Origin of the sequence: Bacillus sp. BML-BC051 (assembly GCF_019656175.1) — a bacterium.
Lineage (GTDB): Bacteria > Bacillota > Bacilli > Bacillales > Bacillaceae_G > Bacillus_A > Bacillus_A mobilis.
Genome location: NZ_BPLI01000063.1, coordinates 1 through 57,671 on the forward strand (window position 1 = coordinate 1; position 57,671 = coordinate 57,671).

The following is a 57,671-nucleotide window of genomic DNA, read 5'->3' on the forward strand; positions in this document are numbered from 1 at the left end:
TTAACGGGCAGTAAGACCCCCAACTCAAAAGTTAGCGAGTGCGAGGAAGTTAGGGGGAGATTAACTGCCCGTAAAAGCCCGATTGGTTCAACTAATAATAAGTGGGGGGTGGAAAAGCCCCCCACTTATTAAAGTTTCACTTTATTATGAAAGGTGAGAGACAACATGAGTAAGATGAAGTGGTTGATTTCTTTAATGCTTTCACTTGGGCTACTTGCCGGATGTGAAGAGGCAGCTGTAAATCCTGAGAAGAAAGTAGAACCAAAGCAAGAAGAGGTTGCAAAACAAGAAGAGAAAAAAGATGAAGCGAAACCGGAAGAAAAACAAGCTGAACAAGAGCAAAATAAGCAAGAAGAACAGAAAGAGAAACAAGAGCAAAAAGTAGAAGAGAAGCCGAAAGAAGAAAAGCCGCAGGCACAACCGGAAGTAAAGAAAGAAGAGAAACCTCAGGAACAGCCTGCCGCTACTAAGCAACCAGAACAACAAAAAGCACAAGAAGAGAAACAACAAGAGCAACCGAAAGCACCAGAAGTAAAAGAAGAAGCGAAGGTTGTGAATCAGCCGAAAGAAACACCGAAGCAGGAGCAAAAGGTTGATCCGAATAAAGAGGAGAAAACGATACCGACTCCGGCAGTACCAAAGCCAGTGCCACCTAAACCAGATACAGTACCAGAACCACCTAAACCACAAGCAAAACAAGTCACTATCTCAGTAAAAGGTAATAAAGGGTACTTATTAGGTGCGAAAAAAATGGATGTACAAGAAGGCGATACTGTTTATAAAGTATTACAGCGCACAGGTTTAGATGTGGATGCAATGGGTTCTAAAGGTGATATTTACGTAAAAGGTATTAATGATTTATATGAAAAAGATGTAAACGATAATAGTGGATGGAAATATCGTTTGAACGGATCGTTTCCAAACTATAGTGCGGGTGTAGTTACAGTGAAGCCAGGAGATACAATCGAATGGGTGTATGTATACTAAAATAAGAAAGGCATTCGGTAAAGGACTATGAAAATAAGTTTTTCTTCTTTACATCCTTTTGTGAATTTTTTCTATTATATCGGGGTGATGATACTATGTATGATGTGTCTTCATCCTCTTTTTTTAATTGGAGCAATACTATTAATCGTTATTTTAAATGTGATGCAAGGGAATAGCGAAAAGATAAGAAAGATGTTACCGAGCACAGTCGTTTTCTTTTTTATGGTCATTTTATTTAATTCGTTATTAACGCATAGAGGTCGAACTACGTTATTTTGGTTAGGGGATAGCCGTATTAAGCTTGAGGCGATTATGTTTGGAGTAGTAATGGGGTTATTACTAGTTGCGATTATGTTTACGTTTGCTTCGTATAATGATATTATTTCAAGTCATAAATTTTTATATTTATTTTCTAGAATTTCACCGAAAGTAGCATTGTTAACGATGATTACAGTGAGGTTTGTTCCTTTGTTTATGAGGCGATTACAGAAAATAACACTCGTCCAAAAAACGAAAGGTGTACAAGTAGATGCAGGTTCAATTGTAGAACGAGTGAAAAACGGTATGCAATTGCTGCAAGTATTATTAATTTGTTCGTTAGAAGATGCGCTGCAAACAGCAGATTCTATGCAAGCTCGTGGATTTGGTGTGACGAAGCGTACGACATATATTCGGTATAGAATGGAAAGACGCGACTGGTACACGCTCAGTTATTTAAGTATTCTACTTATAATTGCTATTGTATGTAGTACGTATGGCGGAGGAAAGTTAATCATTTATCCGAAAGTCGAATCTATTCTATTTCAGCAATACGATGGAATGATGTTTGTCGTATTTACGATGTTTATTAGTCTACCGATTATAATGGAAGGAAGGGAGTGGATATGGTGGCGCATGCAGAAATAAACAATTTATCATTTGTATATGCTGATGAAAACAAATATGCGTTACAGCATATTTCTCTTTCTATTCAAAAAGGAGAGTTTATTACACTTGCCGGCGGATCAGGATCCGGGAAGACGACTTTATTAAAACATTTTAAAAAGGAATTACTTCCAATCGGTACACGCTCAGGAGAAATTTTTTATGATGATGTTTTATTAGAGGAAGTACCAGATTTATTATCTGCACAAGAAATTGGCATGGTATTTCAAAATCCAGAAAATCAGCTCGTAATGGATACGGTCATTCAAGAATTAGCATTTTCTTTAGAGAATGTTGGATTACCATCATATATTATTCAAAAACGAATAGCAGAGCTCATTAGCTTCTTAGGATTTCAAGATTTATTGCACCAATCTGTGCATACGTTATCTGGCGGGCAAAAGCAGCTTGTCAATTTAGCTGCCGTACTAGTTATGCAGCCAAAACTATTATTATTAGATGAACCAACAGCGCAGTTAGATCCAATTGCAGCGAAGGAATTTTTAGGATTGTTAAAACGTATTAACGAAGAACTTGGCATTACGATCGTTTTAAGTGAACATCGTTTAGATGAAGTGATACCACTTGCTACGCGCGTTATTTGTATGAATAATGGCCAAATCGTATATGATGGTAATCCTAAAACGGTTGTAGCGAACATGTGGGAAGTTGAAAAGTTCCGTCCATTTATTCCGCAAATTCCAAGATTGTTTTTAGAGTGGAATGCAAGAGATATTCCGTTTACAGTGCGAGAAGCGCAAATGCAACTGAATCATTCTTCAGAGATATCATATGTGAATGAGCCAATAGCACAAAGTGAAAAGCGAGAAGTCATTTTAAGTGCAGAACATATTTCGTTCCAATATGAAAAAAATAGTCCGCATATTTTACGAGATTTAACCGTATCGATTGAAAAAGGAAAATGGGCAGCTCTCGTTGGAAAAAATGGTACAGGTAAGTCTACACTGTTAACGATTTTAGCTGGATTGCAAAAAGCGAGAAGAGGGAAAGTAAAGTGGAATGGGAAAGTGATACATAAAATTGATTCGAAAGAACGATTTAAAAGGATCGGGTATGTATCACAACATCCGTACTATCATTTTACATTTGATACAGTGTGGGAAGAAGTGTATGAACGTGCACGTGAATTATACGGAGAACAAGGAAAAGAAATAGCAGAAGATATGTTGGAGAAGTTTTGGTTGTACTCGCTTAAAGAACGCCATCCGCATGATTGTAGTGGGGGAGAGCAACAACTACTTGCGTTATGTACAACGTTATTATCAAAGCCAACTTTATTATTACTCGACGAACCGACAAAGGGACTAGATCCATGGAAAAAAGAACGAGTAGGAGAGCTATTTAGGAAGTTACAACAAGAAGGTACAACTATTGTAATGGCAACGCATGATATTGAGTTTGCAGCAAAATACGTTGATCAATGTATGATGTTATTTGACGGAGCAGTTATTATGAATGATGCACCGAAAGAGTTTTTTAGTGGAAACTTCTTTTATACAACATCTATCAATCGATTCATTCGAAAAGAGTTGCCATATGCATTAACGTGGGAGGATGTGTACGAAGCGTGTCCAAACGATATGTTGCATTCATAATATGTATTTTTGCAGTTATAATAGGCACATTACTCTTTACGACACTTATCATGGATGGTTATTACATGTTAAGTAGTTTGTTTTTATTAGTTGTTATTATGTTACCTTTCTATATCCGCTTTGAAAGAAAGGCGTTTGTTTCACGTGAAATTGTTCTCGTTGCTGTGTTAGCAGCAATTGCAGCAGTTAGCCGTGTACCTTTTTCTCTTTTACCAAGTGTACAACCGACTTCTTTTGTCATTATCGTTTCTGCGATCGTGTTTGGGAGTGAAACTGGTTTTATGATCGGGGCAACAGCGGCTATCGTATCTAATATTTTTTTAGGACAAGGTCCGTGGACGCCGTGGCAAATGTTTTCATGGGGGATGATTGGTTTTATAGCTGGATTATTACGTAATACATTTTTAATGAAAAAGCTATGGGGAAGACTCCTATACGGATTATTTGTTGGATTTTTATTTGGCTGGATTATGAACTTCTGGGGGCTTCTCGGTTTTATACAGGAAGCAACGTGGGAAACAGTTGTCGCGTACTATGTTGCAAGTTTTTATTTCGATTTGAGCCATGCAATTTCGAATGTTATTTTCTTACTATTATTTAGTACGTCTTGGATTACGATTCTTACGAGATTCAAAAAGAAATATGGCATATTAGATAAGCATAACATGGCATAGAAAAGCATATTCATATAAGGTAGGGTCGCGACTTACATATTCGTTTGCCTCTTTCATGCTTCTTACATATTGTAAGGAGCATTTTTTATTGTCAAAAAATCGATTCAATATACGTCGGCTATTATATAAAATTATTTGTATAATAGTATGTGAGAACTATTTTCAAAAGGGAGGTGTATAGTTAATGAAGTTAGTTATTCCGAAGCAACACGGTGCATGGGCCATGCTCGTTATACCATTTCTATTAAGTATCATACTTGGGAAACCTACTATGTATCATATTCCATTATTTTTAGCTTGGTTCTTTATCTATTTAGCTACGTATCCATTTCTTACGTACATAAAGCAAAGACGAAAAAAAGAGTATTTACATGCAGCAATTGTATATTTTATCGTCGCTTTCGTATTTGGGATGATTTCTCTATTATATGAATGGCGCATTCTTTTATTCGTAGCAGTAATGATTCCATTATTTATAGTAAATATGTATTACGCCTGTCAAAAGAATGAAAGAGCGTTACTAAATGACATTAGTGCGATTATTGTTTTTTGTATTGGTGGTTTAGTTAGTTATTATTTTTCAATGAAACTTATAGATAAAACAGCACTATTTATTGCGCTTATATCATTTTTATATTTTTTAGGAAGTACGTTTTATGTGAAAACGATGATACGTGAGAAAAATAACCCGAAGTATCGTTTTATATCATGGGGGTATCATATTCTATTAACAATCATCGTATTTGCTATCAATCCGTGGTGCTCTCTTATTTTTATACCGAGTGTCATTCGGGCAATTATGTTGTACGGTAAAAAGATTTCTATTATAAAAGTAGGTATTTTAGAAATTGCTAATTCTGTATATTTTTTAATTATAACGGCAATAATTATGAAGTATGCCATTTGAAAAAACTTCCCACCTTATGATGGGAAGTTTTTTCAATCTTGTTCTAAAATGTGAACCGTGTAATCACAACGTTGAATAGCTTGTTCGATCGCATAAAGGGATTGTTCAATACGTGCGCGATTAAAATCTTTTTCAACAGTCTGTAGTGCTGCTTCTAAACAATGTTTTGCTTCTTGTAATGATTGAAAAGAATCTTGTACATATCCGCGAGCATTTTCGTGCATTGCATATTCCTCCTTGCATATTCATATATGTATAGTATGAACAGTAAGGAATAAAATATTATTTGTTATATTTGTTTGACAATTAAAATGAAATTACGTATAGTAAGAATTAAGTGAATATTTTCTTATCCAGAGAGGTGGAGGGACTGGCCCGATGAAACCCAGCAACCGCGATGCAGGTGCTAATTCCAGCAGAACAAATTTGTTCTGGGAGATAAGACGAAGATATATACGTAACTTCTTCTTATCGGAGAGGTTTTTTTGTTGCAAAAAAACCGATTACGAAAATTTATATTAAGAAGAAAGGGGTTGCGCATTACTGTGACACTCGAAAAATACGTAAAACTGCGTAGTACAGTTTATGAATATATGATAGAGCAAGATAAGCCAATATCATTGTTAGATATTCAAGAACATATCGTTTCGCATCATGAAGGAAAATTCACGAAAAAGATGTTACATCAATTTTATTTATCAAGACTATTAGATGAACTGAAACTGGATGGGAAAATTACATTAGCTGATGAATATCTCTATACTGAAAAAGGGGTATTATATAAGGCGGGAAAAGGGAGCTAAGCTCTCTTTTTTTTGAAGTATGTAGAGTAAAAGACTGCTTAAGCAGCCTGATACAAGGGAATGGTGTTGAGTGTGTAGTGTCAAAGATTGAATGTGCCTGAAAGAGGCACTTCGTATCGGCTGCAAATGAAAAGAGACACCTCCGCCGAATAGGTGTCAGTCGTTTTGTCATATAGACTTGCTATTTGACAGTTATTAGAATAACATGCGCAGGTTTGGAAGTCAAAAGGGAATTAAAGGAAGAGGTGTTGTTATGTACGCTTACTTATTACATGATATAACGAAATGGATGCCTAAGTACATTATGGATAAAGGGTATGAATATTATGAAGAGGGACATGTAGAGGATGTTGAAATACAAGACAAGAAAATATTTGCTTTCGTTACTGGAAATGCAGGGAACTATGAAGTGATTATTGATCTTGAAGACTTTACAGAAAGTAGCTGCGAATGTCCATATGAAAACTATTGTAAACATATGGCGGCAGTTGTTTATGATATTCAAGGCACTGGTGAGAGTACGGTGAAAGAGAAACTGAAAGATTTAGAAAAAGAAGAGTTACTAACCGTATTAAACCGTTTATTACAAAGCTCAAAAAACGTGCAAATTGTAGAGAAGATGTTAAAGAAGGGGAAACTTTAACTTATAGAGGGAGTTGTTTTGTAGTGAATGTACTAATTGTATACGCTCATCCTAGTCCTTCCAGTTTTAACGCGGCGATTTTAAAGCATGTGCAAAAAGGATTACAAGAAACAGATCATTCGGTTACGGTACTTGATTTATATAAAGAACAATTTGATCCAGTCCTTGTATTTAATGAAGAGAAGAAAAGACGTGATTTAGTAAATGAAGAAGAGACAGCTTGGTACAGAACGTTAGTGGAAGAAGCAGATACGCTTCTCTTTATATATCCGATATGGTGGTGGGGGATGCCTGCTATTTTAAAAGGGTTTATCGATCGCATTTTCGTTGCTGGATTTGCTTATAAATATGAAGGAGCCCTGCCGAAAGGATTATTGAAAGGGAAGAAAGCGTGGGTGATTAATACGTTAGATTCACCGTTATGGTACGTCGCACTACTATACAGATCAGCGGATTGGATTATGATGAAAAGAGGTGTGTTACGTTTTTGCGGCATTCGCGATATAAAACGATCTGTTTTTCAATCTGTGAAAACGAGTAAACGAGAGAAGCTGGAAAAGTGGTTATTACAAATAGAAGAAAAGGCTCGTACATTATGAATGAAATCGAACGTATAATAAAGTGTTGCAATTATGATAACGAACTTTTTCGTACATATATTAATTGCTTAGTCCAATTGAAGAACTGTAGTGAAATGTTTCAACAAATACAGATTCAATTAAGAAATGATTATTTAATAAGAGGAATCTGTGAAAGAGAAGTGGATGAGGTAGTAAAAGGAAGTAAAGAATATGATACATATTTTCTTCCTAAAGCATTACAGTGGAATTTCCTTAAAAACAATCCACATTTAATTGAAAAAGTATGTGAAGACTTTTTTGCATTTGAGGCGTTATATCTTACGGATATAGAGTGGGAGGTCGTAATAAATTGCGTGGGAAATGAGTGATTTATTATGTAAAAAAGCTAGTATAAAACTAGCTTTTCGTTTAAATAAATAGGAAACATAGACTAATGATAAATCCTGCATATAGTAAGTTAACAACGCAAAATCCCATAATATCACGAGCACCTAAACCAGCTATCGCTAATGCCGGTAATGCCCAGAATGGTTGAATCAAATTCGTCCAAGCATCGCCCCATGCAATTGCCATTGCTGTTTTTGCAGCAGGTACACCAAGTTCAGCGCCAGCTGGAATCATAATGGGTGCTTGCACAGCCCATTGACCGCCACCAGATGGAACGAAAATATTAACGATGCCAGCACTTAAAAAAGTAAAGAGCGGGAAAGTCGTTTCGTTTGAAATGCTAATAAAGAAATTCGAAATAGCTCCTCCAAGTGAAAGTCCTTCACTATTTGCTCCAATCATCATCCCCATAATTCCTGCATAAAACGGAAATTGAAGTAAAATACCAGAAGCACTTTTCGTAGAGTCTGAAAAAGCGCGAATATATTGAATCGGAGTACGGTGGAAAATAAGTCCAGCAATTAATAACATAAAAATAACGATGTCTAGCGTAAGGTTAAAGCCTTTCGTATAAAAGTAATTGAAAATATAAATGAGACCTAACAATCCAACGCAAAGTGTAATAATGATGCTATTTTCCATTTTTTCAGCGAACGTATTGTTCCCTACTTCTTGAGCGGCAGCTTCTTCATGGAATACGCTAGGATCTACCGTTATCGTATGTTTTTCATCTGGATGCATCGCTTTATTAATGAGAGGCATCGTAACGAGAAAAATAATAACTGGTACAAGTGCGTATGGTGAGAATAGCGTTTCTGTTATTGGAATCGCTTCTTTAATACTTCCAGCTGTCGTTTTAATTAACGTTTCACCGCCAGTTGCTAACGTAAGAGGAATAGAAGCAGAAAGTCCCGCATGCCAAATGAGAAATCCAGAGTAAGAAGAAGCAATGGCTAGTCTATAATCTAATCCTTCCAGCTGCCGTGCCACTTCTTTTGCATATAAAACAGATACAACAATACCAAATCCCCAGTTTATGTATGCCCCTAGTAAACTTACGATTGAAATGGCAATAATACCTTGTCCATTGGTTTTCGGTAGTTTTGCCGCTTTCGTTAACCCTTTTTTAATGAGGGGAGCATTTGCTAAAGCAGATCCTGTCACGAGTACAAGTGCCATTTGCATAGAAAAGGCGAGTAGTCCCCAAATTCCATTACCCCAATGATTAATCATTTCTACAGGCGTTTGGTGCGTTGCAAACATGCCGAAGAAGATAACAAAAACAGTTAATAAACATGATAAAATAAACGGCTCTGGCAAGAAACGTTGCACTAAGGCGACGCAACCATTTGTAAAAGAACGAAACAAAATAGATCAACCTCCTTATGTATATGTATTACAATTATTCGAGGTTATTTTGGGATTACCTTTAATATACTGAAAAATAAGATAATTATACAAGTAGAGAAAATAAGAGCAAGATTATTGCGAATGTACTACTATAGCATATATATGTTTAGTATTTACACCAAAAAACACAAAGGGAATTCAAAATAACTATTGATTTGAAATAATATCAGTTGTAAAATAGTAGTTAATATTCTTAATTTTGGGAAAAATGGGTGTTGTAATGAACAAAACGAAATTGTTTATTGGATCTTCTTTAATGATTGCTATGTTAAGCACATCAGCTTTTCCAGCTTCTGCGGATTCCCTAGTTACAAATGATATTACACAACAACAAAAACCAATTAATTTATTATCAAACGAGGAAATTCCTGGAGTTAAAATTATTGATATTACTAGAGAACAATATGTTAAAAACGTAGCAAAGAATGAAAATATCTCATATAAAGAAGCTGATAAACTTGTTTCTGCTAGAACTGTTCAAAGTTTAAGTAAAATAAACCCTACTGCTGCAGCTAGTAGTAATGTTGTTTGGAGACAAGCTTCTTGGACACAAACTTATTCTGGAAATTCTAGTTTTAAAGCTGATTTAGAAGGTAGTTTTGAAATTTATTCTTCTGGATCTTTTAGACAAATTAATAGCTCTACTGTTGGTTCTTCTCTTTCTGCGGGTAAATATTCTGCTACTTGGGCACAAAGTAATTCTTGGAAGACAACGGCATATCCAACGATTAGTGTGACATTGGGAGTAACGGGTAAATTTTTTACAACAGTTAGTAATTCAGGTGGAGTAAGTGGTGGGATTGCAGGATTTTCAGTTAGTAGTACTAGTACTACTAGTGTTACGTACGTTTCAAATGGTATGACAATTCAAAGAGAATATAGTGTTTACTAATAGGTGGTAATAAATCGATGAAAAAAAATGTGGAATAATCATATTGTTTTTGTTTTTTATTTTGAGTGCTTGTTCTAGTAAAAATAATACTACTTTTAAACAAGCAGATATTGAAAAGGGAATAGTGTATGAATTACTTTCTAAAAATACAAATACGAACACTGAAATATCTTATAAAATAAAAATGACGAATAATACCGATTATGTTATTGCGCAAAATAATGTTATGTTTTCATTTCCTAAATCCCCAACGAAATCTGGTCAAACAACTAATCCATTTAAAGTGTTAGCGAAAGGTAATAAATTAAATATTAAACCTGGGGATAGTGTTGTTTTGGAAGTATCATTTTCTCCTGATTTTTATTCTGAATTTAAAAATACAGAAGTGTCTAAAGCAAATCTGTATATAACGGGTTATATCGATAAATTAGCTGATGAAAATCATTTTGATTTTATTAAAAGTATTAATTTAGATTGAAAAAGTGAGCTATTTAACATGTTAGTGTTGAGTAGCTCACGTTTATTTAGAAGAATGCACTAAGTTAGACAGGCAAAATAGGGGTATGTAGTTTACGTTTCTGGAATAATTGTAATAGCGACAGTCCGAACCGGAGCCTCTTTTTCGTCACCTTTACTTTGGCTATTATAGTACTTAATCATTAATTCGTTAAGTTCGTTTTGAAATTTTCCAAAGTGTTCTTCATCGAGCTTTAATTCCACAACAGAAAAAGTAGCCTTATCTTCTTGACTGTTTTGTTCCTCTAATTTCTTAAGGTAACTTTGATATTGTGTCATAAGTGATAACTGATAATAAGAAATGTAGTTTAGCTTTTCATCATCACATAATCCTTTCCACTCACTTCCTTCAATTTTTGCATCTTCTTCATTGATTGCGTAATATTTTTCAGAAACAGATTTCACCTTTTTTTCGTTAATTACATGGACGATACCAGAATCAACCATAGTTTGTAGCTGTCTATATAGTGTTGCTTGTGGTACATTTTTAATGATTTTTACCATTTCTAATGGTGTTAGTCCATCTTCTTTATTTCTCATTAATACTTGGCAAATCTTCATTCTTACCGGATGCATTAAAATTTCAACTTTATTACTCATTATATCACCTTATGTATTGTTTTTTATTCTCATTATAAATAATGAGAATAATGATTGCAATCCATCCGTTTTTATTTTATCATTATCAATAATGATAATGAGTTTAGAAAGGAATGATAAAAATGCAACTACATTATGGATGGAATGATCTTAAAGACATGGATATTATGGCGTTTCTCCCAATCTTATTGCCGGTTATTGTAGTCGGGGCACTTTTAGTTTCCATTGCATTAATTGATTTATACCGAAATAGAAAAACAAGAAAAAATGTACTTGTATGGACGCTAATTATTATCTTTGTTAACTTATTGGGACCTATTCTGTACTTTGTTATAGGGAGAAAGGACGGTGAGAAATTATGAAATTAGAGATTAGAAATGTAACAAAATCATTTAAAGGAAAAATTGCTGTCAATACTTTCTCGATGGAACTGCAATCAGGAGAATGTGTAGGGTTAATCGGACCAAATGGAGCAGGGAAATCTACATTAATAAAAGTGATTTCAGATATTATTAATCCAGATGTTGGTGAAGTGTTATTGAATGGGATAAAAATATCAAAAATGAAAAGGGAAATTGGCTACTTACCCCAATACCCTAATTTTTTTCATTGGATGACGGCGCGAGAAACTCTTATGTTTATGGGGCAACTTTCTGGAGTGAGAAAAGAGAAATTGTCAAAGTCGATACCAGAAATTTTGGAGAAAGTTGGATTAAGTGGAGAAGAAGGGTCAAAGGTGAGTACCTTTTCTGGAGGAATGAAACAAAGACTCGGTATTGCACAAGCATTACTACATAAACCTTCGCTTATTGTCATGGATGAACCGGTATCTGCATTAGATCCAATAGGTAGAAGGGAAGTGTTAAATCTGATTGAAGAAATAAAAAAAGATACGACCATTTTATTATCAACCCATATATTAAGTGATGCAGAAGAAATCTGTGAACGGTTTGTCATGATTAAAAATGGAACAAAGATAGAAGATACAACAATTACTGAGCTTTTACACCGCAATAGCGAAAATAAATTAATCATTGAAATTACAGCTAAAGATCGAGATTGGATTGATGTTGTAAAAAAATTACCGTATGTGAAGGATGTAGAAGTGATAGGACTTAAAGTCAAAGTGAAGGTTGAGAGTATCGAAATAAATAAAATTATGTTACTGCAAAATGCCCTCGAGCATAAAGTTGACCTCGTTAAATTTGAAGTAAGCCGCGATACTTTAGAAGAAATTTTCTTGAAATTGGTGGTGCAAAAATGAATAACTCAATGATATTAATAAAAAAAGAATGTGTTCAAATGTTACGTGATTTTAAGATCATTTGGCTACCAATTGTTTTTATATTTTTAGGAGCAACACAGCCAATAGTAACGCATTACTTACCATCCATTTTAGGAGCATTAGGTGGAGGGCAGGGAATTACCATCGATTCGAGTATGGCAGCACAAAAAGGAGGCGAAGTACTGGCGAGTACTTTGGGTTCTCAGTTTGATCAGCTCGGACTTATGATTCTGGTAATCTCTATGATGGGTGCCATTCAAACAGATAAAGCTAACGGTATGTTAGCCTTTATTTTAACAAGACCTGTTACGGTTACTTCATATGTAGCTGGGAAAATAGTATCAAATTATGTAATAGTAGCGCTTAGTGTAATGATTGGATACTTTACCTCTTATCTATATACAAACTACCTTTTTACTATTGTTCCGTTTTCGTATATGATTACTGGATTACTATTTTATTTAATTTGGGTTCTTTTTATCGTATCTTTCACAACAATGATAAGTGCTATTTTTCACAGTCAAGGTATTATTGCGCTAATTTCAATTGCTTTTCTTTTAGCTTGTAGAATAATCGTCGGTTTGATTCCAATAGTAGATCAGGTTAATCCAGCCAGTATGAGTAAACATGCAATGGAAACGTTAGTCACGGGGGTAGTAAATTCAAATGCAATAATTACTGGATTACTAGCTATAGTTTGGATTTTATTGACACTCTTCGTAACGTATTATTGGATTGCTAATAAAAAGTTTAATTATGAATAACTTTGATGAGGGTAGTGGCTTCAAATAAAACACCCCAACAAAAAAAGCTTCCACTACTGTGGAAGCTTCTCTAAATGATGTGCAATATCAATATACATATTTGAGTAAACAGAATGTATTTCATTACTTGGTGTAGCGTTAGAAGAGAAGTGGACAATGACCATATTTGCTTTCGGATCGATGTAAAGTATTTGTCCGTAACTACCTAACACTTCAAAAGCACCTTGTTCGTTGTGCGGTATCCACCATTGATTATGATAAGAAATGGAAGCTCCAGGGCCGACTGCAAGTTCACCTTCTTGGACATTTTTTATATCTTCAGTAATAGAAGAAGGGAGGATTTGTTTTCTGTTATATTCCCCGTTGTTTAATAGTAATTGCCCGAATCTAGCCATATCTCTAGCAGTTGCATTTAAGCCAGCGCTTGCTTGTTCTATTTTTGTTTCATCGGTAACGTAATACGCGTGTTCTTCCATACCAATTTGAGACCATATGCGTTCGCTAACATTTTCTGCTAATGATTTACCCGTGATCGTCCGAATAACCCAAGCGAGTGTTTCGGCTGATCCGTTATCGTAAGAAAAATCGGAACCAGGCGGTGCAGTTTCTTCTGCTTCTCGTAACATATCATAAATCTTCATTGGACCTTCGTAGTTTTTGCCCCGAGGTAAAATATTGCTCGCTAAATATAGTTGTGCATCTTGATTTTCTAACGCTGGATGTTCGTATCCATGAGTAGGATATTCTACAGAAACTTGCATGTCCATTAATTGCTGAAGTGTGGCATTACCGAACGGTGTATTTTTTAATTCTTTTATATATGTGTTAGCTGTTTTTTCTAAGTCAATACGGTTTTCTTCAGCGAGAGATTGTATAATTGCCCCGGTAAAAACCTTCGCTAATGACGCCATACCATGAGGTTCACTCTCGTTATACCCGTTGAAATATCGTTCATAAACAAGTTTCCCATTATGTACAACGACAAAAGCATCTGTTTTATTATCGTCTAAAAGTTTTTTTAGAGGAGCCGTTCCAAATCTACGCTCCACAGTAAAATCGTCTAAGTTTTGCGATGCAGTAGGGAAGTGGAAAACGTGATCCGGGTTATTTTTCACTTCGTTAATTAAAGTGAATTCTTTCATATGTGTATACGACCAACGTAAGTACGGGTCATCTAACCAATTTTTCTTCGTCACGTTGTTTTTCGATGGGATTGTTTTATTATGTTTGAAGTATGTAAAACCGAGCCCTGTAATTACAAATATAAATGTGATTATGAGTAAGAGTAGGGGAGATTTTTTAAGTTTCATAGGGGTCCCTCCTTTTTATTTCTATTATAAGTATACGCTTCTAGTGAAAGAAATACAAAATAAGGAAAGTAAACGGGGAAGTTTACTTTCCTTATTCATGTTAAGCGGAAACTTTTCCGTCTGTATGTTGTTTCTTGAATTTTTGTTTTCGTCCGTGTAATCCATAATAGAGAAGTAAAGTGAAAGCAACGATAATAGCTGCGATAAAATACATATTATGATAACTTGATTTCGCTGCGACAATACCTAAAATGAAAGAACCAAAACCGAGACCACTATCAAAGAATGAGAAGTACGTAGCTGTCGCAGAACCACGTCGATGGTTTGCGGCGGCAGAGATCGCAATCGTTTGGAAACTTGGAATTAATGTTCCGTAACCTAAACCGATTAACATACCTGCGCCAAGGAACCAAAACGGAGTTTGCGCTTGGCTTAAAATGAACATCCCAATTGTGAAAATAATGATAGCTGGGTAAACAAGTACATTTTCACCGAAGCGATCAAAAATCTTTCCAGTAAATGGACGAGAAATTACAACAACGAGTGCATATACAATAAAGAAGTAACTAGCAACTTCTCCTAAACCGATCTCTTTCGCATAAATAGGAATAAAGGATAAAATACCACTATAAGAAAAGGCTAAAACAAATCCTGTCAGAGCGATCGGAATAGAAGATGGTTCAATTAAGTCCTTCCATTTCATTTTTTCACGTTTTTGTTTGCTTACTGGCACTTCATGCGGAATATTTACAAGTAGTCCTAATAAAAATGCAAGCAATGAAAATACGGAACAAACGATAAATAGTACAGTAAATGAAAAATGAGAAATAATTGTTAAACCTAAAAAAGGACCAATTACCATCGGCAAACTCATGAATACGCCGAAATAGGCCAGTGCTTCGCCTCTTCTATGAGCTGGCGCAACATCTGTGACAATCGTACCAGTTGCAGTTGTTGCCATACCGAACCCAATACCATGTAAGAAGCGAAGGGCAAGTAATAAGAATAAACTTTGTGCACCGAAATACATAACAGTAGCAGCTAAAAATAATGACAGTGAAATAAATAAAATTTTCTTTCTCCCTAATTCATCAAGCCATTTTCCTGTAAATGGTCTACATAAAACAGATGAAATAAGAAAAACAGTTGCAACTAAACCAATTTCCTCAGGTTTTCCTTTTAGACCGTCTATTACATAGACAGGCAAAGTAGTCATAAGCATATAAAATGTTAAGAAGAGAAATAGACTACTAAAACAAGTTCCGAGGAAATCCTTCGTCCAAAGTTTTTCACTTTGCATCGTCATCCCTCCAATTTAATCTAAATTTTTAATAATTTGTTGTAACACTTGAAATGCTTGGTGTAACTCATCTTCGTTAATACCTTCAAGTGTCTTTTCTTCAAAAGTATCAACTTCTTCTTGCCATTTCGGAATCATTTTTATCGCTGTTTCTGATAAAGAAATGAGCTTCTCACGGCGATCTTTTCCTTCAGTACGAATAATCCAACCCATTGTCTCCATACGTGTTAACGTACGAGTCATCGTTGGTGATTCAAGATTTAAATACTGACATAATTCTGTTTGCGTACAAGAACCGGTTTGATTAATGCGGAAAATAACAGCCCATTGCGCACTAAATAGCCCAGTTGGAGATACGCGTTCATTAAATTTCTTTGTGAATTTTCGAGAAGTCTGGCTGACAATGTGAAAAAAATGTTGTTTTTCGTCCATATAGTTAGATCCTTTCAAATTAGTTACCTAGCTAACTATATACTTTTTTATTATAATTGTCTAGTAATAGACATGTTGATTTATGTAAAAATTTCGTATAGGTTTTAAGTTGAGAACATACATTCTGCGTGTTATTCTTTAAGTAAGTAAAGAATTTTCTTTCTATTAAAAAGAATGGGGGAACTTGTGATGATTAAGCCTGCAACAATGGAGTTTGTTTCACTATCGAACGGAGAAACGATTGCGTATCAGGAAGTTGGAAGGCAAAATACAGAAATTCTTGTACTCATTCACGGGAACATGACATCGTCACAACACTGGGATTTAGTTATTGAAAAGTTGCAAGATCAATACCATATTTACGCTCTTGATTTAAGAGGATTTGGCCAATCAACATATAATCAATCGATAGATTCATTACAAGACTTTGCAGAAGATGTAAAACTATTCATCGATCAATTAAAACTAGAGAAATTTTCATTAATGGGCTGGTCAATGGGCGGTGGTGTTGCGATGCAATTTACAGCGAATCATCCAACGTTTGTCGAAAAGTTAATTTTAGTAGAATCAGTGGGCATGAAGGGATATCCAATTTTTAAAAAAGATATAAACGGGCAGCCAATCGTATCAAGTTTAGTAAAGACGAAAGAAGAGGTTGCACAAGATCCCGTACAAATTGCTCCAGTGCTAGATGCGATAAAGAACATGAATAAATTATATTACCGTACAGTATGGAATCTATTAATATATACACATAATCAACCTGAACCGGATCGTTATGAAAAGTATTTAGACGATATGTTAACACAGCGTAATTTCGTAGATGTGAATTATGCGCTCATTACATTTAATATTTCGGATGAACATAACGGGGTTGTAGAGGGAAATAAGAAAATTCATCATATTAAAGCTCCAACACTCGTCATACAAGGTGACAGAGATTATGTCGTACCGCAAGTAGTCGGTGAAGAATTAGCAAAACATTTGCCGAATGCAGAGTTGAAGATATTAGAAGATTGTGGGCACTCGCCGTTTATAGACTGCTTAGATGTATTTATTAAGCATGTAGAGGATTGGTTAGAAGAGAAATAATCCCCGAAAGTAAAAGTATTGCATATACTATAACATTGTAGGTAAAAGGGGAGATTATCCATGCATCATCCGTTCTTAATTGCCCATTCGCCATATAATCATCATTTATATACAAAAATAATGATCAATCCGCTGTATATGCAAGTTTCACCAGCTGTAGTTCCTTTACAAATGCAGTACCCGCAGCCACCAATTGCTCATGCACAGCAATACGTGTATGAAACTGCTTTTTATAAACATCCGTATTTCAAGCAATTCCATAACAATGTGAAAGCGCAAGTATGGGAAGGATAAGAAGCTAAAAGAATCATTCTTTTAGCTTCTTTTTTATTACGAATATTCGTACACGCATTTGAAGAAACAGTTTATAATGAAAGGTGGACAGCGTGAGAAGGAGAGGGAAAGAGATGTCAATGCGTTTTACGTTTTGGATTATGGTTGGAATTGTAGCAATCTCAGGTTTGTCACAAGGGATGCTCTTACCGGCCATTGCAATGATTTTTGAACAAGAAGGGGTAAGTTCAAGTATTAACGGTATTCATGCGACGGCGCTATACATTGGGATATTAGTGATCTCACCGTTTCTTGAAAAACCGATGCAAAAGTTTGGAATGAAGCCAATTATCGTTATTGGTGGGTTTCTCGTTATTATTTCATTATTCTTTTTTACACAAACTTTTTCATTTTGGGTATGGTTCGTTCTTAGATTTTTAGTTGGAGTCGGAGATCATATGCTTCATGTCGGAACACAAACATGGATTACGACAACATCAGACCCAAGTAAAATAGGGAGACAAGTATCGATATACGGTGTATTCTTCGGAATTGGTTTTGCCGTTGGTCCGTATTTAGCAAGCACTGTTCAGTACGGTCTTGCAACACCATTTATTATATCTACTATACTTTGCTTAATAGGTTGGCTTTTACTACTGCCAACGAAAAATGCATTCCCAGCGCAAGATGAAAGAGAAGTGAAGAGTGAATCATCATTTTCTCGTTATAAACAAGTTGTTGGATTAGGATGGATTGCACTGCTGGGACCACTTGCATACGGCGTACTGGAAGCTATGTTAAATAGTAACTTACCAGTATACGCGCTTCGTAAAGGATGGTCTGTTTCAGATGTTTCCTTCTTATTACCAGCGTTTGCAGTTGGGGGCATTATTACACAAATCCCACTCGGTATATTAAGTGATAAATACGGAAGAGATCGTATTTTAACGTGGACGTTCAGCATAAGTACGGGTATTTTCTTACTTGCAGCAGTATTTGATCAATATTACTGGATCGTCTTTGCCTGTATGCTGTTAGCTGGTATGGTCATTGGATCGTGCTTCTCATTAGGTCTTGGATTTATGACAGATTTATTACCGAGACACTTATTACCAGCGGGTAATATATTATCTGGAATCGCCTTTAGTTTAGGAAGTATTATGGGACCTGTATTAGGAGGCGTATTTATAGAAAAAATACAGTATACAAGCTTTTTTATTGCGGTTATGATTATAATGGGAATTCTCGCAATGGTATATATCGTCTACATGAAGAATCAATTCGCATCAAGAAAAATAGAAAGTAGGTTAGGGCATGACAAAACAACCTAATAAAAAGAAATTTGAAGTACTCGAAAATGAAACAATTACAGACTGCTTAGCACGTATGGAACAAGAAGGCTATGCACCATCACGTCGCATGGAAGAGCCAATCTTTCATGAAGTGAAGAAAAACGGCAAAACAGAAGTTGAACCGTGTGGTAGAAAGATTGTTTTTGAGGGGAAATTGAAGTAAGCAGTTATATAAAAAGAATTTGCTTTTGTGTACAAGCGAGATAAAACATAGAGTCACATAAAAAACGCTGTTGATTTCAATATCAATAGCGTTTTTGTTTTTAACAAATATATAGATCAAAATGAATTTCTGCTTGAATGGAACTAGCAAAATTAATAATCTCTTTTTGTAAATACATTGTGGGTGATTCGTTATTCTCCACTTGAATCACTACCATAAAAAGAAACTGTAAATCATACTTCTTCTTGAGATGTTTTAATTGTTCTGTTTTTCCTTCAATGGATTTTAGAATAACATGCAACTGATTATTTATATCGTAGGACTCTTGGTATCCAGTGCTTAAAGTCCAATCCGTCTCTTTTCTATATAGGGTTTTGGTGAATACAAGATTCGGATTATCATGTCTTGCAACAACATCTCCTTTTTTATAATTTCTTGTAGGCTCGATACTTAGGGCCTCAGTAATTGCTTCAAGAGGGAATATATCACCCGTTGCACTAAAATAAGCCATAACTTTGGTTTTATCCAGAATGGTTCCTCCTCTATTAATAAGATGTTAATTTTATTACATTATAAAAATTTATAAATGTAAATAGAATTTTTATCCTACTATTTGTGGACAGCAAAGCTTCTAATGAGAGGAAAGTAGGTGAGAGCCAATTTTCCATAAAAGCATGATCAGTGTGTGGGAATAAAACCTCACTAGTTTCATTGTATTGAATTCCGGTGTTGGGACATTAGGATACCTATACCTTTGTAGGAAAGAACAATTATACAAAAGTAGGATGTTTAAAAATATAATTATTTGTATGATAAAAACAAAACATATTTTAAAAATCAGAATGTAGAGGAGGGAAAATATAATATGATACAAAGCATATATGAAACTCATTTACATGTAAGAAATTTAGAAAAGGCGATAGATTTCTATCAAAATAAGTTAGGTTTAGCATTAGCAAAAAAACTATCGAAAAGACGAGTTGCGTTCTTTTGGATAGGAGAAAATAAAAAACAAATGCTCGGATTATGGGAAGTACATACGAATGAAGAGTTTGAGACGAAACACTTCGCTTTTCGTGTAGATTTAGAGTTTTTAAAGACTTCAAAATTATGGTTAGAGAAGCGTGGAATAGAGGTAGTAGGAAGTCAGGGGAAAGGAAATGAAGAGCCGATTGTCCAAAGGTGGATGCCAGCTGCAAGTGTATATTTTCTAGATTGTGATGGAAATAAATTAGAGTTTATTTCTATGTTATATGATGATCCAGATGAATTAGAATATGCAACGTATTTAAGTGAATGGGATGCAGAGCACAAGGGAAAATAAAGTTAAACTTTAATTGGAGAGTCTTAATAGATAGGAACAAAATAAAATCCCTCAAGAAAAGGCATGTTCTTGAAGGATTTTTTATGCTTTATATATTTATATTGTTTGTAACTTATTAATTATATTCATGATTAGATATTTCAGCGCGTTGAATATAACCATCAGAGAAGCTGAAATAAAGATAATAGCTTCCTCGATTATATATAAAGCCTTCGCTAGTCATATCCCCTCCGATTTCATCGGGTTCACCAAACCACTCTTTTAATTCATTGATAGTTATATCCATTTTTACCCATATATGTCTTGCGTCCGAAGGGTACATGTCAATATTATAATCGCCGTATACTGCTATATTAGGTGCATCACATTCTGTACATGGTGCTTTTTTCAAAACATCAGGCGCTCCAAATTCATTTTTCACATCAGATATATCTTTACCCAATACACCTAATTTAAATGGACCAAACGTCCCATTCTGTAAAGCTGTTGTTAACATTTGTTTCATTTCTTCTTTTGTATTAATGTTGAAATTATAATCTCTGTTTTTTGCTATTGCATTATATAAAAATTGCGCATACTGCTCACGTTTCACAATCATGTTTCCGTTAAAATTACCTGATTCGTCACCTTGTGCTATACGGTTACTACGCACTGCATTTACAGATTCATAGGCCCAATGACCTTTTGGTACGTCTTTAAATTTTCCTTGTTCTTTTGATTCTAAATGAAATGCTTTTTGTAATATTACTGCCATCTCATACCGAGTTAATACATCATCTGGGCGGAATGTACCTGTGCCATCACCTTTCATAATGCCAGCTTGGGCAATGGCTTTAATATCTTTTTCAAACATATGATTTGTAATATCACTAAACATATTCCCTTGTTTATCGTCTGCTTTTAACCCTAAATATCGATTGACTAAAGATGCTACCTGTCCTCTAGTAACATTGTCTCCAAAACCAAATTTTCCATTTCCATATCCCTTATAAATCCCTGCTGATGCTAAGTAATCGATAGCAACTTTTGACCAGTGGTCCTTTGGTACATCTGTAAATACAGTGTCATTATTGCTAACTACCGTATAGCTTTTTTCATTAACGTTTGTTTTCGTAGTTGTTTCTGCATTTACTGTGCCTACCATCGTTGTAGTTGCTAGTGCTGCGGTTAGTACGAAGCCTAAAAACTTTTTAACTTTACTTGTTTTTCTGCCCATTTGTGAACCCCCTTGTTATATGAAACGAATTGAATAACCTAAACATTTAATATAATTTAATGTTTACATCGTGATTATAACATGTAATTAATGATTGTTTACCATAAATTTCTATGGAATAAATAACTATTTTACTAATCTGCATGCAACTTAATCTCACTATCTGTAAATATTCATCTCTATTTAAAAAATGGTATTTATAAATCCATTCAACAAAATCATTTAAATTCCTTTTCGCTATTTGTGAACAGTAAAACGCTCCTTTTTTCAATCTACGATAGAAGATAGAACATGTATTTGGTATAATCAAAACATACTATATGAAACGATGTACATGAGTTTGATATTTATGTAATAAGGTAAGTACTACATAACAATAACTATGCTATAGGATTCAGTTCATGTTATACAAATTAATCGTTAGAAAGGAAAAGGAGTAATGAATCAAATTTCATTTGAAGATTTATTTGAAGAAGAAAACGAAAAAGAAAAAGTGGAGGTAGCTGAAATACCAGTACCTTTATCGCCATTGCAAAAAGATATATTGGAATTAATGGATTCTGAAGAAATAAGTGCACTTGAGCTATGTGAACAATTAATACGAGCTGGAAAAATATCAGATGAAAGATTCACAACGAATAAGCCGAAAGCATATGGAGAAGTATGCTTACTATTAGAAGGTTTTGTTAAAGAAGGAAAGCTTATTTTTGTCAAAAGTGATGAGAAAAGAGATAGGGTTTATAAATTGAATGAAGAAATGTTTAACGCATAAGGTGTACAAGAAGGGATGAATAATTTCCAGGGGGAGTTCATTCGTTTTTCTCGTCAAAAAGGTGTCAATCTTGCTTAGATTGACACCTTTTTGATCATTTAACATCTAACATACTTACGTTTGAAACCAAGTCTTCCTCTATCAAGTTCTTTCTGAATACTTTCTGTAGCATTTAGCAAACTGTTCTTTTTATTTTCACGTTTTATTTCAACTATACCAACCTCTCTTGCGATTTCGACTGCCTTTTCATGTAGTGGTACATATGAAATTGCTACCGTGTTTAGGAAATTATTCATAGCGGATTTTGTTCGTTCTGGCGAATCATGGATTGTATTTTTCACCATTTCAAGCATAGCGGCAATTTTGCTTTCGGCAAATTCGTTGTCTTTGCGATTTCCTAAAAGCCAACAGTAGCAACTCCAGCCTGCAGACATTCTAAGCTCGTCCCCACTTGCAATCCATGTATCAGCAACATCTTGTGCAATATTTGATTCGGATAAAGTTACTGCTACTACATAATCGGACAACATATAAAAATACGCTCCGTCTATCCAGCGATCAAAATCAGACTCATTCATAGCTTTTGGATCGGCAATAATGCCTGCAAAGTACATAGCATCGTAGTTGCCTGTGGCATAAAGTTCTTCAGCTAATTCTTGATTTATTTTTATTTTTTTCGCGATTGGTTTCATAGCACCTGTAGCTACGCCGAAAACTGGCTCGTGCGCACCGTTAGATATGTATATTTTTTTCGTTCTTTCTTTACCAAGGACCTCAAGCTCTTGCATAACTGTTTTAAAATCCAAAGCTGTGCACTTCCTTTCTTAATGTAAAGACCATTTTAATTGTGAGCATCTAGCCTATATTTTTTAGCATGTCTTCCATACTTCTCAATTTTAAGTCTTATGTGGGTAGGATGTCTACTTTGTGTCATTTATCAATAATTCAGTTAGTTATTTATTATTGTGAATATACAACATGAAGATAAAAAGGGGGAGAAATAATATGGATGTATGGCTCTCCGCATAGTGAGGGGATGTAAATAATGCTTTCTCTTTGGCGTTTTTGCTGTAGTATCATGTTATCCTTTAATAAAGTAATAAATGGAGTTTTACATTGAATATGTGAGGTAGATTCTAAATGATAAAGAAATTTACTAGAGTGGTACTAACTACGGTGATGCCAATCAGTTTAATTATGGGCTGTGGAAACGATGAAAAAACTAAAGCACAAGAGCCGAAAGTGGTACAATCTGAGAAAAAGGACTATATGGATTATTCATATGGTAGCAAAGGTATATTAGTAAGTGGCAAAGCGAAAGAACGTCAACAATACGAGGTTGGATTTATAGATGACAACAAGTTAATAGGGATTGATGAAAATATTGAGGACTGTATTATTTTAGATAATAAAGATGAAGTAGGTTACATTTGGAAACAAGTAGAGCGGGGAGCTATTATTGAAGTGCAATTTGGTAAGAACCGCAACGATATCGTAGGTGTACAACTAGTAGGAGATCGTGAGTCATACGAAATTAGTGATAAGTTTGATCGAAATACGATAAATGAGATCGTCGAAAATGTTAAAGGGAGTTTGTAATAGATGTATTTCGCTAGTATAGAATCTATTATCATGAAATAGCGAATCGTATACATAATAGTTTGGAATCAACGGCATTTTTCATATGAAAATGCCGTTGATTTGTGTTGAAAAGTAAATGCGATTTTATAGTCTTGTAGAAAAACACGTATTAAATATAAATAAATTATTCCTCTTTCAGCTGTGATGATCGCCGTGAAGTTATTATCCAAAATATAAGAGCACAAGCACTAACAGATACACCTAATATACATACTCCATCCCAACCATATTTTGCATACGTATTTGTTGAAAGAATTGCACCTATTGCACTACCGATAGAATAAAAAATCATGTAACTGGCAGTGAGTCGACTTCTTGCTTCGGGACGCACTGTGAACAGCATACTTTGATTGGTGACATGTACAGCTTGCACGGCTAAATCTAGAAGGATAATGCCGAAAACTAGTAATAATAGAGAGTGGTTAATAGATTTAATTAGGAGCCATGAGAGTATTAATAATGATAAGGCTATGCCAGTTGTTCTTTGTCCTAATCCTTTATCAGCTAATTGTCCAGCTTTAGTAGCAGCTAATGCACCCGCCACTCCAGCAAGACCGAACGCACCAATAGCTGTATGCGAAAGGTTATGTGGTGTAGCACTTAGAGGCAATACTAAAGAAGTCCATAAAATACTGAATGAAGTGAAAATAAGCAATGCTAATATTCCGCGAATGCGTAAGAGTCGTTCTTCCACAAATAATAAGAGAACAGAGTATATTAATTTTCGGTAAGGCATAGTTGTCACTTTTTTATGTTCAAGAGTAGGTAAATTTCGGTGCAACAAAACAGTTACGAAGAGTAAAAGAATAGCAGAGGTGAGATAAACAGATCGCCATCCAGCTAAATCTGTTAATGTGCCTGCAAATGTACGAGCAAGGAGAATGCCTATCACAACGCCACTTGTAACGAAACCTACTATGCGTCCACGTTCTGATGGTTTAGCTAAAATTGATGCATATGCGACGAGTGTTTGCGTAACAGTTGCAAGAATTCCTACTAAGGCCATACCTATAAAAAGTACGATGGTTGAGGGAGCGACTCCAATTATAATTAAAGCAATAACGGATAAAAGCATTTGAGCAATAATAAGTTTCTTTTGGTTTAATAAGTCACCGAGTGGAACTAATAAAAGTAATCCGATTGCATAACAAATTTGAGTAATAGTAATCACAATACCGATAGTTGAATGACTAATCTTAAATTCATTTGATAAAGAATCAAGTAGTGGATGGGCGAAGTATATATTTGCTACAGCCATCCCACAAGCTATTGCGAATAATAGAGTCATATAACGAGACATTGCTGCATGAACAGGTGAATGTATCTGAGTATGTTTTCGAATGGTCATCATTTTTTCTTTACTATTCATAAAATCAGCTCCTTTTTGTATTATTGAAAATAACGTACCGAACGGTATGTTATTTATAAGTAAAATATAATCTCGAAGAAATATATATGTCAAGTTTGTTTTGAGTTAATTATGATTTTTTTGACATGTCGTTTATAATCTAATACGATATATAATATACCGATTGGTACATAAATGATGATGTATAGTCTTAATAACTAGATGTAGAAAGGAGATGGTTTTAAATGGCGCGACTACGTGAATTTGATGAAGAAAAGGCTTTAGATGCTGCTATGCAACTTTTTTGGGAGAAGGGATACGCAGCTACTTCATTAAGTGAATTAACTGCAAAAATGGAAATACAAAAGCCGAGTTTATATTCAGCCTTTGGTGATAAAGAGGGATTATTTGAAGCGGCATTAAGGCGATACACAAATTTACATGCGGCTAATATACGAATAAAACTTCAAAACGAACAATCTGTAAAAGAAGCTATTCGGGCGTTTTTTGAAGATATGGTGGAAGAGGAATATAAAAAAGATTTCAGTAAAGGCTGTTTTTGCATTAACACAATGGTTGAACTTGCTCCTCATAATGAAAAATTTGAAGTACTGACTAGAGAACATCAAATGTATCTTACAGTTATTTTTCAAGAATTAATTACGAAAGGAATTCAATCAGGAGAACTACAAAATGATTTGAACGCTAAAGCATTAGCGCAAACATTAGTCACGTCCTTAATTGGATTAACGGTGTTAATGAAATCACGCCCAGAACGTTCCGTTATAGATAATTCGGTATCTATAATAGTATCTTTACTAAAATGACTTTTGTAGAAATGTATTTCAATGTTAGTGAGTAAAATAAGAGTAATCTTTTCCATATAATAACTCCTTTCAATGTGAAAATATTGATATTTAAAAATGGGGAAAGTATACAGCAATAGGATTGATTAATAGATACATAATAGTTAGGAAAAATCATAAAGATCCTTCTTGTTGAAGAAAATCAGTAAAAGGTATCCTAATCTATTTTTTGAGAAGTAGTGGAGTGTAAGGTGGATAAGTGCTTTTGACGGCAATTGCAATTGGTTTTAAAATAATGTCTGTTAAGGAATTTTATAGAAACTATCATTCACCTGCTGGGGAAAGTATTTATAAAAGGGTGAAATAAACATAGTAGATTTATAGTCTTTCACTAATTGGAAAATAAAGGGAGGTTAAGATGCTTACACGAACTGTGTAGGTATTTCATACAGCAATGAATATTAAAAAACGAGTAATCACACTATCAACAAGTTTAGTAATGTTAGGGAGTGCACCTATAGCAATATCAGCAGAAGAGAGTAAAAACCTTCAAACTGATCAACTTCGTATCGCGCAAGGGGAGAGTGGGACGAGCGGATTAAGTTATTCTGATTTTAATCTAGAAACTCCAGATTACATGCAAATTAATGAAGCGGAAGTATCAGAGAATGAGGAAATTCTTCTAGAAGAATATAAACATAAACATGATGAAACAGAAGAGTTACATAAAATGAAAGAAGCTAAAAGAGGTCAAGTAGCGGAAGATGAGGCGATTTCAAATATTGAAAAGGCTTTTGAACATGTAGACGGTCGAAATGATGGTTCTACTCGCGAAATGAAGCCAGTTGAAAAGCCAAGAGCTATTCAGTATAGTGCATCGACGACTACAAAGAAATATGGGACACTTGCAGGCACTCCATTTGTAGAGTGGATTGTTCCAGCAGGAAACCCTGATATTCGCCCTGCCAATCCGATGAAAGCACGTTACATTACAATTCACGAGACTGCAAACACAGCTCGTGGTGCGAATGCTGAAAATCATGCGAAATACTTGTATAAACAAGCAACGGAAGGTACGTTCCGAACTGCTTCATGGCATTTTACTGTAGACGATAAACAAATTTATCAGCACTTACCAACAAATGAAAACGGTTGGCATGCAGGAGATGGTGATGGCTCAGGAAACAGAGAATCTATTGGGATTGAAATTTCTGTTAACCAAGATGGAGATTACAATAAAGCGTTAGAGAATGCGAAGCGACTTGCAGGTTACTTAATGAATAAAGAAGGAATTAGCGCGGATCACATTTACAGGCATCAACAATGGAGCGGAAAAAACTGTCCTGATATTTTAATTTCTCGTGGGAATTGGACTGGCTTCGTACAAGGTATTCAATGGTATGCAAATGTGAACGCACAAATTGACTCGCCTTTACAAGAAAGAAACGAGCTATTTGATTCAAATGAATTTAATCCAGCTGAACCTAGCATGGAGCTAGTCGTGAATGGTGATGGTATAAACATACGTAGCGGCGCAGGAATTGAACATCCTACCGTTCGTAAAGCTTCAAACGGAGACCGTTATAAAGTGCTAGCAGTTAAAAACGGTTGGTACAAAGTAGGAAATGGAGAATGGATTTTCTACAATCCGAGTTGGATTAAGATTAACTACAATGTACCAAAAGAAGAAGTACAAAAGCCAAAAGATGATATTACAGGTGGATGGTTTGAGGGACATATTCGTAAACTACACAGTCTAGGTATTATGCACGGAGAAGGAAATGGTGTATTTGCGCCTTATCGTAATGTAACGAGAGCTGAGTTTGCGACATTAATCTCAAATGCTCTTAAACTACCAGAAGGAAATAAGTCATTTGTAGATATTAACAAAGCGCACCCATCACTTCATGACGGTATTAAACGTAGTGCAAGTGCAGGAATTATTAGCGGTCGTGGCGGAGGGGTTTTTGACCCGAATGCGCCAATCACTCGTGAAGAAGCATCTATTATGATTGACAACGCATTACAGTATAAAGGTGTTACAGGTGAATTAGTCGCATTACCATTTATGGATAAACATTTGATCACATACAAAAAGCCTGTTCAACGATTATACAGCTTACAGGTAGTTACTGGTGTTGGGAATAATGAGTTTAATCCTAAAGGTACAACAACTCGTGGTGAGGCAGCTGTCTTTATAGTGAAGATGTTAGATGCAAGTCAAAAATAGAAAGAATGGTAAAGGAGCTATCCAAAATGAAAATTTGGAATAGCTCTTTTTTATTTTAGCCCCTTCCAAGCCCCTTCCAAGCCCCTTATAAGCACCTACCAAGTAATAAATCACTAAGAAAAAACAATACAAAACAAAAACAACTACAAGAACAAAAAAGCGCGAAAAAATAAAACCGGCGTTGTAGTAGTTAAAAAAATTGGAATTCTAATGCAAAAACAAAGCCCTCATTCCTATATGTATATTGAAGGATTGAAATTTGCCTTTTTATGAATAAAAGGAGGAGGGAAATAGATGGCGGTATACCGTAATGTGCAGGTGAACTTTTGGCAAGATGAATTCATATTAGATTTAACGCCAGAGGAGCGTTATTTTTACATATATTTGTTAACTGGTACAAAAACGAAGCAATGTGGAATTTACGTATTACCGAAGCGTGTGGCAGAACTGGAAACAGGCTACAGTATGGAAACTGTTGAGAAGCTGTTAAATAGGTTTGTTGCATACGGAAAGATTTTATACAATACGGAAACGAAAGAGTTATACATATTAAATTGGCTACACTATAACCCTATTTTAAATACGAATGTAGAAAAGTGTGTGTTACGTGAATTAAAGACTGTAAAAAATAAAGAATTCATACATATGTTTTTACGTAAATGTCTTGAAGAAGAGTGGAAGATTCCATTGTTATTGCAGCACTTTGGTATGCCGGCAGAAGAGGATAATAGTAGTTTAGAAGTAGTTGCTGAGGAGAAGGAAGAAGAGATAGAAGAGGATACTTCGCATAGTGAAGTGTATAAGTTTTACGAACAACATATGAGTAGTCTATCCCCATATATCGTGAAGGAATTGAAAGAGTGGATACAAAAATTTTCAGGAGAGACAGTACTAGAGGCACTTAAAATTGCGTTTGAACAGAATAAGCGAACGTTTGCTTATGTGAAGGGGATTTTGAGGAATTGGTTTAAGAAAGGACGGGGGGATTTCAGTGGAAGAAAGGAAGGAGAAGTCTGTTTACATGATCCATAACATGAGAAAAGAAGGATTTTTCCTATTCAAAAAGGTTCTTTCAAAATAGAAGCGAATAGTTTGAGAAAGGAGGGGTTATATGGAAGTCGTCATAAAGAAGAAACGAACTAGAGGTAAGAGAATTTTTATATGGTCTAGTAGTATCGTTCTTTTGTTAGTTATTTGTACAGTAATTTTTTTAAACATATATACGTTGAGATCTGTGCCAAAGATAGATGGAACGATAAAACTAGAGGACCTGCAACGTGCTGTTCAGGTAAAGCGGGATAGTAAAGGGGTACCGCATATTAAAGCGGAAAATGCACATGATTTATATTTTTCGCAAGGGTATGTACAAGCGCAAGATCGTTTGTTTCAAATGGATTTAAGTAGAAGGCAAGCTTCTGGGATGTTGAGTGAAGTTGTAGGGGAAGCAGCTGTTGATCGAGATAAGTTGTTTCGAACGCTCGGTTTACGGAGAGCAGCCGAAGCATCCGTTAGTCAATATGATGGGGAAGCGAAATATGCCCTGCAGTCATTTGCTGATGGGGTGAACGCTTTTATACGCGAGGCGAAAGAGGAAAAGAAATTGCCGGTTGAGTTTACTATATTAGGTTATGAGCCTGCTAAATGGTCCATTGTTGATACGTTAACGATTGGAAAGTATATGGCGTTTGATTTAGGTGGACATTGGCACGGACAAGCATTTCGATATTGGGCGCTGAAAAATTTACCGAAAGAGCAAGCAAATGAGCTATTTCCTACATATCCGAAAGATGCACCTAGATTGCTAGCTGAACTGAAAAATACAAATGTGGACGTAGCACAAAGTTTTGCAAAAACGATCATTCCGCCAGAGTTTAACGGTAGCAATAACTGGGTCATAAGCGGTGAGAAGAGTGCGTCTGGTAAGCCAATCTTAGCAGATGATCCTCATTTATCTCTTGCGACACCTTCTATTTGGTATCAATCGCAACTTGAAATGAAAGATTTACATGTGAGTGGCGTTATTTTCGCAGGAGTACCAGGTGTTATATTAGGTCACAATGACAAAATAGCATGGGGTGTTACGAATACTGGCCCTGATGTGCAAGACTTATATATTGAGAAGAGAAATCCTAATAATGAAAATGAATTTTTGTATAACGATAAGTGGGAGAAAGCCACAGTTGTTGATGAATCCATCAAAGTAAAAGGCGGGAAAACAATTCCGTATAACGTGACGGTTACGAGGCATGGTCCAGTCATTTCAGAGTTTGCGGATAAAGGGAAAGAGAAAACGAAAACCGTATTTGCTTTGAAATGGACTGCTTTGGAACCTTCCGCTGAATTAAAGGCTGTATTAAATATGAATAAAGCGAAAGATTGGAATGAGTTTGAAACGGCACTTCAAGATTTTCATACACCAACTCAAAACTTTGTATTTGCATCAAATGATGGCACAATTGCTTATAAAGCGAACGGAAATATACCAGTGCGTAAAAAAGGAGATGGGAGTTTACCAGTACCAGGATGGACAGATGAATATGAGTGGGAAGGGTATATCCCATATGATCAACTCCCAAAAGTAATAAATCCAAAACAAGGGTTTATTTCAACGGCGAATAATAAAATTGTGGATGATCATTATCCATATCATATTAGTAATACGTGGGCGCAGCCATATAGACAAATGCGTATTCAAGAGTTTTTACAAGAGAAGGAAAAGTATACGGTGAAAGATTTAGAAGAGTTACAGATGGATCAAAAAAATTTATACGGGAAAGAATTTGCTCCTATATTGTTAAAAGAGTTAAATAAAGCATCTTTAAATGAAGTAGAGAAAGAAGGCGTAAAACAATTAGCAAAATGGAATTTTTATGATAGTAAAGATGAAGCGGCACCATTACTATTCCATTTATTAATGAAAGAGATTTCGAATACGTTATTTTCAAAAGAAATACCGAAAGATGTGATGGAGTTATTTGAAGGGAAGTCACAAGTTGTTGATGAATTGATTCGAAAAGAAGTAGCGGGAGAAAAGAGCGCTTGGTTTACGAAGTACGGAGGATTCACGAAAGTTGTGCATACATCGTATGAAAATGTAATGAAGAAATTACAGAAGGAATATGGACCAGATGTTGGGGAGTGGAAGTGGGGCGATTACCATCAACTAGCGTTCACACATCCAATTTCAAAATCATCTAGTATGTTAGCACTACTTGCATTTAATCGTGAAAAACCAGTTCCAATTGGCGGAAGCCAAGTTACCGTTCAAGCAGCGAGTTACGGAGATAACGGTATTGTCAATCACGGAGCGTCTTGGCGTTTCGTAATTGATACGAAAGATATGTCAAACGGTTATCATATCGTAGGGCCAGGACAATCGGGACATTTTAGAAGCGATTGGTATCATGATCAAATCAATGATTGGGTAAATGGAACGTATCATACGACTACATTGAATACGGAGGGGATAGAGGGGAAGGTGTTGACTTTAGAGCCGAAGTGATACTATTTCCACTGATGAAAACTATTAAATTAGAACATAACCAAGTTCTTAAATAATTTTAATAACCTACTATCAATTAAATTGATAGTAGGCTTTTGTATTTTAGAGGATAAGATTCAATGATTTTATTATGACAAAATAGTAAATGTTTTAACACTTACTTATACGATAACGGACCTTATTTACTCTGTTACAAAAGAAACTAAACAAAGCGTTCTGTTTCTTTGTTCCTCATTTTTATATACCGCAAAATATTTTGTTATTCAATAATTCCAATTTCTAAAGCCTTTTGAACAGCTTCTTCTTTGTTACGGACTCCTAGCTTTGTATAAGCTGTGGAAGCATAATTTCTGACCGTACCACTCGATAAATATAATCTTGATGCTATGGTAGTGTATCGAAGTCCTTTTGCTACTAGTTGCAATATTTCTATCTCCCTAGCTGTTAGCTCATAAGCGGTTGCTTTTGATTGTGGTGTCTCTTTTTGCTCATCAAACTTCTCAAATATTTTGTGAGACATTCCCTGATCAATTAGTGTCCCACCTTTGTGAATAAGTCGGATCGTATTAGCTAGCTCCAACGTTTCAATAGATTTAAGTAAAAAACCATCCGCACCGTTGCGAAGTGATTCCACTGCCTGTTCGGTATCTTGAAACGTTGTAAAAATCAATACGCGGATATGTGGCCATTGTTGCTTAATCTTTTTGGTTGCTTCGATTCCATCCATGTGCTGCATATCTAAATCCATAAGTATAACATGGGGTTGAAGGCGCCCGCACAAATCGATGGCTTGATTGCCATCCTCAGCCAAACCGACTACATTTAAATCTTCATATCTATCGAGTAGTGTCCTCAAACTTTCCCGAACAAATGGCTGATCATCTACAATTAACAAACGAATAAGTCCATCTTTTATTTCAGTTTGTCGCGGTATGGTACATGTAACAAGCATTCCTTCCTCTGGCTTTGTATATACAGACAAATGACCTTGCAGGTTCATTGCCCGTTCTTTCATCGCATTCATACCGAAGCCTTCCTGCCATTCTACATTTCCTTTTCCATTATCTTGAACTTCTAACCTCGTATATTGTTCGTCAAACTGCAATGAAACTATAATTTCAGTCCCTTGACCATGACGTACTGCATTCGTAAGGGACTCTTGTAAGCAACGAATGAATGCGATCTTCGCTTGCCGAGATAGTTGATATTCCTCTCCGAATGTCCTAAAACTTACATTCACCTGAGCGTGCTCCTGAAATTCGGCTCCAAGATTTTGTAGAGATTGAATTAAGGAAGGCGATTGACACGGAGAATCCATTTGATGTAGGTAACCTCTCACGTCATCGATGCTTTTCCGTCCCATGTCAAGCAGAGAATCTAGCCTCTGTATACCCATTTCAGTAGCAAGTTCGGTACGCAACGTTTCCATCCCCATAATAATAGAAGTATAAGCGTGACCAACTGTATCATGAAGCTCACTTGACAGTCTGTTCCGTTCTTCTGCCAGTGTAATACGTTCAATCTGAGACATATATTGCTCAAGTACCGCGTTTTGTTTACGAATCGCTTCATTTTGCTTATGATTGACGATTAATAAATGGAAAGCGAAGCCCATTACATAAGCAAGTCCATAGTTGGTAACCATAACCCAATAGCTATTACTTGGCGCAACCGCATAGAAAATTCCAGTTGTTATAAAAACTGTTGTTGGAGCTGTCCAATAATAGGACAAATGCTGACTATTCGCAGCAATCAGAAAAGCCGATATAAGAAATGTAACGTTAGCTCCCGGAAATAAAGAAGTTAAATATATACACAGTCCACCATATAGCAGTATTTCTGTGAACAAATAATATTTATAATTGAATAGTAAGGCTACCCATGGAACAGAGAAGGCAATAATTTCCCAAAGAATAATAATCCAAAGTGGCAATGTTAAACTATCCTGAAAATCGAATGTGGTTATGGCGATAGAGACACTAACAAGTATACGGACTCCTAACATAATCCAATCGTACCAAAACCAATACTTAACCATATCTAACAAGTTATTTACCCCCTAAGTAGCCTACCTTTTTACTTCCTATATTATAAATTAATCCTTCATACATTGTTATACTTTTTAATTTTACACTGCAATTCTCTCACAGAAGGCAAACTTCTATTGATTTAGTTGCCGGATCATGCTACGTGTATAGCCCCCAATTTTCTTTGTCAAACCATCTACTATTCTAATACTTATGGCTGTAAATACTATACCCATAAACATTACAAAGAGTGACTTGGCAAACGTATCTATCTGTATGAATATAATATTCATTTCAATGTAGCGATACAGTAGTGGTGCCAACAGCAACATAAGTGGCATTACATAAAAAATGATTGCACTAATGAGACTGAAAATCCCAATTACTAATTTCTGCATTAACCAAAAGACAGCAGACCAAGTGCGACGATCAGTAAGCACTAATTTCACCTGAGCCCAGCTCGATGTATCTATTGTTATACTTCTATTATAAGAGTCTGTTGAAATATCTGTATAAATTTTCGTCTGTATACGCTCGAATTGGATAAAAGGTGTAGTAGTCTGTAGTACACGTATAACTAGTGGAATCCCAATTACAGTAAATGAAAGGGTGAAACTGAATAGTAGAGCTATTAGATAAAAACAAAAATAAAAAAATCCTGTAACGAAAGTTAGCAATAAAAAATAACCATTCTGGATGAATCTTGATTTCATAAAGTTCATCGCTCCTATCTATGTAATAACCGAATTGTACTGCTTTTTTTGTCATTCTCACTAGTGTAAAAGTGTCATATGACATTTCTAAATGATGCTAAAAAGGGGAGAGTAACCTACTTCTGGTTAAAAAAGATGCTTATATCAATCACCATAAAACAATCCCGTTCTTGCAGATGCAAGAACGGGATTGTTTTGTACTTTTATTTAATATGAGATGGACTTGTTTTTCGAATATGAAAAATAATATCAAATTGCTCAAGTAATGATTTATCAAAGTATACCGATTCGTTCGGGAAGATTTGTCCCCCTATACTCAGTAATGGTCTTTTTGCTTTAACCCATTTCTCTGCTTGTCCTCTAAGGTGACGGTTATCCAATAAAAACATGTTATATGGTACTTTTCCAAGGGTATAATTAAAACTATTAATGTTTTGTGGAATCTCACGCGTTGTAATCTTACCTCCAGTGGAAGGATCATATTCGCTGTATAAGGTGAAATTCCCCTCCGTAGTTGTACTACCAATGGTGACATAATTATTGTCTAAACGTTCCTTCAAAAACTGTCCCGCAGCATAAGGATATAATTTCTCATCGATAATTCCTTTAGCTATATGAATATTGTGTCCCCATACCATCGTTTTACCACCCAATGTCTCTTGTGCCCACATTGCATGATCTGCCAAGTATTGCTCATGTAGCTTTAACATACTTGGATAGTCGTTAGGAATTAGCATTGTGGTAAATTTCTCTATTGCACTTGCCGTTGCTTTCGCCCAGATGTACTCGGGTGAAACTATTTCTGTGTTGGATTGCTTATTCTCATCTTTTAGTAATCGAGCTACTCTCTCAGCGTTTGCTTTGAACTTTTCTTTTATTTCAGGAGCAAGGTCCATATATTCCTGTAAACCTCCATTAAAAGCCGACAATTCTTTATAATTTTCTTCTACTTCTGCCAGCAAATCTGGTCGATGCAGCCTTACATAATCAATTACTTTATTAAAGCAACCTTGGTCCAATTCCTTTAAGTCGAGCCCAATAAATTGGATCTTTTTTTTATTGGATGGATTAGCATTATAATCTTTCATCCACTCAATCATGGCTATAATTTCATCAGTAGGATATAACAAGTTTAAAAATTCCCTAGGGTTTCCTTTTCCTGTTTGGATATATTCATTTAGTTTTAAGCCGTTTCCCCAATCTTCTTCCATTGTGAAATTTGTAAACCCCATCTCAGTAACCAAATATTTCACAAGGCGAAACTTCATAGTGAAAATTTCAGAGCTTCCATGAGTATTTTCTCCTAATCCTACATATTGTGCGCTCCCAATCATTTTCTTAAGTGGTTTTAAATCCTCAAATGATTTTGACGGCTCTATCGTTTTTAATGGGTAAGCCTGTGATTGTATGGATTTAACTATATTTTTTTGTATTGATTGACCTGAATTTTCGACTGCTACTGTTTGAGCCTTTCCTACTTCTACACATCCTGTGACTAATAAAGCTGTACTAACCATTGCAATTATTCTTTTCTTATTCATTTTTTTCCACCTCAATTGAATTATTTGTAAAAGCAAGAATGATTCATTGTACTTGCACGAATCAATTGCCTTAATTCAATTGTTATTTATTCCATATCATATTTTCTAGTTACATAGTGTCATAAGGTTAATTGACACAGGTCATAGACTAATCATTACACTTTTGTACTATCGGTTATGACAACTTATAAATAATAATTGCATGGATGAGTCGCAAGTAAAACTAGATTATGAATTTGGGAGTGATGTTAAAGATGAATGAATCTGTATGCCAAAATATTTTTATTCTAAGGTGTGTCTGTAGAAATGACAAGAAGTACATTCGATAAACAAGTGAATGAAAGGGGAAGGGCGGATTACAATGATATTACACGCAAAATCGTTCCACAATAAAGATAAAATCCAACGTGCAAAAATAGGACTTCAACTCTTTCTGAGTATCTTAATCATTACTTCTATTATCCTAAATGTAGTAGTAATAATTACGAAAAGTATGCCGCTTATTGTGGTATATATGTTTACCCCAGCAATTTCTTCTATTTTGACTCGCATAATACTGAAAGAAGGGTTTAAAGATGTATCTTTTAGTCTCGGTAACTTAAAGATATGGAAGGGGATCGGTTTTGCTCTGCTAATCCCTATGATTATTTGTGGAATTACGTATTCTATCGCCTGGTTGAGCGGAATTGCGGGGTTTCAGCATCCAAAAGGTGGTATGTTAGAACCGATCTACAATTTACTTGGGCTTCAGTATGTAACGGCACCATTCAGTTTCATTTATCTAGTAGTATTGAGTGGCATTTTCGGAAGTTTGCTTAACTTAATCCCAGTTTTGGGAGAAGAAATGGGCTGGCGAGGTTATATGCTCACAAGGCTAGTCGATGCAGAGTTTTCACGGCCCATCCTTATTAGTGGATTGATTTGGGCAACGTGGCATGTTCCGATAGTTATTGCTGGTCTATATGTAGAGGGACCATCTGTCGTTCTTTCGGTACTTGGCATCTATCTTTGTATTGTGCCATTCAGTTATATTACAGCTTATTTACGACTTATCACAGGTAGCGTTTGGCCTTCGGTTATTATCCATACTACTTGGAATGCCATTATTCAAGGACCTTTCGCACGTGCAAGTACAGGATATCAAGTTGAGATTTGGATTGGAGAATCTGGCTTGATAACCGCTATTATTATCTTGATAACTGCAATAATTATGTCTCGAATAGTGAATTTCACGAAATAGCATACGGATGTGTTGTAAATTCGATTAGTGAAAAATGACGAGGTGCAATTATGAATGCTCAAAGATATGAAAGTAATACAAATGAGATTCTTATTTCTGCTGAGAGCTATTGAGCAGATGAAGTACGTGATTGCTCGTGAATTAGGAGTCACATTAGGACCGGATACATCAGCACGTGCAAATGGTTCTGTCGGTGGAGAAATAATAAAACGCTTAGTTCGAATGGCCGAAGAACAGTTAACAGGACAATATAGGTTACAGTAAGTTAAGGTGATAAATAAAAAAAACATATATATGGATTCTTTTCAGACTGTGAAGGAAATCTTCTCCACAGTCTGTTTTTGTGTAAAAAGAGGAGTAAGGACTTCTGGAAGAAATACAACGGATACTGAATTAAAGCATGGATTCAATCCTTCTGATTTCATCAGTACGCCAGTTGAAAGTTTTTACAATAAGTATAGCGTTTTTTTATTTTGAAGATATAATTTTAACTTCGCTTGATGAGCATGTGGCGTTACCCTATTATGTTTTTCTTATGACTATCAATCGAATATCAAAAATTATATAATGACCGAAATATATTTTTCGGAAATTTGTTGTTTTATTAATTATTTATTCGAATATGTAATTTCATTGCAAAATTAATAAACCGCTTATTTTATAATACTATCAGTATAAAAACGTGATGTCTCTTATGACAACCGGGGCTATTTTTAAAGTTGCGGGTTATTTACGAAGTCCGTTCATTTTTCTAAGGCGGAATTGGAGCTGTTTTTATGATGGAATATACTTTCACTTTTAGGAACGGATATTTTCAAATGCTAACTCTTAATGAAATAATGATATGTTATAATTTTCATAATATATATGCAAAGAAGGGATGGAATGAGCACACAAATAAAGGTAACACCGGAACAATTAGAACAAGCTGCTAAAACCGTAAGCAATACGAGATCATCATTAGAACATATACATAAAGATTTATACTCTCAAATTGAATATATAGCTTCTCAGTGGAGCGGAGCAAGCAGTGATCGTTTCTATCAGATGTTTAATGAAGCAAAACCAATAATGTTTAACATTTTGCAAGAATTAGATAAAATCGCAGTAGAATTAGAACGTGCAGCTGTTAAATTCCGAGAAGCGGATGAATCGTATGACGGAAATTTAGTTGACTCTGATATTCAAGAAGGAGCCATGTGTGGAAAACTCCCTCCAAAATCAGAAGAGTCATTTTTTAATAAAAATGATTTAAATGCTGCGTGGACTGGTATTTCTACTGGTTTTGTAGATGGTGTTGTAGATGCATGGAAAGGATTCGTAGCTTTAGGAGATAAAGAAACTTGGTTTAAATATGCGAGATGCGATTGTAAACTATAGAGAGACTATTCCTGCTGCATGGAACACTGTATCAGACACATTTATGAATAATTTTTGGAATGGAGATCTGGAAAGCAGAGAACATTATGCAGCTTACGCAGTCACTACGCTACTCACAGGCTTTGTAGGTAGCAAAGGTCTAGATAAAGTAGGGCAAGTAGGTAAGGTGGCTGCTATTACAGGGTTTACTAAAGGGAAATCACTTGTGACTAATTCTCCAGCATACAGAAATGCATTACACATATTAAATAACTATGAATTCAAAGCTGGTAATCATCTTTCATATGCAGGTGTCGGTAGTACACAACAATATTTACAGAAAGCAGCTACATATACTTATGAAAGTGCAAATGGACCAAAAACCATTCGTTTGCGTAAAGGAGACTTAGCAGGAGATAAGCACCCTGTTACAGGTATTCCGTATGATGCTGAAGGATTTCCTATTTTTGAATCAAAAGGCGAGGTAATGTTAAAAGAGGCAGATTTCAAAAAGTCTAGAACAACACAGTCTAGAAAGTGTAGTAAGGCATTATATGAACAAATAATGGAAAGTCCTGAATTAGCTTTAAAATTTACGGATGAAGAAATTCAATTATTTAAAATGGGAAAAACTCCAGAGCATTATACATGGCATCATCATCAAGACACTGGAAGGATGCAACTTGTAGATTATCAGACTCATCATGATACTGGTCATACAGGTGGATATAAAATTTGGGGAAAAGATAGCGATAAATAGGGAGGTATTTAGCCATGAGTCACATTACATGGATTAATGTAAATGAAAAAAGAGTAACAGATGACCAAATTAAACAATTAGAACAATACTTAAATATTAAATTTCCTAATGATTTTATTGATTGTGTACAAAAATATGATGGTGGATATCCAACGCCAGATACATTTAACATTCCAAATCAAGATGAAAATTCACTTAATAATCTTTTAACCTTAGATTCTGATAGAAAATATTCAATTCTAGAAACATATAATAGTACGAAAGATAGATTACCTGACAAAATATATCCTTTTGCTAGAGATCCATTCGGCAATCTTCTATGCTTTGATTATCGAAACAACACTGATTCACCAATAATTGTATTCTGGGATCATGAGGAAGAAGACATAGAGGAAGCAATATATCCTGTTTGCTCAACATTTACAGAATTGCTTGCTAGTCTACGTGATTTCGAAGAAGAAGATTGAGGGAACTAAAAAAACGTCCTAGAATTTTAGGGCGTTTTTTTATGATTTACTAATTTTCTAACCATTATCCGTTTTCTCAAGTTTAATTACGATTACTTCTTAAAGAAGTAATTAGTACTTTGCACACAATTAAGAATGTATTTGTATGATGATACGATTTTTGAAAGAAGAACAAAGGAATTCTTAACTGTAAAGGTAAATAATGAAGTAAATATATAATACAAAAAAGCGAATATAGATAAAAATTTTTTGATACATTTCTGAGTATAAAAATTTAATTATACGAAAAAATAGATTCGGTTAGGGTATCAGAAAAAATTAAATAACTTCAATTGTAAAAAGATAAAAAAGGAGCAGAAATACGCTCCTTTTTTATTTACCTCACTATTTTTAAGAGGTTAGTATGAATAAGATATGAATAAAGGATGAATAGCATTTTTATTGATAAAAATCTATTTGGGTTTTTTATGGAATATATATGAAACATTGTATAAAATAATCAAGAAAGCCAAAAATTATAGGAGGAAAGTTGTGAAGAAAAATAAGAGTTTAGTAAGTTTTTTAGGAGTGTTTATTATGCTGTTTTCTTTTTGTTTTCAAGGAAATGTACAGGCAGATGTAAATACTGTTCAATCTGGGAAAATCAAATCAGGAAATGTAACGGTATGGGAAGTTGGGAATGTGGCGAAAGTGTTAGCTGATGTAGAGCGCTTAAATTTAAATACAGTAAATGTACCGATTCAGGTAGATATTCCGAACGTGACTTCTACGAACATGGTAATTAATCAAGCGCAAAAGCAACAGGCTATTCTTTTAATTCAAGAATTATTAAAGCGTAATATTCAAGTTATAGTGGAACCGTTCCCGTATATTCAGCAAGGAAATGTTGGGGAAACGGAATGGAATCCGAGTAATATTAATGATTTCTTCTGGAATTGGAAAACGGTTATTTTGCAAGATATCTTTACTTCCATTACAAGTAAATACAATGTGTACGGAATCAAGATTGCTTCTAATTTCGTGAATATGGAATATGCAGAAGGATATTGGAGCGATACGATTGATTTTGTTCGTCAGCAGTATAAGGGGAATGTTTTGTATCAAATGAATTGGTGGTTAACAGCAAGTTGGGATCCTTCTTATGAAGCGAAGTTTGTAGAGAAAATCAATCGTCCGTATTTAAAAAAGGTAGATATTGTTAGTATCGATAGTTGGTTTGAAGTTTCGGGAAAAAGAAATCCATCATACGAAGAAGTGAAGCAAAGTTTATTTGCCACAACAGTGTATAATCGTGGGCAAAATGTTGTGCAGCAACTAGAACAATTACATAAAGCAACAGGAAAACCGGTTTATTTTGGTGGATTTAACGTTCCGGCACGTGAACTAGGCTTGCAAAATCCGTGGAATCCAGATGTATCTAATGTGTTTTCAAAGGACGTACAATTAAACGGATGGCGTGCTTACCGTGATGTATTAGAACCGAAACCATATTTTAAAGGTTTTTCAATTTGGTTTATTGGCTCTCATAATAGTACGCATGCGTATCAAATACATAGTAAAGAAGCAGAGGCAGTTATTAACGGCTGGTACCGAAAATAATTTTTATAAAATAGGTAAGTTTTGAATTTTACCACATATATTTCTAGTGAAAGGCCTTTCACCATCTTATCACCTAGGGGGCAATCATAATGAAATTTTTGTCTTACCTTACCGTAATTTTGGTGATTCTTGGCGGTTTGAATTGGTTGTTTGTAGCGTTAGATTACAATGTAGTTGAGAAATGGTTTGGTTCTATGCCGGCGCTTGTGGACACTATTTATTGGCTCATTGGTCTTTCTGCTATTTATCAAATTTTTGATCGGTTTTTCACGGACAATTAGCAATTATACTTTATTACTAGAGTGTTAAGTACGATTATGTACTTAACACTTTTTTGTATGTTTATAAAAAATAGTTTGCACATGCAAGCGATTCCATTGCGTCTTACGCCGTAGTAATAGAAAACAAATTGACCACGTATTATATTTTAGGTTATAATTCAGAAAGTTTAAAAAATAATAAAATGAGAAATAGGGAGGTTTTCAGGGTGATGGAGAGAGTGTATAATTTTTCAGCTGGACCATCAATACTCCCTTTGCCAGTTTTAGAGAAAGTGCAAAAGGAGCTTGTAAATTATAACGGGACAGGCATGTCTATTATGGAAATGAGTCATCGATCTTCTTATTTTCAAAGTATTATAGATGAAGCGAGTAACCTAATTCGTGAATTAATGAACATTCCTGATGAGTATGAAGTACTGTTTTTACAAGGCGGTGCGTCATTACAATTTTCTATGATACCGTTAAATTTAATGAATACGTATAAAAAAGCAGGGTACGTATTGACTGGCTCATGGTCTAAAAAGGCGCTGCAAGAAGCTGAAAAAGTAGGGGAAGTACAAGTGATTGCTTCTTCTGAACAAGCGAAGTTTACTACAATTCCTAAATTAGATGGTTTACTGAGCAATGAAAAACTAGATTATGTACATATAACAACGAACAATACAATTGAGGGGACGAAATATGTGGACATTCCACATTTAGATAAAGTACCGCTCGTTGCGGATATGTCCTCAAATATTTTATCAGAACAATATGATGTTACGAAGTTTGGTCTTATATATGCGGGAGCGCAAAAGAATTTAGGGCCAGCGGGCTTAACGATTGCTATTATAAAAAGAGATTTAATTGGGGGAGAAGAACGCTCTTGTCCTACGATGTTAAACTATGAAACTTACAGCAAAAATAACTCCTTATATAATACACCGCCATCCTTTAGTATTTACGTAACGAAACTTGTACTAGAGTGGCTGAAAGAGCAAGGCGGCGTATCTGCGATTGAAGAACAGAATAGAATGAAATCTTCACTTCTTTACAATTTCTTAGATGAATCAAAATTGTTTACTTCACCAGTTGATCTTGCGTATCGATCACTTATGAACATTCCGTTTACAACATCATCAGAAGAGCTGAACAATCAGTTTTTACAAAAAGCGAAAGAACGCAGCCTTGTTACGCTAAAAGGACATCGCTCAGTCGGTGGTATGCGCGCTAGTATTTATAATGCGATGCCAGTACACGGCGTACAGCAATTAGTAAATTATATGAAGGAATTCGAGCTTGAGAATAGATAGGGAGATGGGGATATGTTTCGTGTTCAAACGTTAAATCAAATTGCAGAAAAAGGTTTGCAAGTACTCAGCGGAGATCGCTATGAAGTAGGGGATAGAATGGACCACCCAGATGGTATTTTACTTCGCAGCTATTCTTTACATCAAGAAGATTTTTCAAAAGACTTAAAGGCGATTGCAAGAGCTGGTGCTGGTGTAAATAATATTCCTGTCGAGCGATGTACAGAAAAAGGGATTGTAGTATTTAATACACCAGGAGCGAATGCCAATGCAGTAAAGGAACTTATTATCGCCAGCCTTATTATGTCTTCACGTAACATTATTAACGGAGTAAGCTGGACGAAAAATTTAGAGGGCGATGAAGTACCGCAGCTTGTTGAATCAGGAAAGAAACAATTTGTTGGGTCAGAAATTGCAGGGAAGCGTCTAGGGGTTATCGGCCTTGGTGCAATCGGTGCTTTAGTTGCGAACGATGCGTTAGCTTTAGGAATGGACGTTGTCGGATATGATCCTTACATTTCAGTTGAAACTGCATGGCGCCTTTCTACACATGTGCAAAGAGCATTTAGTTTAGATGAAATCTTTGCAACGTGTGATTATATTACACTGCATATTCCTCTTACAAATCAAACGAAGGGAATCATTGGTGAACACGCTGTAGAGAAGATGAAAAAGGGTATGCGTCTATTCAATTTCTCTAGGGGAGAACTTGTAGATGAAAATGTTCTTCAAAAAGCGTTAGAAGAAGATGTTATTACGCATTACGTAACAGACTTCCCGAATGAAAATGTTATAAAGATGAAAAATGTAACAGCGACGCCTCACCTTGGTGCATCTACGTCAGAATCGGAAGAAAATTGTGCGATCATGGCAGCGCGTCAATTACGTGAATATTTAGAGACAGGAAATATTCGAAATTCAGTCAACTATCCAAACGTAGAATTACCGTATATCGGAAAAAAACGAATTACGATTATGCATCAAAACGTTCCGAACATGGTAGGACAAATTACAGGATGTTTAGCAGAGCATCATATAAATATTGCCGATATGATTAATCGCAGTAAACATTCTTGGGCGTACACAATGATTGATATTGATAACGGAATTGATGATATAATAAAAGAGAATATTGTGGAAAATATAAGTAAAATTACAGGTGTTGTAGCCGTTCGAATGATTGTGTAAAGGAGAGAGGTAAACTTGGCAAAAATCCGACCGTTTCGGGCAATTCGTCCAGTAGAAGAAAAAGCAGCGGAAGTTGCAGCTTTACCGTATGACGTATTAAATAGTGAAGAAGCAAGAGAGGTTGTAAAAGGGAATCCGTATTCTTTCTTACACGTTGATAAAGCAGAAATTGATTTAGACCCGGCACTTTCACCGTACGATGATCGCGTATATGAAAAAGCGGGTGAAAATTTAAACCGATTTATACGAGAAGAAGTGTTCATTCAAGACGAAGAGCCGGCGCTTTACATTTATGAACTGACGATGCAAGGAAGAACGCAGTCAGGTCTTGTCGTTTGTACATCTATTGATGAGTATGAAGATGATACAATTAAAAAACATGAAAGAACGCGTCATGAAAAAGAACTAGATCGCATTCGCCACGTAGATGTGTGTGACGCAAATACAGGTCCTATCTTTTTAACGTATCGTACTAAAGAAGAGATAAAGCGTTTCATTTCCAGCTGGAAAGAAGAACATGCGCCAATTTATACATTTACAGCAGAAGACGGCGTTAGGCATATTGCTTGGAAAATAGCTGATGAAGAAGTAATTACAAGTTTAGTAAACTTATTTGAAGATATCCCTAACTTGTACATTGCAGACGGACACCACCGCTCTGCATCAGCAGCAAAAGTAGGACTTATGCGAAGAGAACAATATCCGAATTACACAGGAGAAGAAGAGTTTAATTTCTTCCTATCTGTTTTATTCCCTCACGATGAGTTATCTATTTGGGACTATAACCGAGTTGTAAAAGACTTAAACGGTTTATCTGAGGAACAGTTTTTAAAACAAATCACGCAATACTTTTATGTAGAAGATGCAGTTGTTTCTCCGTATAAACCAAATGAGTCAAAAACTTTTGGAATGTATGTAAACGAGAAGTGGTATAAGCTTACAGTGAAAGAGGAAACGTTTGATGCGAATGATCTCGTGAAAGGTTTAGATGTATCTATTCTGCAAGATCATTTATTAAGCCAAGTACTTGAAATACATGATCCGCGATCTGATTCACGTATCGATTTTGTAGGAGGAATCCGCGGATTAGAAGAACTAGAACGTCTTGTAAATAGCAGTGAATTTAAAGCCGCGTTCTCACTATATCCGACATCAATGGAATCTTTATTAGCAATCGCAGACGCTGGAGAAGTTATGCCGCCAAAGTCAACGTGGTTTGAACCGAAACTGCGTAGCGGGTTGTTTGTACATTCTTTAAAGTAAATATAGACTTCTTTAGTTTGAAAAACCGAAATGATTATAGTTTCGGTTTTTCTTATGTTAAAAGTGTTTTTGAGGAGGGGTAGGGTTGGAATTGAAAGTAGGCGAAAAAATCACCTTTGAACGAACTTTTACGAAAGAGGATGTTGTTTTATTTACGGAAGTATCGAAAGATGAAGGTGTTCATCATGTTACGCCAGATGAGCAAGGGAGATTAGTTGTACAAGGACTGTTAACATCAACTCTGCCTACAAAAATTGGCGGTGACTATAACGTACTAGCTCGCAAGATGGATTTTGAATTTTTACGTCCTGTGTTTAGCGGTGATACGATTCGTTGTGACGTAACCATTGAACAATTTGAGCCCGATGAAAAACATCGTACAAAGATAATTGCGATGTTTATATGTAGGAATCAACTTGAAAAAGAAGTTATGAAGGGGAGTTTTTCGGGGATTATTCTTTAATTGATAGGAAAAGTAATGAGTAAGTGGGGCCCTCAGGCTTAGAGTTTTAATTCCCCCTATAACGAAAAATTTAAGTATTATACTCTTTTCTTAACTATTAGAAAATAGTTGGATCAGTTCGTCAATAAAAAGGACATTTCTAGTATTATAAGAAATGTCCTTTTCACTAAATTATAGAATGTTTTGCTAAAATTCAAACTCTAAAATTAGTTTACTTGTTTGACCTGTAAACTGATAATGATAGGATCCTCGCAGATTTTCTAAGTTACCGGTAGTTTTAATAATTGTTCCTGGGGAATCTAGATTTCCTTTATCAAATATTCCTTGCTCTATAGCTGTAAATGTTCCTTGTTGCCCCTTGTAAATTCCTTCAAAGTGTAAAAATCCAGAAATTTTAGCAGTAGCCAAGTGACCATCATTTATATTTGAGTCTAAATAATATAATAAGTATTCAACAAAAGCTTTTCCTTTTAATTCCCCATCAATATCATATTCAACATGAGCAATATTAATAGGGAAATCTTTTCTAGTATCATCAATTGGTTTTTCATCCCATTTACTTACTGTAAATGTTACTTCCATACACGTAATCTCCCTCCAATTATATACTTTTAAAAAGTATCAATTCACAGTCATATCTCATAGGAGTGTTTTTATTCATTCCACGCCACTCTCTAAAATAGAAAAAGATACATTTTCACAATCAATTTCTGCCATCGCGCCGTAAGGTAAAATAAACTTCGGCTCGGTATGGCCAAAATTTAAATTGTAAAGAATCGGTAAATCTTCTAAGTTATGTTCCTTCATTACTTTCAGTATTTCATGTTTATATTCTTCATAATACATTTCGTCTTTTGGTTTACCAAAAATGATGCCTTTTGCTTTTTTGAGAATACCTTGCGCTGCATAATTTCGTAACCAATACTTCATATAGCTTGGTTCTGGATGATCTTCGGAAGTTTCAAAGAATAGGATGCTATTTTCCCAATGTTTTTTCTCAGGCCAAAGTTCCGTCCCTTTTGCAAATTCCAGTACTTCTATACAACCACCAATTAAGCGTCCTTGTACAGTGGTAGAGCCTTGAAGTAGCTCATATCCTTTGTTTTGTTGCATCGTACGCCTTGTATTCTTATTTACCTCTATCCATTCTAAACGCTCACTCGTCCATTCAGGGGCTGGTTGAATTTCGCCAATCGTTTCATTTGAAAAGAGAGTTCGATTTACCATTTCAATTGTATATGAATCCATCTCTACATTTTCGGCAAAATCAGTTAAAATGGCTGGACCGTATAAAGAGGAAAGCCCTACTTTATGGCAAAATAAATGTGAAATAGTAACGTCAGAGTATCCCATAAAAATTTTCGGGTTTTCACGTATCACATTAAAATCTATATAGGGAAGTAAGCGAATGCTATCTTCACCGCCAATATTCGCAATAATTGCTTTCACGCGCGTATCTTGAAATGCAGTCATTAAATCTTCCGCACGAGCCTGTGGATTGTTATAAATGAATTCGCTACCTTTTAAACTATTCGGCATGGGAACAACCGTAAGACCGAAAACTTCTTCTAATCTCTTTACTCCTTGTTCATATCGCCATCTTATTTCAGGATCACCTGCGCCTCCCCACGAAGGACTTACTGTTGCCACGATATCACCTGGCTGTAATCTCTTTGGTTTTTTTAACATGTTAACTCCACTCCTACATAATGTAATGGACTACGACTGTACAAACTGTAGCTTTGAAAAAATATGATGCATCACATTATTTTCTTCATCATCAATCTGTTTACCTGCTGTGATTCAAGAATTTAGTATTCGTGTTGAATATAGGAATAATCGATTCATATTTAAAAATTACAGTATGCAACATTGCATGAGAAAGATGGTTGCTATTTTCTATAACCTGTAACTATAATAGTTACAGGTTGGTCGTATCCAATCAAAAATAAAATCATCATGAATGGAGATGTTTCATAATGGGTATGAAAAAATTAATTTTAGCAGGTGCTTTAGGGATCGCAGCATTATCAGGAACGAATTTACCAGGATTAGAACTGTCAAAGGCGAGTGCCGCTTCTATTGAATCGAATTTCTCAACGTTAGAAGGGCGAGTAGTTGAAGTGGATAATGGTGTGATTGTTGTGAAATCTAAGCAATATGAAGAACCTGTTAGTGTATACATGGATATTTTCTCAAATGTGAAGGTAGGAGATGAAGTAAAAGTTACTGGATCTATGATGCGTAATTTTACGGAATATATGATTGCAAATACAGTTGAAAATACGTCAAATAAATTAGGTATGCACATGAAAGAAGACGGCTCTCCTGATTATGTGATTGGGGAAGTATCAAAAGTAGGAACGATGGAAGAGGAGGGAGACGGTTCTACTAAATATGTTGTAGTTGAGTATCCATCACTAAATGGGAAGAAAGTTATCATTGATGTTTTCTTAACGAAGGGACAAGTATTTCATACAGGTGAGAAAGTAAAAATTGATATGAAGTATGTAGGATGGGGTGGAAGTTCTATTAACTGGAACACAACGGACAACATTGAAAAAGTTCATGAGGTAAAGAGCGACGTTGAAAATAATGATGATGTTTGGATTTGGTCTTAATTAGACTCTTATAAAAATGTATTATGCAGTACCCATCGAATGCTCATATGTATGACAATTCGATGGGTACTTTTTGTTTATTTTCATATCATTGTATCTATAATAATTTCTAAAATGCTGGTATACAGTTGAATCGAATAAACCCATATAGACAAGTGTTTTATCCTATTGCTTATGCATTGATTTTATTCAAAATTGAGACCCTATTGGTCGTAAATAATAGATAATTTTGTTTTACTGTTCTGATTAAAATCCGGTCTGTTGTAGCGTATGCTGTTCCAATTCGGATCACGTTTTCTTCTTCTACACCAGCATAGGTTTCATCTTCTGTAACTTCAATAATTTCACTTAATGGAATTTGAATCTTAGCTAGTTGCCATGAAATAATTAATTCTCCATCTGTTTTTTTGATATCGATACCTAGCATGTTACCAAGACCTTTCTGTATTAAAATATCGCTATTAATTTTATTATACAGATTTAAAGGTTTTATTTCTATTGTGAAATTTGATTTTTCAATTTTTTCACAAGGTATCGTACTACGAACAAAAAAAGTGTATCCACTAGCCACCTGCAATCTTCCTGAAATGAAGACGATCTTTTTTATTTTGTGAATTTTTGAGAATAAGAGATTTTTGATTAGAATATGATGTTTAAATCGGAGCGAATTTAAAAAATATAATAATGAAAGAGGTGTTTATATATGGAGCAAGATGAGGTTTATTTACGAGCTAAAAAAAGGGTGGAGAATTTAAAAGCATTTTACATTCATTTAACGGTTTATATACTAGTGAACTTAATGCTTTTTATTATAAATATAATCTCTGATTCCAGTAAATTGTGGTTTTTATATCCACTTGCAGGTTGGGGAATCGGTATTGTTATACATGGTTTGACAACTTTTCCAGTTGGGATATTCGGAAAAGAGTGGGAAGAACGAAAAATTAAAGAATATATGGAGAAAGATAAGTAAATTTATTTCTGGAATGGATGAATTACAATAGTATAAGTACCTTTTAGAACACGGTATATTTTTAAAAAAATCAACTTGAATCTGCTCATAAGGAATGTAATTTGATGATTCTATTTTCAGAGTAATGCTGAGCATAGATTATCGTTTTGCTTCAGTATAGAAAAATGGGATACAAAGCAGTAAGGTGTGACGCGCGTGGTAAAAACATTATGTAGGATTTCCATTCATATAAATCTCTTAAAAAAACAAAGATGCGAAGGCTCTTCTATGACTTCGCATCTTTGTTTTTTGTTTAGAAGGATTAATAAACCATTCTTGTACTTACATAAGCGGCTAATAACGATGGAGAAGCGAAGAAACCCATAGCTATACCTTCAAAATGAATTCATGTACATTCTATAAATCGTTGAGCTCTTTTAGAAAGCTTCCGATCTTTTAGCCATATAATCGATGATTCGGACTGATAAGGAAAATCCATTATATCTACTATTTTTATAAATTCTTGCGGAATATGAGATACAGCGCTTTTAGGTAAGATAGACGCGCCGATTCCAGTCATGATAAGCATAAGAATAAATGCGGAGTCTGGACATTCACATGCTATGTTTAATTGAATACCGAGATGCTTGCATTCATCAATGACGAGCTGATGATAGCTGTCTTCTATATCTTTATGTAAAAGTAAGAGGGGAATATGACTTAATTCGGTTAGAGGAATTGGAAGCTGTGAGTGATATAGTTCCCATTTAGCAGGCATGATTAATACGAATGGTTCCTTTGATAAACTAATACTAGAAAAAACATCTTTATTAAAGGGCGCGCGCAAGATAGCAAGTTCGATATTCCGATTTTCTAATTGCTCTATTAAGTAAAAAGGACCACCTTCCCATATTTTTAAGTTCACATTTGGATAGTTATCTCGAAAATAGCGGATTTTTTCAGAGAGAAAAGGAATGCAAGAATGGAATGCTCCAATAGAAAGATTACCCCTTAGCCCTTCACCGGTATCTTTAATTTCCGTAATGGTTTCTTCTAATTGTTGAATAATGTTTTTGGCTTTCGTATATAAAATTTTGCCTTCTTCAGTCAAATGCATATTTCGACCGTTTCTTTCAAATAAGCTTACTGATAATTCTTGTTCTAGTAGCGATAGCTGTCTACTTAAAGGTGGCTGTGCCATATGAAGCCGTTGGGCAGCACGGGTAAGCTGTTTTTCTTCAGCGATTACAGTAAAGTAACGAAGTTTTCTTATATCCATTTCAAAGTCCCTTCTATACCTTTTTTGTATACAAAAACAACCTTATAGATAGTTTTCATATAATATCCCACATGATATCATAAACAAAAAGTTTTAAAAATAGAAAATTCTAAAAATTTAAAAATTAATCTGATAGAGTAATACTTTGAAAATAGATCGTATCGTTTTGAGGGGGGGATTTTTATGAAAGTTTCGTTATTTATTACTTGTTTATCAGATGTGTTTTTTCCTCAAGTAGGGAAAAGTGTCGTAGAAATTATGAAGCAATGTGGAGTGGAGCTAGATTTCCCTGAAGGACAGACTTGTTGCGGGCAACCAGCTTACAATAGCGGATATCAAGAAGAAGCAAAACGAGCAGCAAAGCAAATGATAAAAGCATTTGAACATAGTGAATATATTGTGACGCCTTCAGGTTCTTGCGCAAGCATGGTTCATCATTATTATAAAGAGATGTTTAAAGATGATAGTGAATGGTATGAAAAAGCGGTTCATTTAGCGGATAGAACGTATGAATTGACGGATTTTTTAATAAATGTACTTGGAAAAAGTGATTTGAAATCTAAGTTGGTTGAGAAAGCTGTTTTTCACCAATCTTGTCATATGAGCCGTGCACTTGGGATAAAAGAGGAACCACTTAAGTTATTATCGCAAGTAGAAGGTCTAGACGTAAAAGAATTACCATATTGCCAAGATTGCTGCGGGTTTGGTGGCACCTTTGCAGTGAAAATGAGCTCGATTTCTCAAACGATGGTTGATGAAAAAATAAAACATATTGAAGCAGCAGAAGCAAATCTGTTAATTGGAGCAGATATGGGATGTCTTATGAATATTGGAGGAAGATTGCGCAGGGAAAATAAAAATATTCAAGTGTTACATGTAGCAGAAGTACTGGCGAAGGGGCTGAATAAATGAGTGTGGCGGGGGAACAAAGTTTTTTGAAAAGAGTAGATAAAGCGTTGCACGATCCGCAGATGAGAAGCGCGGTTCCGTTTACACAAGATAGACTTCGGACGGGACGGGAACAAGCTACACATGAATTAGGAAATATGGAAGAGTGGCGTGAGGCAGCATCTCAAATTCGGATGCATACAATTGAAAATTTAGATAGTTATTTGGAACAATTAGCTACTAATGTTCGGAAAAATGGGGGACATGTTCATTTTGCTTTCAAAGCAGAAGACGCCGTATCGTATGTTTCTGAAATCGCAAGAAAAAAAGGAGCGAAATCAGTAATTAAGTCAAAGTCCATGGTTTCAGAAGAAATACACCTTAATAAAAAATTAGAAGAGATAGGCGTAAAAGTAGTAGAGTCTGATCTTGGGGAGTACATTATTCAATTAGCTGGAGAAACTCCATCCCATTTAATTGCTCCAGCTATTCATAAGACGAAAGAACAAGTGGCAGAGCTTTTTTCTAAGGAGGCGGGAAGAAAGATACCAGTGGATACGAATCAATTATTACAATTTGCTAGGGAGCGATTGCGTAAAGCGTTTTTAGAAGCTGATATTGGTATTTCCGGTTGTAACTTTGCGGTAGCGGAATCTGGATCAGTTGTTCTTGTAAGTAATGAGGGGAATGCTCGTCTTACTACGACATTGCCAAAAGTTCATATTGCTATTATGGGGATGGAGCGCCTTGTTCCGACATGGAAAGATCTTGATGTGGTTGTTTCGATGTTAACAAGAAGTGCGACAGGCCAAAAGATTACATCTTATGTAACTGGAATTAATGGCGCACGTTTATCTGAAGATATGGATGGACCTGAAGAGTTTCATTTAATTATTCTAGATAATGGTCGTTCTGATATTTTAGGAACTGCTTATGAAGAAGTATTAAAGTGTATAAGGTGCGGAGCTTGTGTAAATGTTTGTCCTGTGTATCGTAATATTGGAGGGCATGCTTATGGAAGTGTGTATAGCGGACCAATTGGAGCAGTACTAGCGCCTTTATTAGAAGGGTATGAAGAATTAAAAGAATTACCTTTTGCATCAAGTTTGTGCGGAGCGTGTACAGACGTTTGCCCCGTGAAAATTCCATTACATGACCTTCTCATTGAACATCGTAAAGATGTGGTGGAACAAGGGTTTATAACGAAATTTGAGCAGCTGGCTTTTAAAGGTTTCACGTTTATGGCGAGCCATCCATTCTTTTATGAGAAAACTATTAAAATGGCATACACAGGTTTATCGATATTTGCAAAAGATGGCTATATTGCGAATGGCCCCGGACCATTAAAAGGGTGGACAAAAAGTAGAGATTTTCCAAAACCTGCGAAACAATCATTCCGTGATTGGTGGAAAAAAGAAATGAGGGATTCATAATATGAATACGGATGTACAACAATCTTTTTTAAACAATATCGCACGTAAACTAAACCGAGAACGTCGCTCGGGGGTCACTCCTCCTAGGTGGAAAAACGATCCGCTCAGGCACTATCCTAAAGAGATAAATCACGAAAGATTAATAGAGCAGTTTATTGCAAATTTGCAAATTTTACATACAGAAGTAAGTCATATATACCGTTCAGAAATAGAGAGTGCACTACAGTACATTGTACATAAATTTAATGTTCAATCTGCGGTGTATTGGGATGATGATAGATTACATCAGCTTGAAATAGGAAAGTATTTAACAGGAAATTTCGTTTCTCATCGAATTTGGAAAAGTAAAGAAGGGGAAAGAGAACTACGGGACTATGCAGCTCAAGTGGATATGGGAATTACATATGCCGAAATGGGACTCGCTGAGACTGGAACCGTTGTTTTATGGAATGGTGGTGGACGCGGACGTTTAGTTAGCGTTTTGCCAGCAGTTTATGTAGCGATTCTTTCAGAACATACAATTTATAGACGTTTAACAGAAGGAGTAACTAGCATTCACGAACAGGTTTCGAATGGATTACCTGCCTGTATTAATTTTATTACTGGGCCTAGCCGGACAGGTGATATTGAGATGGAATTAGCTTTTGGAGTTCATGGTCCTGGAAAGGTTCATGTCATTTTATTAAAGGATTAGAGAGAAAAACAAAAGAATACGAGGGGGAGTGAGGATTTTGATGAAGAATAAATTTCGTTATTATGTCTTTACAATGCTCACGTTTATTACGATGGTAAATTATATTGATCGAGGAGCCATCGCTTATGCGCAGTCTTTTATTATAAAAGAATATGGCTTTGACCCGAAGGAGTGGGGCGCTATATTAGGGTATTTTGGTTACGGTTACATGATTGGTTCTTTATTAGGGGGTATTTTTTCTGATAAAAAAGGACCGAAATTTGTATGGATCGTAGCAGCAACTGCTTGGTCTATTTTTGAAATTGCGACCGCTTTCGCTGGAGAAATAGGGATTGCTGTTTTTGGAGGGTCTGCTTTAATAGGATTTGCTATCTTCCGCGTTTTATTTGGCTTAACAGAAGGGCCATCTTTCGCGGTTTCGAATAAGACAGCAGCAAATTGGGCAGCTCCAAAAGAAAGAGCTTTTCTAACATCTCTTGGTTTTGTTGGTGTTCCGTTAGGTGCAGTATTAACGGCGCCTGTAGCGGTTCTGTTGCTATCTTTCACTAGCTGGAAAGTAATGTTTTTCATCCTCGGTACAATTGGGATCGTATGGGCGATTATTTGGTATTTTACTTTTACGAATATGCCTGAGGACCATCCAAGAGTGACAAAAGAAGAACTAGCTGAAATAAGAAGTACAGAAGGTGTACTTCAATCCGTAAAAGCAGAGAAAGAAATTCAAAAAGAGCCTTGGTATTCCTTTTTTAAAGTTCCAACATTCGTTATGGTTACGATAGCATATTTTTGCTTTCAATATATCAATTTTTTAATATTAACTTGGACACCGAAATATTTGCAAGATGTATTCCATTTTCAATTATCCTCCCTTTGGTATCTTGGGATGATTCCTTGGCTTGGCGCTTGTATCACATTGCCGCTAGGGGCGAAGCTATCTGATCGTATTTTACGTAAAACAGGGAATCTTCGTTTAGCTCGAACAGGGTTACCAATTATTGCTTTATTCCTTACAGCAGTTTGTTTTAGCTTCATTCCCGCGATGGATAATTATGTAGCTGTATTAGCGCTTATGTCGCTTGGAAATGCGTTTGCTTTTTTACCGAGTTCATTATTTTGGGCGATTATTGTCGATACGGCTCCTGCTTACTCAGGAACATATAGTGGAATTATGCATTTTATCGCTAATATCGCGACAATCTTAGCTCCGACTTTAACTGGATACTTAGTTGTAAGTTATGGCTATCCTTCTATGTTTATCGTAGCTGCCATTTTGGCCGCTATTGCAATGGGGGCAATGTTATTTGTAAAACCAGGGCAGCAAACGCGGAATGAAAGCTTATTTAACTGGAGTAATAAGAAGGGGTTAGAGGAACCTCGTGCTAATTTTGAATGAGTAATGAAGTGAACCCATATAGTGGTATATGAAAAAAACTCCTGAATTCGCATACTAAGTATGCAAATTTAATGGAGTTTTTTGTTTGAAGAAATAAAATAGAAAGTGAAATGGTCAATGAAATAAAAAGAAAGCATTTGAATGAATCTTTTTTCGAATCTACATGCAAAAGTGCGGGAAGACAATATATATAATCCAATTAAGAGGATATCAGTGATAGTAATCAATACCGAGGTATAAGCGGGGATAAAATGACATATAAATCTCTATGATTAAATGTTTGATGCGAAGTCTATTCTATAGCTTCGCCTATTTGTTTTGTATTCGAAGTTTGTGCGACTTAGAGTGTTTATATTCATTTTTTAGGCTGAATTGCATGTGAAATCAAAACTTTGTTTGTAGTACATAATAAATACAGTTGTTTTCCTTTTTTAATTACATGTGGATATAGGATGAAGTTAATTTATTATCCTATATTAAAATAAAAATAAACCACTGTTCGATTTGAATATTCCACGATATAATGGTGAGAGTTTATGACAGAATAAATATTTACATAAGAAGTGAGGTACTGTATGAAAAAAAGAACGACAGACATTATTTTTATTATTATCGGTGCATTTCTTTTTGCGTTAGGTGTCAATTTGTTTGTTATCCCGAATGAGTTTGGTGAGGGCGGGGTAACAGGTATCACGATTATTACGTACTATTTATTTGAATGGTCACCGGGTTTAGTTAACTTAATTTTAAATGCGATTTTGTTAATAGCTGGTTATAAATTTTTAAATAAAATCACAACAATTTATACGATTATCGCTGTAGTTACGAACTCACTATTCCTTCATTTGACAGAAGGTTGGACGATTGCTTCGGATGAAATGCTCGTAAATGCCATTTTCGGAGGAATATTTATTGGGTGCGGGATTGGTCTTATTATTCGCGTTGGCGGAACAACAGCAGGTACTACCATCTTAGCAAGGATGACGCATAAATATTTAGGATGGAGCATTAGCTACGGTCTATTGTTCTTCGATTTAATCGTTGCGTTTTCATCTTATTTCATCATTGGTGCAGAAAAACTGATGATAACAATTATTATGCTATATGTAGCAACGAAAGTGATGGAATTTGTAATTGAAGGCTTAAATCCGAAGAAGGCTATTACGATTATTTCTGATAACCCAAATGAAATCGCCGGTAAGGTGACTACATTAATGGGCAGAGGGGTTACTGTGTACTCAGGTCATGGCTATTACACGAAAACGCCGAAGGAAATTCTTTATGTTGTTATTAATAAGCAAGAAGTAGTGAAGCTAAAACGGATTGTTCAAACTACGGATCCAGCTGCGTTTATAGCTATACATGATGTTCGTGACGTATTTGGAGAAGGATTCGTTGATATTTCTAAAGCTTAGAACTTATTTTTTATTAAAATAATCTTAATACTAAAACGTAAGAATCTATTTTGAATAATCTTTTTTCAAAATAGATTCTTTTTCTTTTTCTTGCAAAAAATTCAATTGTTTCTTAAGGTAAGGATGTAGAAGGATAAACAAGAGAGGGTTTAATGAAGATGATACATATTTTATTAGCTGATGATGATAAGCATATTAGAGAGTTGTTACATTACCATTTACAAAAAGAGGGGTTTAAAGTTTTTGAAGCAGAAGATGGAAAGGTAGCGCAAGGCGTATTAGAGAAAGAAAATATTCATCTTGCGATAGTAGATATTATGATGCCATTTGTTGATGGCTATACGTTATGTGAAGAAATTCGGAAGTATCATGATATACCGGTTATTTTATTAACGGCGAAAGATCAGTTAGTTGATAAAGAAAAAGGATTTATTTCTGGTACAGACGATTATATTGTAAAACCATTTGAGCCAGCTGAAGTCATTTTCCGCATGAAAGCATTGCTGCGTCGTTATCAAATGCTGAATGCTGATATGATTACACTGCACGGTACAACAATTGACCGAAAAGGCTTTGAAGTGAAGTGTAACGGTCAAACGATTTTGCTTCCATTAAAGGAATTTGAATTGTTATCGCAACTGGCTAGTTATCCTGGAAGAACATTTTCAAGAGAAGAATTAATTGAATTAGTATGGGGAATGGATTTTGAAGGAGATGAACGAACGGTTGATGTTCATGTGAAGAGGCTACGAGATCGTTTCTCAAAACGAACGGCTGATTTTCAAATTACGACAGTACGCGGACTTGGTTATAAGTTGGAGTTGAAATAAAATGAAATCATTATACTCTAGATTTGTTTTTATGACGGTTGGAATCATGCTACTTAGCAGTATTATCGGTTTTTTATTAACAAATGTGTACTATCAAGTGAAGTTAAAACCGTATAACAGTGAAAAGATTTTAATGTATGCGGAAGAAGTAAAATCGTTATATGAAAAGCAAAGTGAAGAAAATCAAGAGGCATACTTACAGTCTATTGCGAAGCTAGGATATGAA

At 35.3% G+C, this 57,671-nt stretch carries 59 protein-coding genes, 2 pseudogenes and 1 riboswitch (1 of these 62 running past the window's edge); of the genes and pseudogenes, 44 read left to right on the plus strand and 17 right to left on the minus strand.

Going from position 1 to position 57,671, the window contains the following annotated elements; genetic code table 11:
* Positions 1–165 precede the first annotated feature (165 nt).
* The 5 genes from K5S59_RS23165 to K5S59_RS23185 all read left to right on the plus strand — a co-directional run bounded on the left by K5S59_RS23165 (position 166) and on the right by K5S59_RS23185 (position 5,108).
* On the plus strand, positions 166–987 hold the full coding sequence (locus tag K5S59_RS23165; RefSeq protein ID WP_098872633.1) for a DUF4430 domain-containing protein: 822 nt from the start codon (positions 166–168) through the stop codon (positions 985–987).
* A 27-nt stretch (positions 988–1,014) separates the two neighbouring features.
* Positions 1,015–1,893 carry an energy-coupling factor transporter transmembrane component T gene (locus K5S59_RS23170; RefSeq protein ID WP_098872632.1) on the plus strand — a complete coding sequence of 293 codons (879 nt, stop codon included), beginning with the start codon at positions 1,015–1,017 and terminating at the stop codon, positions 1,891–1,893.
* Positions 1,866–3,527 (plus strand): ABC transporter ATP-binding protein, encoded by a 1,662-nt coding sequence (locus K5S59_RS23175; protein WP_174718028.1) that lies wholly within the window; start codon positions 1,866–1,868, stop codon positions 3,525–3,527. The genes K5S59_RS23170 and K5S59_RS23175 overlap by 28 nt, the downstream gene beginning before the upstream one ends.
* Entirely contained in the window at positions 3,500–4,201 is a 702-nt protein-coding gene (locus K5S59_RS23180; RefSeq protein WP_120450533.1) for an ECF transporter S component, read from the plus strand. Before K5S59_RS23175 ends, K5S59_RS23180 begins: the two co-directional genes overlap by 28 nt.
* A gap of 184 nt (positions 4,202–4,385) precedes the next feature.
* Positions 4,386–5,108: a YwiC-like family protein gene (locus K5S59_RS23185; protein ID WP_000779955.1), complete on the plus strand. Its 723-nt coding sequence runs from the start codon at positions 4,386–4,388 to the stop codon at positions 5,106–5,108.
* Between the two features lie 32 nt (positions 5,109–5,140).
* Here the strand turns inward: K5S59_RS23185 and K5S59_RS23190 are convergent, their stop codons facing one another.
* Complete coding sequence (locus tag K5S59_RS23190; RefSeq protein WP_000544998.1) at positions 5,141–5,332, minus strand: hypothetical protein; 192 nt, start codon at positions 5,330–5,332, stop codon at positions 5,141–5,143.
* A 122-nt stretch (positions 5,333–5,454) separates the two neighbouring features.
* Positions 5,455–5,553: riboswitch (SAM riboswitch) on the plus strand.
* 40 nt (positions 5,554–5,593) lie between these two features.
* Here K5S59_RS23190 and K5S59_RS23195 point away from each other — a divergent pair.
* The 4 genes from K5S59_RS23195 to K5S59_RS23210 all read left to right on the plus strand — a co-directional run bounded on the left by K5S59_RS23195 (position 5,594) and on the right by K5S59_RS23210 (position 7,503).
* Entirely contained in the window at positions 5,594–5,911 is a 318-nt protein-coding gene (locus tag K5S59_RS23195; RefSeq protein ID WP_033656149.1) for a hypothetical protein, read from the plus strand.
* A 253-nt stretch (positions 5,912–6,164) separates the two neighbouring features.
* Positions 6,165–6,554, plus strand: a complete 390-nt coding sequence (locus K5S59_RS23200; RefSeq protein ID WP_098258501.1) for an SWIM zinc finger family protein — start codon at positions 6,165–6,167, stop codon at positions 6,552–6,554.
* A gap of 23 nt (positions 6,555–6,577) precedes the next feature.
* On the plus strand, positions 6,578–7,153 hold the full coding sequence (locus K5S59_RS23205; protein ID WP_001101663.1) for an NAD(P)H-dependent oxidoreductase: 576 nt from the start codon (positions 6,578–6,580) through the stop codon (positions 7,151–7,153).
* A complete protein-coding gene (locus K5S59_RS23210; RefSeq protein ID WP_001002335.1) occupies positions 7,150–7,503 on the plus strand; it encodes a hypothetical protein in 354 nt (117 codons plus the stop codon). The genes K5S59_RS23205 and K5S59_RS23210 overlap by 4 nt, the downstream gene beginning before the upstream one ends.
* Positions 7,504–7,543: 40 nt before the next feature.
* On the opposite strand, the gene K5S59_RS23215 is transcribed toward K5S59_RS23210, so the two are convergent.
* Positions 7,544–8,890 (minus strand): short-chain fatty acid transporter, encoded by a 1,347-nt coding sequence (locus tag K5S59_RS23215; protein WP_000490004.1) that lies wholly within the window; start codon positions 8,888–8,890, stop codon positions 7,544–7,546.
* Between the two features lie 262 nt (positions 8,891–9,152).
* Between K5S59_RS23215 and K5S59_RS23220 the strand changes: the two genes are divergently transcribed.
* A complete protein-coding gene (locus K5S59_RS23220; RefSeq protein WP_001044243.1) occupies positions 9,153–9,824 on the plus strand; it encodes a hypothetical protein in 672 nt (223 codons plus the stop codon).
* A 43-nt stretch (positions 9,825–9,867) separates the two neighbouring features.
* Positions 9,868–10,302: a hypothetical protein gene (locus tag K5S59_RS23225; RefSeq protein WP_120450532.1), complete on the plus strand. Its 435-nt coding sequence runs from the start codon at positions 9,868–9,870 to the stop codon at positions 10,300–10,302.
* Between the two features lie 92 nt (positions 10,303–10,394).
* On the opposite strand, the gene K5S59_RS23230 is transcribed toward K5S59_RS23225, so the two are convergent.
* Positions 10,395–10,940 carry a transcriptional regulator gene (locus K5S59_RS23230; RefSeq protein WP_000066857.1) on the minus strand — a complete coding sequence of 182 codons (546 nt, stop codon included), beginning with the start codon at positions 10,938–10,940 and terminating at the stop codon, positions 10,395–10,397.
* Positions 10,941–11,062: 122 nt separating this feature from the next.
* On the opposite strand from K5S59_RS23230, the gene K5S59_RS23235 reads away from it, so the two are divergent.
* From K5S59_RS23235 to K5S59_RS23245, 3 genes are read left to right on the plus strand one after another with little or no spacing between them, the layout of a single operon-like run.
* Entirely contained in the window at positions 11,063–11,302 is a 240-nt protein-coding gene (locus tag K5S59_RS23235) for a PLD nuclease N-terminal domain-containing protein (RefSeq protein ID WP_001175974.1), read from the plus strand.
* Positions 11,299–12,204, plus strand: a complete 906-nt coding sequence (locus K5S59_RS23240; protein WP_098258504.1) for an ABC transporter ATP-binding protein — start codon at positions 11,299–11,301, stop codon at positions 12,202–12,204. The genes K5S59_RS23235 and K5S59_RS23240 overlap by 4 nt, the downstream gene beginning before the upstream one ends.
* Positions 12,201–12,989, plus strand: coding sequence for an ABC transporter permease (locus K5S59_RS23245; protein ID WP_120450530.1), 789 nt, complete (start codon positions 12,201–12,203; stop codon positions 12,987–12,989). The genes K5S59_RS23240 and K5S59_RS23245 overlap by 4 nt, the downstream gene beginning before the upstream one ends.
* 53 nt (positions 12,990–13,042) lie before the next feature.
* On the opposite strand, the gene K5S59_RS23250 is transcribed toward K5S59_RS23245, so the two are convergent.
* The 3 genes from K5S59_RS23250 to K5S59_RS23260 form a co-directional block, all read right to left on the minus strand.
* Positions 13,043–14,299, minus strand: coding sequence for a serine hydrolase domain-containing protein (locus tag K5S59_RS23250; RefSeq protein WP_120450528.1), 1,257 nt, complete (start codon positions 14,297–14,299; stop codon positions 13,043–13,045).
* A gap of 100 nt (positions 14,300–14,399) precedes the next feature.
* Positions 14,400–15,599: an MFS transporter gene (locus K5S59_RS23255; RefSeq protein WP_001190340.1), complete on the minus strand. Its 1,200-nt coding sequence runs from the start codon at positions 15,597–15,599 to the stop codon at positions 14,400–14,402.
* Between the two features lie 15 nt (positions 15,600–15,614).
* On the minus strand, positions 15,615–16,031 hold the full coding sequence (locus tag K5S59_RS23260) for a MarR family winged helix-turn-helix transcriptional regulator (protein ID WP_000343670.1): 417 nt from the start codon (positions 16,029–16,031) through the stop codon (positions 15,615–15,617).
* 174 nt (positions 16,032–16,205) lie between these two features.
* On the opposite strand from K5S59_RS23260, the gene phaZ reads away from it, so the two are divergent.
* From phaZ to K5S59_RS23280, 4 genes are all read left to right on the plus strand, one after another.
* The gene (gene phaZ / locus K5S59_RS23265; RefSeq protein WP_073515647.1) at positions 16,206–17,123 is read left to right on the plus strand and encodes an intracellular short-chain-length polyhydroxyalkanoate depolymerase; all 918 of its coding nucleotides are present in this window, start codon (positions 16,206–16,208) and stop codon (positions 17,121–17,123) included.
* A gap of 60 nt (positions 17,124–17,183) precedes the next feature.
* On the plus strand, positions 17,184–17,417 hold the full coding sequence (locus K5S59_RS23270) for a hypothetical protein (protein WP_000546485.1): 234 nt from the start codon (positions 17,184–17,186) through the stop codon (positions 17,415–17,417).
* Positions 17,418–17,530: 113 nt separating this feature from the next.
* A complete protein-coding gene (locus K5S59_RS23275; protein WP_000062790.1) occupies positions 17,531–18,727 on the plus strand; it encodes an MFS transporter in 1,197 nt (398 codons plus the stop codon).
* The gene (locus K5S59_RS23280; protein ID WP_000166305.1) at positions 18,711–18,911 is read left to right on the plus strand and encodes an NETI motif-containing protein; all 201 of its coding nucleotides are present in this window, start codon (positions 18,711–18,713) and stop codon (positions 18,909–18,911) included. Before K5S59_RS23275 ends, K5S59_RS23280 begins: the two co-directional genes overlap by 17 nt.
* 100 nt (positions 18,912–19,011) lie before the next feature.
* On the opposite strand, the gene K5S59_RS23285 is transcribed toward K5S59_RS23280, so the two are convergent.
* Positions 19,012–19,422 (minus strand): DUF4279 domain-containing protein, encoded by a 411-nt coding sequence (locus K5S59_RS23285; protein WP_000323205.1) that lies wholly within the window; start codon positions 19,420–19,422, stop codon positions 19,012–19,014.
* Positions 19,423–19,776: 354 nt separating this feature from the next.
* Here K5S59_RS23285 and K5S59_RS23290 point away from each other — a divergent pair, with 354 nt between their 5' ends.
* Positions 19,777–20,235, plus strand: a complete 459-nt coding sequence (locus K5S59_RS23290) for a VOC family protein (RefSeq protein ID WP_000616177.1) — start codon at positions 19,777–19,779, stop codon at positions 20,233–20,235.
* A 115-nt stretch (positions 20,236–20,350) separates the two neighbouring features.
* Here the strand turns inward: K5S59_RS23290 and K5S59_RS23295 are convergent, their stop codons facing one another.
* On the minus strand, positions 20,351–21,451 hold the full coding sequence (locus K5S59_RS23295) for an S-layer homology domain-containing protein (RefSeq protein WP_098258508.1): 1,101 nt from the start codon (positions 21,449–21,451) through the stop codon (positions 20,351–20,353).
* 439 nt (positions 21,452–21,890) lie between these two features.
* On the opposite strand from K5S59_RS23295, the gene K5S59_RS23300 reads away from it, so the two are divergent.
* Positions 21,891–22,223, plus strand: coding sequence for a DUF3895 domain-containing protein (locus K5S59_RS23300; RefSeq protein WP_073515641.1), 333 nt, complete (start codon positions 21,891–21,893; stop codon positions 22,221–22,223).
* 98 nt (positions 22,224–22,321) lie between these two features.
* On the opposite strand, the gene K5S59_RS23305 is transcribed toward K5S59_RS23300, so the two are convergent.
* On the minus strand, positions 22,322–23,029 hold the full coding sequence (locus tag K5S59_RS23305) for a DNA alkylation repair protein (protein WP_120450527.1): 708 nt from the start codon (positions 23,027–23,029) through the stop codon (positions 22,322–22,324).
* 334 nt (positions 23,030–23,363) lie between these two features.
* Here K5S59_RS23305 and K5S59_RS23310 point away from each other — a divergent pair, with 334 nt between their 5' ends.
* Positions 23,364–23,822 (plus strand): hypothetical protein, encoded by a 459-nt coding sequence (locus K5S59_RS23310; protein ID WP_120450525.1) that lies wholly within the window; start codon positions 23,364–23,366, stop codon positions 23,820–23,822.
* A 166-nt stretch (positions 23,823–23,988) separates the two neighbouring features.
* Here K5S59_RS23310 and K5S59_RS23315 read toward each other — a convergent pair whose 3' ends face one another.
* Positions 23,989–25,233, minus strand: a complete 1,245-nt coding sequence (locus K5S59_RS23315) for an MFS transporter (protein WP_120450523.1) — start codon at positions 25,231–25,233, stop codon at positions 23,989–23,991.
* Positions 25,234–25,457: 224 nt separating this feature from the next.
* On the opposite strand from K5S59_RS23315, the gene K5S59_RS23320 reads away from it, so the two are divergent.
* The 4 genes from K5S59_RS23320 to K5S59_RS23335 all read left to right on the plus strand — a co-directional run bounded on the left by K5S59_RS23320 (position 25,458) and on the right by K5S59_RS23335 (position 31,750).
* Entirely contained in the window at positions 25,458–26,039 is a 582-nt protein-coding gene (locus tag K5S59_RS23320) for a TetR/AcrR family transcriptional regulator (RefSeq protein WP_000113333.1), read from the plus strand.
* 433 nt (positions 26,040–26,472) lie between these two features.
* Positions 26,473–28,248 (plus strand): S-layer homology domain-containing protein, encoded by a 1,776-nt coding sequence (locus K5S59_RS23325; RefSeq protein ID WP_120450522.1) that lies wholly within the window; start codon positions 26,473–26,475, stop codon positions 28,246–28,248.
* Between the two features lie 294 nt (positions 28,249–28,542).
* The gene (locus K5S59_RS23330; protein ID WP_120450520.1) at positions 28,543–29,280 is read left to right on the plus strand and encodes a DnaD domain-containing protein; all 738 of its coding nucleotides are present in this window, start codon (positions 28,543–28,545) and stop codon (positions 29,278–29,280) included.
* A gap of 79 nt (positions 29,281–29,359) precedes the next feature.
* Positions 29,360–31,750, plus strand: coding sequence for a penicillin acylase family protein (locus tag K5S59_RS23335; RefSeq protein ID WP_120450518.1), 2,391 nt, complete (start codon positions 29,360–29,362; stop codon positions 31,748–31,750).
* Positions 31,751–32,009: 259 nt separating this feature from the next.
* On the opposite strand, the gene K5S59_RS23340 is transcribed toward K5S59_RS23335, so the two are convergent.
* From K5S59_RS23340 to K5S59_RS23350, 3 genes are all read right to left on the minus strand, one after another.
* Positions 32,010–33,797, minus strand: coding sequence for a helix-turn-helix transcriptional regulator (locus K5S59_RS23340; protein ID WP_000886412.1), 1,788 nt, complete (start codon positions 33,795–33,797; stop codon positions 32,010–32,012).
* A 114-nt stretch (positions 33,798–33,911) separates the two neighbouring features.
* Complete coding sequence (locus K5S59_RS23345) at positions 33,912–34,490, minus strand: sensor domain-containing protein (protein ID WP_033656157.1); 579 nt, start codon at positions 34,488–34,490, stop codon at positions 33,912–33,914.
* 203 nt (positions 34,491–34,693) lie between these two features.
* Positions 34,694–36,031 carry an erythromycin esterase family protein gene (locus K5S59_RS23350; protein ID WP_097843126.1) on the minus strand — a complete coding sequence of 446 codons (1,338 nt, stop codon included), beginning with the start codon at positions 36,029–36,031 and terminating at the stop codon, positions 34,694–34,696.
* 361 nt (positions 36,032–36,392) lie between these two features.
* Here K5S59_RS23350 and K5S59_RS23355 point away from each other — a divergent pair, with 361 nt between their 5' ends.
* The 10 genes and pseudogenes from K5S59_RS23355 (at position 36,393) to K5S59_RS23400 (ending at position 45,940) form a co-directional block, all read left to right on the plus strand.
* Entirely contained in the window at positions 36,393–37,271 is an 879-nt protein-coding gene (locus K5S59_RS23355; protein WP_098258514.1) for a CPBP family intramembrane glutamic endopeptidase, read from the plus strand.
* 50 nt (positions 37,272–37,321) lie between these two features.
* Positions 37,322–37,535: pseudogene (locus K5S59_RS23360) on the plus strand (alpha/beta-type small acid-soluble spore protein).
* Positions 37,536–38,156: 621 nt separating this feature from the next.
* Positions 38,157–39,390 (plus strand): annotated as a pseudogene (locus K5S59_RS23365) (WXG100 family type VII secretion target).
* Between the two features lie 14 nt (positions 39,391–39,404).
* Positions 39,405–39,857, plus strand: coding sequence for an SMI1/KNR4 family protein (locus K5S59_RS23370; RefSeq protein ID WP_000018399.1), 453 nt, complete (start codon positions 39,405–39,407; stop codon positions 39,855–39,857).
* A 531-nt stretch (positions 39,858–40,388) separates the two neighbouring features.
* Positions 40,389–41,456, plus strand: coding sequence for a glycoside hydrolase family 113 (locus tag K5S59_RS23375; RefSeq protein ID WP_000739795.1), 1,068 nt, complete (start codon positions 40,389–40,391; stop codon positions 41,454–41,456).
* Positions 41,457–41,545: 89 nt separating this feature from the next.
* Positions 41,546–41,737: a DUF378 domain-containing protein gene (locus K5S59_RS23380; protein ID WP_000670803.1), complete on the plus strand. Its 192-nt coding sequence runs from the start codon at positions 41,546–41,548 to the stop codon at positions 41,735–41,737.
* 209 nt (positions 41,738–41,946) lie between these two features.
* Positions 41,947–43,029, plus strand: a complete 1,083-nt coding sequence (gene serC, locus K5S59_RS23385) for a 3-phosphoserine/phosphohydroxythreonine transaminase (protein ID WP_120450514.1) — start codon at positions 41,947–41,949, stop codon at positions 43,027–43,029.
* A 12-nt stretch (positions 43,030–43,041) separates the two neighbouring features.
* On the plus strand, positions 43,042–44,214 hold the full coding sequence (locus tag K5S59_RS23390) for a 3-phosphoglycerate dehydrogenase family protein (RefSeq protein ID WP_000490252.1): 1,173 nt from the start codon (positions 43,042–43,044) through the stop codon (positions 44,212–44,214).
* 15 nt (positions 44,215–44,229) lie between these two features.
* Complete coding sequence (locus tag K5S59_RS23395) at positions 44,230–45,477, plus strand: DUF1015 domain-containing protein (RefSeq protein ID WP_120450513.1); 1,248 nt, start codon at positions 44,230–44,232, stop codon at positions 45,475–45,477.
* Positions 45,478–45,562: 85 nt separating this feature from the next.
* The gene (locus K5S59_RS23400) at positions 45,563–45,940 is read left to right on the plus strand and encodes a hotdog family protein (protein WP_000421233.1); all 378 of its coding nucleotides are present in this window, start codon (positions 45,563–45,565) and stop codon (positions 45,938–45,940) included.
* Positions 45,941–46,126: 186 nt separating this feature from the next.
* On the opposite strand, the gene K5S59_RS23405 is transcribed toward K5S59_RS23400, so the two are convergent.
* A complete protein-coding gene (locus tag K5S59_RS23405) occupies positions 46,127–46,522 on the minus strand; it encodes a DUF3224 domain-containing protein (RefSeq protein ID WP_000454106.1) in 396 nt (131 codons plus the stop codon).
* A gap of 75 nt (positions 46,523–46,597) precedes the next feature.
* On the minus strand, positions 46,598–47,629 hold the full coding sequence (locus K5S59_RS23410; RefSeq protein ID WP_120450511.1) for a S66 family peptidase: 1,032 nt from the start codon (positions 47,627–47,629) through the stop codon (positions 46,598–46,600).
* Positions 47,630–47,919: 290 nt separating this feature from the next.
* On the opposite strand from K5S59_RS23410, the gene K5S59_RS23415 reads away from it, so the two are divergent.
* On the plus strand, positions 47,920–48,561 hold the full coding sequence (locus K5S59_RS23415; RefSeq protein ID WP_120450509.1) for an ATP F0F1 synthase subunit alpha: 642 nt from the start codon (positions 47,920–47,922) through the stop codon (positions 48,559–48,561).
* Positions 48,562–48,733: 172 nt separating this feature from the next.
* Here K5S59_RS23415 and K5S59_RS23420 read toward each other — a convergent pair whose 3' ends face one another.
* Complete coding sequence (locus K5S59_RS23420; protein ID WP_000900575.1) at positions 48,734–48,988, minus strand: SunI/YnzG family protein; 255 nt, start codon at positions 48,986–48,988, stop codon at positions 48,734–48,736.
* 276 nt (positions 48,989–49,264) lie between these two features.
* Here K5S59_RS23420 and K5S59_RS23425 point away from each other — a divergent pair, with 276 nt between their 5' ends.
* The gene (locus K5S59_RS23425; protein ID WP_088063985.1) at positions 49,265–49,534 is read left to right on the plus strand and encodes a 2TM domain-containing protein; all 270 of its coding nucleotides are present in this window, start codon (positions 49,265–49,267) and stop codon (positions 49,532–49,534) included.
* Between the two features lie 385 nt (positions 49,535–49,919).
* On the opposite strand, the gene K5S59_RS23430 is transcribed toward K5S59_RS23425, so the two are convergent.
* On the minus strand, positions 49,920–50,792 hold the full coding sequence (locus K5S59_RS23430; protein WP_120450508.1) for a LysR family transcriptional regulator: 873 nt from the start codon (positions 50,790–50,792) through the stop codon (positions 49,920–49,922).
* A 183-nt stretch (positions 50,793–50,975) separates the two neighbouring features.
* Here K5S59_RS23430 and K5S59_RS23435 point away from each other — a divergent pair, with 183 nt between their 5' ends.
* The 7 genes from K5S59_RS23435 to K5S59_RS23465 all read left to right on the plus strand — a co-directional run.
* On the plus strand, positions 50,976–51,704 hold the full coding sequence (locus tag K5S59_RS23435) for a (Fe-S)-binding protein (protein WP_120450506.1): 729 nt from the start codon (positions 50,976–50,978) through the stop codon (positions 51,702–51,704).
* Complete coding sequence (locus tag K5S59_RS23440) at positions 51,701–53,113, plus strand: LutB/LldF family L-lactate oxidation iron-sulfur protein (protein WP_120450504.1); 1,413 nt, start codon at positions 51,701–51,703, stop codon at positions 53,111–53,113. Before K5S59_RS23435 ends, K5S59_RS23440 begins: the two co-directional genes overlap by 4 nt.
* Before the next feature lies 1 nt (position 53,114).
* On the plus strand, positions 53,115–53,807 hold the full coding sequence (locus K5S59_RS23445) for a LutC/YkgG family protein (protein ID WP_001090805.1): 693 nt from the start codon (positions 53,115–53,117) through the stop codon (positions 53,805–53,807).
* Between the two features lie 40 nt (positions 53,808–53,847).
* Positions 53,848–55,200 (plus strand): MFS transporter, encoded by a 1,353-nt coding sequence (locus K5S59_RS23450; RefSeq protein WP_080000282.1) that lies wholly within the window; start codon positions 53,848–53,850, stop codon positions 55,198–55,200.
* A gap of 575 nt (positions 55,201–55,775) precedes the next feature.
* Entirely contained in the window at positions 55,776–56,615 is an 840-nt protein-coding gene (locus K5S59_RS23455; RefSeq protein WP_000747488.1) for a YitT family protein, read from the plus strand.
* Positions 56,616–56,767: 152 nt separating this feature from the next.
* The gene (locus K5S59_RS23460) at positions 56,768–57,445 is read left to right on the plus strand and encodes a response regulator transcription factor (RefSeq protein WP_000781970.1); all 678 of its coding nucleotides are present in this window, start codon (positions 56,768–56,770) and stop codon (positions 57,443–57,445) included.
* A gap of 1 nt (position 57,446) precedes the next feature.
* Positions 57,447–57,671 carry the start of a sensor histidine kinase gene (locus K5S59_RS23465; RefSeq protein ID WP_120450502.1) on the plus strand. Its footprint extends 1,152 nt past the window's final position, so only the first 225 of its 1,377 coding nucleotides appear in the window; its start codon is at positions 57,447–57,449; its stop codon lies beyond the right edge, outside the window.

Coding starts and splice junctions, on each gene's coding strand:
- K5S59_RS23220 (WP_001044243.1), top strand. CDS start 9,153: ATGAACAAAACGAAATTGTTTATTGGATCTTCTTTAATGATTGCTATG.
- K5S59_RS23380 (WP_000670803.1), top strand. CDS start 41,546: ATGAAATTTTTGTCTTACCTTACCGTAATTTTGGTGATTCTTGGCGGT.
- K5S59_RS23185 (WP_000779955.1), top strand. CDS start 4,386: ATGAAGTTAGTTATTCCGAAGCAACACGGTGCATGGGCCATGCTCGTT.
- K5S59_RS23320 (WP_000113333.1), top strand. CDS start 25,458: ATGGCGCGACTACGTGAATTTGATGAAGAAAAGGCTTTAGATGCTGCT.
- K5S59_RS23280 (WP_000166305.1), top strand. CDS start 18,711: ATGACAAAACAACCTAATAAAAAGAAATTTGAAGTACTCGAAAATGAA.
- K5S59_RS23435 (WP_120450506.1), top strand. CDS start 50,976: ATGAAAGTTTCGTTATTTATTACTTGTTTATCAGATGTGTTTTTTCCT.
- K5S59_RS23275 (WP_000062790.1), top strand. CDS start 17,531: ATGTCAATGCGTTTTACGTTTTGGATTATGGTTGGAATTGTAGCAATC.
- K5S59_RS23170 (WP_098872632.1), top strand. CDS start 1,015: ATGAAAATAAGTTTTTCTTCTTTACATCCTTTTGTGAATTTTTTCTAT.
- K5S59_RS23370 (WP_000018399.1), top strand. CDS start 39,405: ATGAGTCACATTACATGGATTAATGTAAATGAAAAAAGAGTAACAGAT.
- phaZ (WP_073515647.1), top strand. CDS start 16,206: ATGGGGGAACTTGTGATGATTAAGCCTGCAACAATGGAGTTTGTTTCA.
- K5S59_RS23430 (WP_120450508.1), bottom strand. CDS start 50,792: ATGGATATAAGAAAACTTCGTTACTTTACTGTAATCGCTGAAGAAAAA.
- K5S59_RS23210 (WP_001002335.1), top strand. CDS start 7,150: ATGAATGAAATCGAACGTATAATAAAGTGTTGCAATTATGATAACGAA.
- K5S59_RS23410 (WP_120450511.1), bottom strand. CDS start 47,629: ATGTTAAAAAAACCAAAGAGATTACAGCCAGGTGATATCGTGGCAACA.
- K5S59_RS23240 (WP_098258504.1), top strand. CDS start 11,299: ATGAAATTAGAGATTAGAAATGTAACAAAATCATTTAAAGGAAAAATT.
- K5S59_RS23390 (WP_000490252.1), top strand. CDS start 43,042: ATGTTTCGTGTTCAAACGTTAAATCAAATTGCAGAAAAAGGTTTGCAA.
- K5S59_RS23450 (WP_080000282.1), top strand. CDS start 53,848: ATGAAGAATAAATTTCGTTATTATGTCTTTACAATGCTCACGTTTATT.
- K5S59_RS23425 (WP_088063985.1), top strand. CDS start 49,265: ATGGAGCAAGATGAGGTTTATTTACGAGCTAAAAAAAGGGTGGAGAAT.
- K5S59_RS23350 (WP_097843126.1), bottom strand. CDS start 36,031: ATGAATAAGAAAAGAATAATTGCAATGGTTAGTACAGCTTTATTAGTC.
- K5S59_RS23295 (WP_098258508.1), bottom strand. CDS start 21,451: ATGGGCAGAAAAACAAGTAAAGTTAAAAAGTTTTTAGGCTTCGTACTA.
- K5S59_RS23260 (WP_000343670.1), bottom strand. CDS start 16,031: ATGGACGAAAAACAACATTTTTTTCACATTGTCAGCCAGACTTCTCGA.
- K5S59_RS23325 (WP_120450522.1), top strand. CDS start 26,473: ATGAATATTAAAAAACGAGTAATCACACTATCAACAAGTTTAGTAATG.
- K5S59_RS23460 (WP_000781970.1), top strand. CDS start 56,768: ATGAAGATGATACATATTTTATTAGCTGATGATGATAAGCATATTAGA.
- K5S59_RS23290 (WP_000616177.1), top strand. CDS start 19,777: ATGATACAAAGCATATATGAAACTCATTTACATGTAAGAAATTTAGAA.
- K5S59_RS23165 (WP_098872633.1), top strand. CDS start 166: ATGAGTAAGATGAAGTGGTTGATTTCTTTAATGCTTTCACTTGGGCTA.
- K5S59_RS23330 (WP_120450520.1), top strand. CDS start 28,543: ATGGCGGTATACCGTAATGTGCAGGTGAACTTTTGGCAAGATGAATTC.
- K5S59_RS23285 (WP_000323205.1), bottom strand. CDS start 19,422: ATGGCTTATTTTAGTGCAACGGGTGATATATTCCCTCTTGAAGCAATT.
- K5S59_RS23190 (WP_000544998.1), bottom strand. CDS start 5,332: ATGCACGAAAATGCTCGCGGATATGTACAAGATTCTTTTCAATCATTA.
- K5S59_RS23245 (WP_120450530.1), top strand. CDS start 12,201: ATGAATAACTCAATGATATTAATAAAAAAAGAATGTGTTCAAATGTTA.
- K5S59_RS23445 (WP_001090805.1), top strand. CDS start 53,115: ATGAATACGGATGTACAACAATCTTTTTTAAACAATATCGCACGTAAA.
- K5S59_RS23415 (WP_120450509.1), top strand. CDS start 47,920: ATGGGTATGAAAAAATTAATTTTAGCAGGTGCTTTAGGGATCGCAGCA.
- K5S59_RS23250 (WP_120450528.1), bottom strand. CDS start 14,299: ATGAAACTTAAAAAATCTCCCCTACTCTTACTCATAATCACATTTATA.
- K5S59_RS23235 (WP_001175974.1), top strand. CDS start 11,063: ATGCAACTACATTATGGATGGAATGATCTTAAAGACATGGATATTATG.
- K5S59_RS23405 (WP_000454106.1), bottom strand. CDS start 46,522: ATGGAAGTAACATTTACAGTAAGTAAATGGGATGAAAAACCAATTGAT.
- K5S59_RS23270 (WP_000546485.1), top strand. CDS start 17,184: ATGCATCATCCGTTCTTAATTGCCCATTCGCCATATAATCATCATTTA.
- K5S59_RS23345 (WP_033656157.1), bottom strand. CDS start 34,490: ATGAAATCAAGATTCATCCAGAATGGTTATTTTTTATTGCTAACTTTC.
- serC (WP_120450514.1), top strand. CDS start 41,947: ATGGAGAGAGTGTATAATTTTTCAGCTGGACCATCAATACTCCCTTTG.
- K5S59_RS23440 (WP_120450504.1), top strand. CDS start 51,701: ATGAGTGTGGCGGGGGAACAAAGTTTTTTGAAAAGAGTAGATAAAGCG.
- K5S59_RS23420 (WP_000900575.1), bottom strand. CDS start 48,988: ATGCTAGGTATCGATATCAAAAAAACAGATGGAGAATTAATTATTTCA.
- K5S59_RS23335 (WP_120450518.1), top strand. CDS start 29,360: ATGGAAGTCGTCATAAAGAAGAAACGAACTAGAGGTAAGAGAATTTTT.
- K5S59_RS23455 (WP_000747488.1), top strand. CDS start 55,776: ATGAAAAAAAGAACGACAGACATTATTTTTATTATTATCGGTGCATTT.
- K5S59_RS23300 (WP_073515641.1), top strand. CDS start 21,891: ATGAATCAAATTTCATTTGAAGATTTATTTGAAGAAGAAAACGAAAAA.
- K5S59_RS23230 (WP_000066857.1), bottom strand. CDS start 10,940: ATGAGTAATAAAGTTGAAATTTTAATGCATCCGGTAAGAATGAAGATT.
- K5S59_RS23310 (WP_120450525.1), top strand. CDS start 23,364: ATGATAAAGAAATTTACTAGAGTGGTACTAACTACGGTGATGCCAATC.
- K5S59_RS23255 (WP_001190340.1), bottom strand. CDS start 15,599: ATGCAAAGTGAAAAACTTTGGACGAAGGATTTCCTCGGAACTTGTTTT.
- K5S59_RS23315 (WP_120450523.1), bottom strand. CDS start 25,233: ATGAATAGTAAAGAAAAAATGATGACCATTCGAAAACATACTCAGATA.
- K5S59_RS23355 (WP_098258514.1), top strand. CDS start 36,393: ATGATATTACACGCAAAATCGTTCCACAATAAAGATAAAATCCAACGT.
- K5S59_RS23200 (WP_098258501.1), top strand. CDS start 6,165: ATGTACGCTTACTTATTACATGATATAACGAAATGGATGCCTAAGTAC.